This is a genomic window from Pseudanabaena sp. UWO310, assembly GCF_006861605.1.
Classification (GTDB): domain Bacteria; phylum Cyanobacteriota; class Cyanobacteriia; order Pseudanabaenales; family Pseudanabaenaceae; genus Pseudanabaena.
On record NZ_SELU01000027.1, the window covers coordinates 1 to 57,671 of the forward strand.

The window sequence follows — 57,671 nt, forward strand, 5'->3', positions numbered from 1 at the left end:
ACAAGGAATGGTGGAGATGGGCGGCGCTTCGCGCCGCCCATCTCCACCATATACAGCAATTATCGATCAAACGAACCACAAGGGAATTTTTGAAAGCTTTGCTTCGCAAAGCTTTCAAAAATTCCCTTGGTTTGGGTTTGAGCGCAAAGCGCTGTAAATCCTTTCCTTTTTAGAACCAGCAATTTTTAGGGTAGAAAAACGTTATATTTAGCATGTTTAATCATCTAGTGCGCCAAGCTCATCATGCCTGAACCTATCTGGTCATACGTTACCCCTGGCATCCCAGACGAATTATTTGATCGCTTGCCTGGCATTCCCATGAGCAAATGCGAAACGAGGTTATTAATTATCGGACAACTACGTCTTAGAGTGGACTCGGTGCTGTGGGATATTGGAGCGGGCACAGGAACTATTCCCATTGAGACAGGATTGCTATGCCCCAGAGGTAAAATCGTCGCGATCGAGCGTGATGAGGATGTTGCGGGCTTGATCGTCAAAAATTGTCAGAAGTTTGGAATTGATAATGTCGAAATTAACATTGGCAGTGCGCCTGAATGTCTAACGAGCCTGACAACAGAACCCGATCGCATTTGTATTGAGGGTGGGAGATCGGTATCAGAAATTCTGGAATATTGCTGGGAAAGGTTAAAGGTCGATGGAAGAGCGATCGCAACCACCAATAGTTTAGAAGGGTTATATGCAATTTCCGAGAGCTTTGCCAAACTACAAGCGCGAAATGTGGAAGTGGTGCAATCCTCAGTCAACCGCTTAGAAACTCGCGGCAATCGTCAAGTCTTCGCCGCAGTTAGTCCTATGTTTATTATTAGTGGTGAAAAGTTATAAAACCAAAAAGATGGGAGGGGCAAAGCCCCTCCTATCTTTTTGGTCAAGAAATAGCGGTGCGGGGCAAAGCCCCGCACCGCTATTTCTTGGTTTTTATACCAATTTCCAAAAGTGTAGCCACACTTTTGGAAATTGGTATTAGTGGGAAGGGCGTATCAAAATGCTTAAGAAATTTCACGGATTTGAGGTTTGCCGTCCTTAAATTCACCCACGAGGATGAGATCGGTTACACCTACGAATAGCCCATTTTCCACAACTCCAGGAATATTATTTAGAGTTTTTTCAAGTTCGGCAGCATCGGCGATCGCCTCAAAAGTTACGTCTAAAACCATATTGCCCTGATCGGTAATTACGGGTCCATCCTTTTTAATCCCCATCCGCAGATCGGGCTTACCACCTAATTTTTCAACAGCTCTAGTTACAGGGGATATTGCCATCGGCAAGACTTCGAGCGGTACGGCAAAAGTTGAACCCAGCTTATCGACTAGCTTTGATTCATCGACCACAACGATAAACAATGTCGCTAACGAATCAACCACTTTCTCGCGAGTGTGAGCCGCGCCACCGCCCTTAATTAAGGTTTTGTGAGGATCGACTTCATCTGCTCCATCGATCGCGACATCAACGCGATCGACATCATCGAGACTGCGGATAGGAATGCCATATTTTTTGCCCAATACCGACGCTTGGAATGACGTAGGAATGCCCACGATATCGGTTAGTTCGCCCGCCGCTAGCCTTCTACCTAACTCCTCGATCGCGAAAGCAGTCGTAGAGCCAGTACCCAAGCCCACAACCATACCTGACTTTACTCGTTGCGCGGCAGCTATACCAACTTCTTGTTTTAATTTTTTAATATCTTCAGCCGAAATACTCATTTATAAATCTCAAAGCAATGCTTTTAATCCTATCGCACCCTGCGATCAGTAGTTGTAAGGGTTTTCAAATTAAGAAATGGCTACGCCATTTCTTAATTTGGCATAAAACCAGAGTAGCGCATTACTCGCATAGCAAGTATTGCGCTACTCTGGTCTGATTATTGCGCCGCCATGCTCTAGCTATTGAAATCCTTTGATTAAAGTCGTGATCTGCGCGATCGCGTTAGTTGCCTCGCTTTGATTCATGTTTTGGATATATTCATCGCGATGCAGATCGAGATCGGCGATCGCCTTTAATAAACTCTCACTAGTTAAGTCTTCTTCTAACAGGACAGCACTATAGCCACGAGTCTGAAAAGACTGAGCATTAAGAATCTGATCGCCTCGACTGGATAATTTTGATAGGGGAATTAGTAAATGCGGTTTGCGTAAAGTCAGAAACTCGAAGACCGCATTAGCCCCCGATCGGGACACCACTAAATCAGCGATCGCTAAAATATCCGCAAGTTCCGTTCCTAAATACTCAAATTGCCGATAGTTCGGATGTCCTTCGAGATTAGTATCGATATTCCCTTTGCCGCAAGCATGGACAACTTGGTATTTCTGCGTAAGAGAAGATAAAATCGAACGCACAGCTTGATTTATTTTTGCCGATCCCGTACTACCTCCTACCACAAACAGAACTGGTAAATCAAGATTAAATCCGCAAAGTTCACGACCTCTGGCGGCCTTACCTTGCAGAATATCGGGACGAATGGGCAAGCCCGTATGCTTGACTTTGGCATCATATTTCGCTAACGCCTTCGCAGTTTCGGGAAAGGTAACACAGATTTTCGTAGCAAAAGGAATTGATAAACGGTTGGCTAAACCTGAAGAGAAATCGGACTCATGGATAATGACAGGAATTCGTTGCAACCAACTGGAGAAGATCACGGGAACGGTCACAAATCCCCCTTTAGAAAACACCACCTTAGGTTTAATTTTGGCGATCGCCCCATAAGCATCGAAGATGCCCTTAATCACCTTAAACGGATCGATGAAATTCTGCCAAGAAAAATAGCGCCGTAATTTCCCCGATGAGATGCCATAATAAGGGATACCAGCTTCCGCAACTAGCTTTTTTTCAATACCGTTTTCAGAGCCAATATAGACAACTTCCCATCCTTCAGCCTCAAGACTAGAAATCAAGGCAAGATTGGGACTAACATGACCAGCAGTGCCTCCACCCGTCAATACAATTTTGGGCTTCTTATCTAAGTATTTAGATTCTGATTGGAAGTTTGACCGATCTTTTGAATGATCTTTAGTCTGGTTAATTGCGCCCACAGGTGTTAAACGTCTCTAGATATTTGACTATTATTTGACTATTATTTGACTACTATTCAACTATTAAGAATACTGAATTATTCATTATCAGTTTTGAGTAGTCCTCAACAGGAAAGGATTCATACGGTAATGATGGGCGGCGCTTCGCGCCGCCCATCATTACCTATTTAGCACTACCTAGTTTTGTATCGACATTGTACCAATTTCATGGCTATTTCCCAAGACGAGCCCATAAAATTCAATCAGAGATTGGCGGCGCGGAGTACCACTGTAACTAAGTAGCTAGGCATAAGTAAACTTAAAAACCAGAAGAGCATACCGCCCGCTACGCGGGCGGTATGCTCTATGCCCAGTTATACCAATTCACGAAAGTGTGACAACACTTTTGTGAATTAAACACCAAACCCAGTAAGGTTTTAAGATTCCCAAAATGGCAATGCCATTTTGGGGATTGGTATTACTTATGCAAGATTGTATGCAAGAATTAGTTCAGGAACTAAAGCTAGGTGAAAATTTAAATTTGAGGAGCTAGGACATGCAGCAAGTCTGGCAAAATTTGAAAAAGCCAATCCGTAATAGCCTTAAATATACTAAAGCTTTAGTTAAAGGATATCCATTCCATTATGCAAATCAGCAAGAACCTAATGCTCTCGATCGCTATTCGCATAAATGGACAGAATTCACAACTTCTATTCCCGATCGCGGTACATCAGAAATTCGCGCTAATCGAATTTGGAATTTAAAACTTGCTGCCGAACGTATCCATTGTTTGAATCTTGCCCCCCAAAAAATTTTTAGCTTTAGCGATCGCATTGGCAACCCGACTAAGTCTAAGGGATTTCGCGAAGCTCCTGTATTTGTCAATGGTCAAGTCTTAGTAGATGCGGGGGGCGGTTTATGTCTGATCGCCACCAATATTTTTAATACTTTACTTTATGGAGGTTGCGAAATTTTAGAACGGCATTGTCACAGCATTGATGCCTATGGAGAGTCAAGGTTTTATCCCCTAGGTCAAGATGCCGCTGTCGCCTACGGCTATAAAGATTTAATCATTCGCAATCATAGTTACATTCCTTTGCAATTACGCTTTCAGATATTAGAACAGGAAGGTAAAATTCAGTCTAGTCTATGGGGAACTATACCAAACCCTTACATCATACGAGTGGAATCTCAAGTGATCGAGCAAATCAAACACCCCGATCCTCAATATCTAGCAGGATGGATTACCAAAACTTCACGCTATGTCAAAAAAGAAATAGATCGATTATCTCCTTGGAAATGTGATTATGAGGCGATCAGCCTATATCAACCCTGTGCTAAATCTTGAAATTGATTGTAGCTGTCGCCAATTGCACTAGGATATAAACCCCAAGAATTGAGTGGCGGCGCGGAGCGCCGCCACTCAATTCTTGGGGTTTGATTTGTCCTATGTCCAGTGACGGCAGCTATATCACTAACAATGTCCCGTCCGCTGAAAAGAACCACAACAAACTTTTTGAAAGTGTTGCTTCGCAACACTTTCAAAAAGTTTGTTGGTATAAGGTTTGCTTAGGACATAAAACCCCAAAGATGAGTGGCGGCGCGGAGCGCCGCCACTCATCTTGAACTATAGTTAAGCCAAATCAAAAATCAGCAATTCAGCATTACCTTGGGCAGTCAACTTCAAATCACCAAAAACATCACTAGAAATTGCATCACCTTCCTTCAACAAGCGATCGCCTACGAGTAGACTGCCCCTTGCCACCTGAATCCATGCATAGCGATTTTGCCTCACTGTATGCGTGATCTCTGCGCCATCTTCGAGAATAGAAGCATATATATCCGCATCTTGATGAATTGTGACCGAGCGATCGCGCCCATCGGCGGAGGCAATCAACCGCAACTGATTGAGCTTTTCTTCTCTAGAAAAAGAGATTTGTTCGTAACTAGGTGTAACATTTTCTTGATTCGGTAAAATCCATATTTGTAATAAATGAGCCATTTCCGTCGGTGAATGATTGAATTCACTATGGGTAATTCCCGTGCCTGCACTCATTCTCTGTACATCACCAACGCGAATGATCGAGCCATTACCCATGCTGTCCTTATGCTCCAAGGCTCCATCTAGCATATAGGTAATGATTTCCATATCTCGATGGGGATGAGTTCCAAAACCTTTGCCACCAGCAATCCGATCTTGATTAATTACCCGCAACGAGCGAAAAGACATATGCTGCGGATCGTAATAACTGGAGAAAGAGAAAGTGTGATAGCTATCAAGCCAACCATGATTTGCATGACCTCTCTCTTCAGATTTGCGCATAGTCAACATATTTTTTTCCCTCTAATGATTGAATGATTAATGATTGAATGATTATGAAAAGTACTCTAAGTAGCTAAGCATAACTACAGCATTTTGCGATCGAATCCAAACCTAGAAATTTTTTAAAAGTGTTGCGAAGCAACACTTTTAAAAAATTTCTAGTGGGTCTTTTGATCGGAAATTACTATAAACCCAGAGTCAAATATGCTGAACTACTTATTAGAGTTTCGCATGTGCGCCATCACAGAATGGAGCGTTACCACTATGTTTACAGAGACACAGAGCAACGGTCTTGGTTTCCGTTACTTCAAAGGCTAGCGGTGTAAACTCGGTACCTTTGTGTGCGCCGTTACAGTAAGGCTGATTGGCAGATTCGCCACAGGTACACCAATAATAAGTTTTTGGTTCCAGTTCCAATACAACAGGCTTCTTGTCAGCAATCTTCGGTGCGCTCATTATTTTTCCCAAATGCGTTGGTTAATGACAAACCAACTATAATTGGCTTGCACTCTTTACGTAAAGTATGTACTTTTTTGTAAGGTACATACCAAAAGGATACTATGGAGCAATACACTGATACTTTTATTATTAAACCCTTAGCCGAAAATGATGATAGCGCCTCTTACCAAGGTGGGAAAACGAGCTGTGCTGTGGAAGCGACATTGGAAGCGATCGGTGGCAAGTGGAAGGTCTTGATTTTACACGAATTATTTAATGGCACCAAGCGCTTTGGCGAGGTACATCGCAATTTGCATAGCATTACTCAAAAAATGCTTACTCAACAATTACGCGAAATGGAGAGAGATGGATTAGTGCATCGCGAGGTGTATATGCAAGTCCCGCCTAAGGTGGAATATTCTCTTACGGCTTTAGGTAAAACATTACAACCCGTGTTAGAAGCCATGCATCTTTGGGGCAAGAGATATTTGGAACAATACAAAAGCCACACTTTATAAGCCTTTTGTATTATTCCAAACCCCAAGAATTGACTGGCGGCGCTTCGCGCCGCCAGTCAATTCTTGGGGTTTGATTTGTCCTCATTCAAGTGACTGTAGCTATAAATTAAAAAGCCTAGAAGAGCGTACCTCCCGCGTAGCGGGAGGTACGCTCTTCTAGGCTTTTTAATTAACGTGAGTTCGGGATAATTTGAAACGGGCTTTTAGAAAAGGTTCGCTATGCAAACCTTTTCTAAAAGTCCAAAAGTAATACCAATTCCCAAAAGTGTAGCTACACTTTTGGGAATTGAAAACCAAACCCAGTAAGGGTTTTAAAATCACAAAATGGCTACGCCATTTTGTGATTTGGTATAAAAGCCTTGCGCAGCAAGGCTTTTACTTTTGGGATTTTGAAATTTGCCAGTTTAACCCGAACTCACGTTAATTAAAAACCAGAGCCATAATCTGTGGTGTAGGCTGAGCCTGCACCACAGATTGCGGGCTTAGCTAATTACTTGCCGCCTTTCTTGAGAGCGAGAATGGCTTCAACGGATGCGGTGTCTTGATTGGGATAGGTAGCGGTAATCGCCAAACCACGGATAGATTCAATCAGAGCCTTAGCTTCTGGAGGAGTTTTGGCTTTCTCCGCAGCAGGCATGAAGGCTTGGACAATATTCCAAGTTTTATCGGCATCGATATAGAAATAGCCAACATTACTGGTAGGAAGAGTACTAATCACTGACTTAAAGGTGGCATCACCATCGATCGCAGTAGTAGGCTTGGGCACGAATAGCGATACGATCGGAGAAGCTGTGAGAAACACTACATCCTGTTGGCTCCAGCCGTGAGATACGATCGCTCCAGGAGCGCCTGGGGCTGACCATTCCGTCACCGCAACTCCGCCAACATCTTTTTTGCTGACCTTACCGCCGTTTTTAGCAACAAAATCATCCAACTTCGCCAGTAGGGATTCACCCGCAGCACGCTTCGTGGTTTGGATCAGTAGCAAAGGTGCGAGTCCTTGGGTTTGGGCTAAAATTCCCTCTGGTTTACCCTCAATAGGGGCGATCGCATATTCACCATCCATCCATCCAAAGATATCCTTATCAAGATCTAGAGCCAATGGCGAAGACTTCAATTGAGTACGCGCGTCATCAATGCTTTTCTTGACTTCGGGTGCTTTTTCGGCTGACTTGACAAATTGTTCCCAAGAACTGTTGATATTAAAACCATTGATCACCATGAATGCTTGAGAAGGAATCTGAGCAATGACCTTGTTGGGTGAATTTTTGAGAGCGGCAATTGCGTCAGGATCAAATTTACCAAGAGCTTTAAAGCGAATACCTGCATCATCGATACCGAAACCCATATTCAGAGATTTCACCTTTTTCAACTGCTCTAATGATTCGGGAGGAATGGTCTGTGGTTCGGGGCTTAGTGCTGACAATTGCACGATAGATTCGCCAAAGTTGGGAACAAAAACTTGGAAGACGGGGTTTTGAATTTTGAGATCGTCAGCACCTACGGAGCCAGCTAGGGAAGCTTCGCCTTTGAAAGTATCGATCGCCTTTTGCGTAGTTTGCTCTTGAGGTGTGACGATCAAGTAATCACCGACCATTGCCGTAACACTGGCATTCGTGCCTTCACCATATTGGGTGACTTTTATACCTTTATACTCGGATTGTTTTTCCTTGCCACCCGCTTTAGTTTTAACCTTATCGGTCAAGAACTTCTCAGCGCCTACCTTGTCTTTAACCTCAACTACCACCAAAATATTGGGAACGACTTTTGTATCAGAGGTAACTTTGTCTTGGACGAATTGTACCGAACCTGTATCGCTCATTGGAACGTAGCGAACTGGGGCAGCAGCTTGGGTGCGCGGTAAGAGACTGGCGGTTTTAGTGGAGGGGAGAATGGCGATGGTAACATTTTTACCAATCCAAGGCTTGACATCCTTTTCATAGTCAAAGTCACCCGTGGAAAGGTTGGTCTTTACCTTGGCGATCGCATCATCGTAAAGTTTTTTGGTCTCTGGCGAGAGGAACTGCTCTATTTTTGATAGGGATTCCCCATCCGTTGACAGAGACATTGCCATCAATGACTGTTTGGGGACGACTGTTAGGGCTCCCGAACCACTAGCAGTAGGTGTAATGGTCGGTTTGTTGAAGAAAAAGTAAGCACCTACGCCACCAGCGACAACTACAGCCGCGCCACCAATAAGTGGTAGTAAATTTGGCTTTGTTTCTGTCATAAATTTAAGACCTCAATTTTATTTTAATTTTATTGATTTCAAGATGTCAGTATAGTACTTAAGTCAAAATCACCATAGACTTGGATTTACACGTCGGTTGTGAGATCGATCGCATTGAATATCCAACAAGACTGCTGCAAAGTCTACAAATAAAGCTATGGCATGAGTCAAGCCCAAATAGGGAGAGGATAGCGATCGCTAAGTATAATCTTCATATTTCTTAGAATTTATCTATAGCTGCCGCCAACTGTATCAGGACATAAAACTCCAAAGAGAGTTGCCGCGCGGAGCGCGGCAACTCTCTTTGGGGTTTTGATTTTGTCCTAACAAAACTGGCGGCAGCTATAAGTACCTCAGCATAATTAAAATCCAGATCTAATACCAAAGCACAAAATGGCTACGCCATTTTGTGCTTTTAAAACCCTTACTGGGTTTGGTTTTCAATTCCCAAAACTGTAGCCACACTTTTGGGAATTGGTATAAAACCTGCGGCGCAGGTTTTAGGGTTTTAAAAAGAGGATTGCCGCGCTCCGCACGGCAATCCTCTTTTGGTATGAGCCCTTAACAATTAAGCCAAGCGGGAATCAATTGCCATGCATGATTCAGCGATTTATCTAGGGCTTTATAATTAGGCTCAAACTTGCTCACTAACTTCCAAAACCGATCCGAATGATTCATATGGACGGTATGGCAAAGCTCGTGAATCAGCACATACTCCACGACATTCGCTTCAAGAAAAAGTAACTTGTAGTTGAGACTAATATTGCGATCGCGAGAACAGCTCCCCCATAGAGTCTTTTGATTACGCACGGCGGTAGTTCGATAGGGTAACTCAAGGCGAAGACTGGTTTTGCGCAACCACCGAAATAGATGGTTTTCTGCCTTTTTCATCAACCATTGCTTCAGAAAAAATTTGCAAGCTTCGACATCCGTAATATTGCCATTGACCACTAACTTTAACTCATTCCTTTTTTCTTGGATGGCGATCGCCCCCGATTTAGTAAAGGTCGGAGAATATTCAATCTGCCATTCCTCACCCAGCGATCGCAAATTGATCCTGTCAGGCAATTGATGGGGCGATTGAGATTGAAAGAAGGCTTCACGCTGATCGAGTTTGAGTTGATTACGGGCAATCCAATCTTTTTTTTTCTGAATCAGTTCGGGAATGTTCTGGCGATCGTAATCTGCGGGGATCACCACCTCTAAGCCAGCTTCTACCGAAAGAGAAAGGCGCACTGATTTGGCGCGATCGCTTACCCGCACCGTATAGGTTGGTAAATTATTATTACCCGAAGGTAAAAAACCAGATGCCATAGGATTAATCGTTAACTTTAATCTTGGAGTAGAATCGTGCCAACAAAGCGAGCATTTAGGCGATCGCGTTCGCGATGGGCATTGCTCCGATTGCTATAGGTGCGTACCTGAATGTAAGATTTCCCTTTAAAAATAGTCACAAAAGCATCAGGAGCCAGTTCACGTACCTGCGCTAAGGTATTCGCATTGGCATTGGGAACGAGAACACGATAGATAGTTGTACCCGTTCCTGTGGTGGGCTTTGATTGGCTGGAGATGGGAACAGAATTAGTGGGTAACGATCCCGTTGAGTTTGCGGTCGTATTTGTATTTGTACTTATATTTGTATTTGTATTTGTATTTGTAGAGGCGGTAGGAGAAGCAATCAAAGATGCCCCAATTACTTGAGCGCCTAGTCCCTGCCCCCGCAGCTTTGCCGCGATCGCATTGGCACTCTGTTGGCTCGATAGGGGCGCAGCTAAAATGACCGAACGATTATTAAAAGTCGCCAGTAAAGTACTCTTTCCTGATAAAGATTGTACCTGTTGCATTTCCAGATTCGGATCTTTGCTCATTTCCACTAAAATCACGGCAGCCTGTAAGTTAGCAGGAACATCATTGACCTTAGCGGAAAAAGAATGAATCACCGCATCCAGCCCTAACTCTCGCAGTTGATTTGCCCGAAACGTAGAAGACTGGGCATTATCAAATCCACCAAAGAAGGTCATGGAAGTATTGAGATAACTGCAAGGAGCCGCGGCAATGGCAAGAAATTCGGGTAACTGGGGCAATTGGTTGGCAGCACGATCCAATATGACCACATAGCGGCGATTGGTTAGCTGCGGACAGGTTTGCGTAGAACCCATAGGCTGAGCGATCGCTGTAGAGCCACCAAAATCACTGAAGGTAAAACCAGCCAGACAAATGGTGCTTACGATGCAGATCGCCCCTGTCCAACTCCCTTTAGCAGAAATTCCTAAGGATTTCATATTGATAGACCTATTCCCTCTAACACAGTGATTTTGCTCATCTACAATCACCAATTTGTCATCAATAACTGAGATATACCACTATATGTTGCGAATTGTCATAACTATGCCAAACTTTTCGGTCTTGGATTACTGTTAATTTATTATCAAACAAGATGTTACTGCCTTTCCACCCATTCAAGGATGGTTATTTTGGGGCAAAGCCACACAATAACCATCCTTGAATGGCAAGGCAGCAGTCATCGGTAATCAACGGTAATCGACATTGGGAGGGGGGAGCTAATTGCTAGGTTTTGGATTTTATTTAGATTTCATTCTGAATTTTCATTCTGAATTTTTCTTCTGAATTTTTCTTCTGAATTGTTATACATAGACGCACTGACAATGGAGCCAAGGTCTTGGCAAATCAAGAACATATAACACAATTGCAACAAGGGGTAAGTTGCTGGAATACATGGCGATCGCAAGAGCATCGCTTGCAAATCGATCTTGTAGAAGCGAATCTTGCCTATGCTGAAGTAAGCAAAGCCAACTTCAGCGGTGCTGACCTGAGCCTAGCAAATTTGGGCGGTTCTAACTTAGTTGGGGCAAATCTGCGCGAAGCTAACCTAACTCTAGCTAATCTGAGCGGATCGAACCTCAGTTTGGCGACATTCCAAGATGTTACCCTCTGCATGACCAATCTTAGCGGCACGAACTTAAGTCTGGCAAACCTCAGTACGGTCAACCTCAGTCTAGCTAATCTAAGTGGGGCGAATTTGAGTGGGGCAGTTTTACGTAATGCCAATTTGATGGGGGTAAATTTGAGTGGTGCAGATTTAACCAATGCCGATCTGACCGATGCCAATCTGAGTGGGGCAAATCTTAATGGGGCAAATTTAAGTCATGCCCAACTATGTGATACGGAGCTAAGTGGGGCAAACCTGAGTGGGGCAAATTTAACTAGGGCAAACCTGAGTGGGGCAGTGTTGCGAAAAACGAACTTTAATGGAGCAAGACTGAAAGAAGCTGACCTAAGCAATACCGATCTCCATGCAGTCAAGCTGGATGGCGCGATTTTGGAAAACGTCAAACATTAATGGCAGAAGGCTCGCAAAGCGAGCCTTCTCCTTCGGGTAAACTAGCCAGCCCAGATTGTCTCTAAAACGATAAGGGGATCGACAGCCTTGAGCGACTGCCCCGCACTTGCCTGTACGTATTTGATCCGTTTTTCGGCGATCGGTAGAGATTTACCCGCAGGCGTATTGGCTCCTAAAATGGCGACTAAAGCCGTACCCACAGCAACGCCTAGCTGCATTGCATCACCCTCCGCACAAATAAATAAATTGGCTGAGGCAATAAAAGCAGTCAGCTTGCCAATATCCGTAGGGCTCGTAATTAAAAGGTTAGGAACTAGGGTGGTTAACTGTTTTAGGAGATCGGCATTGTTAACGCTATCGATCGCCACAATGGGCAAATTTGGCTGTTTTGCTTGGAGATCCTTAGCGATCGTTGCCCAGCTTGCCGCAGGATAATTAGCGTAAGCACCACAATTGAGCAAAATGAAGCCACTTTGTTGAATGCCTAGACGCTTTTGTTCGTTAGTTGACCAGTCCAAATCATTTTTGGGGAGATTAACTTTAATGGGTGGACATTGTTTTTGGATATTTACTGCCATCAACAAGTTATGGTTTTGGACTGCGGTGTATTCCTGCGGATCTATAGCAATAATATCCGTAAGCAAAAAGTCACCCTGACCCTTGAAGGAAATCCGTTTGGGGATACCGCTCAACCATAACAGGACGTTTATGGATAAATTCGGCTGAGTAACGATCGCGGCATCATATTCGCGATCGCGGATCGTCCCAAGCAAATTACCAAAATCAGCCAGAGAGTTACGATCTTTAAAGTCAAACTTGAGCACTCGGTTGACAGATTGGCAAACGCGATAAGCTGCCATTGCCCGTGGCTCTACTACCACATCAATCTCGGCATTGGGGTACTGCTGCTTGAGGGTATCCAATGTCGGGAAAAACAGTAACTGATCGCCAGTCCCACCTGGAACCAAGGCCAGTATTCGCATCATATTTATACATCTCTAGACGAAGACCGTAAGTAATATTACTTTGTTTTTGAGGGTTGATACAGATAGCATTAATACAAGAAAAAATTTCACCCAGTTACTTACAGCGCTTCGCGCTCAAACCCAAACCAAGGAAATTTTTGAAAGCGTTGAGAAGCAACGCTTTCAAAAATTTCCTTGTGGTTCGTTTGATCGATGATTGCTGTAAATAACGTCAGTTCGGGTTAAGTTGGCAAATTCTCAAAGTCCGTTTCAAATTATCCCGAACTCACGTTATAAGTAGCTAGGCATAAGTAAACTTAAAAACCAGAAGAGCATACCGCCCGCGCAGCGGGCGGTATGCTCTTCTGGTTTTGGTTTTTCCAATTCACGAAAGTGCGACAACACTTTTGTTTGTATAGCTACAGTCACTTGAATTAGGACAAATCAAACCCCGAGAATTGACTGGCGGCGCTTCGCGCCGCCAGTCAATTCTTGGGGTTTATGTCCTAGTACAGGCGATAGCTATAAAAAACGAACCCAGTAAGGATTTTCAAAGTTCAAAATGGCGTAGCCATTTTGAACTTTGGTATTAAATATAAAAATCGGGAGTGGGAATTTGATGGTTAAGCGCCCAATCCCCGATCGCCTTAATTTTATATTCCACGGGATCGTGCAGCGTAAAAGTCCGTAAATTTCGCCAATAGCGGTCAAATCCATATTTGGCGGCGGTCGATCTCGCGCCCATCACCTCAAAAATACGGCTAGTTACGTCTAAGCCGACCTTGTGAGCGGCAACCTTGGCTGTCGCGATCGCGATCGCTGTTTCGCCCCTTTCGTTCGCCGTGAGATCCCATTCCCTTTCCCATGCGGCTTGTAATGCTAATCCTGCGCGATCGACAAGGGCTTCAGTAGCTTGCAGATCTACCCACATATCACCATATTTTTCGAGGATATAGGGATCTTGGGTTGCCTTAGCTACCCCTGAATTCAGGAATGCTCGAGTTTCGGTTTGGGTATATTCCCGCGCCGAAGCAAAAGCGCCGATCGCAAGGCCTAAATAGATATTGGCGAGATTTAATTGTGTCAGACAAGCACGAATCGTTTTAAAAGGGCGATCGCTTTGATGGCGATCGCCAAAGATTTCTTGGGGAAATACTTCCACTTGATCGAAGCTGATGCTACCGCTATCGGTCTGACGCTGTCCAATATTGTCCCAATCATCGTGAATAGTTACGCCTTCGCGTTTGGTCGGAATCGCTAAAACTATTAACTCCGAGGTCTCTCGATCTACGGCTGTGATGGGTAAAATATCGGAATCTTTGGAGCCCGAACAAAAACTTTTAATGCCATTTAATCGCCAGATGTCACCATCTCTGGTGAGGGTCGATCGCCGATCTAGGGGATTGAGCGCATTACACCAAAACCAATTATTGCTGATCGTTTCGGTGTAGAATTTTTCCTTCTGTTCCTCAGAGCCAAATATATGCGGAATCGTTACGCCAAGGTGATGGTAGGAGTAGACATGGGCGATCGCACTGTCAACCTTGGCAAACTCACGACTGATTTTAAATACTTCATCCCAAGATAATCCCCAACCACCATAAATTTTGGGAATCGCAATTTTTAGCAACCCGCATTCTCGGATGCGATCGCGTTCGTGCTTTGGCGTACCACCAGCTTTATCGCGATCGGATGCGGTGAAGGCAAATTCGGCGACCAAAGTCGAAACTGTCTCTCGATAATTGGGGCAACTCATAACTGGCAAGCGCTATAGTAATTCGCTAACCATTGTATTTCCAAATGTATAGCTACATTCACTTGAATTAAGACAAATCAAACCCCAAGAATTGACTGGCGGCGCGAAGCGCCGCCAGTCAATTCTTGGGGTTTATGTCTTAGTACATTTGGCGATCGCTATATTTCCAAAACTACTAGGACGGAGATAAAACCCTAAAGATGAATGGCGGCGCTTCGCGCCGCCATCCATCTTTAGGGTTTTATCTCCCAAGCAAGCCTTACGTCAAATATTGCGCTATTTAGCAGTATCTATAACAGCTTCTATCGGATTTACAATAAACAATCGCAATTGTATTCCCCCATCACAAACCAAGAAAATAATGTGGAAATTTATCTTGCTTCATTCATCTAAAAACTTTAATTTCAGCTAAAACAATAAAATCTAGAAAACAAACATAAAACAAGTATAAAACTATAAAAAAACTATATGGTTGTCCTAAATGAATCATATACAAGGACAATTGGCGAATTGTTTTTGCATAAATAGTTCTAGAAAACATCTTTTTTAATGATTCGAGATTGCCAACTAAAATCACGGAAAGATTTAAGATTGCCAACTAAAATTGCTAAATAATGTAGTAATAGAAATATTTATCAATAATTTCATTCTTTAAGGTGATGTGTATTGTTTTGTCCTGTATTAAACCTAGACTCTAGCTTTTACAATACTTTAGAGGGATTAATCAAGAGCAATCGATTATTCTGTTTGACAGCAAGTAAAGAAATGATTTAGATTATAAATGGGGGATAAGTAACCAAATAAATGACAAACAACTAAACATTAAAAAGCTGAATATTAAAAAGCTAAATGAACTTAGAAGTAAATATTCTGAATCTCTTGGATTTGAAAGTCATTACAAATTGTTTCAGTTCACGCTCAAAGAGATTATTTGTAAACCCATGACTATATTGATTCATATTTTTCTTCTATTTTCTGAAATTAGTTGTCTGAAATTCACCTTATTCTCTGCTTACTATAAGAATCTATCATCTTTTTAAGCAGTTGTTAACTTTCACTTTAATCAATACACATATTTATCATGCATTCAAAAACCCCTGTTCCAGCCAATGAGGTAGAGCGTTTAGCTGCTTTACAAAGGTACAACATTCTCGATACGCTTCCAGAGGAAACCTATGATGAGCTAACATCTCTGGCTGCATATATTTGCGGTACTCCCATTGCACTTATCAGCTTAGTTGATGCTAATCGCCAATGGTTTAAGTCCAAAATTGGAATAGACACTTCGGAAACTTCAAGAGATCTTGCCTTCTGCGCTCATGCAATTCTCCAATCTACTCCCTTGGTCGTACCCAATACCCATGAGGACGAACGATTTGCGAATAATCCTTTGGTAGTAGATGAACCAAATATTCAATTCTATGCGGGAACTCCCTTAGTAACTCCCGATGGTTTTGCCTTGGGAACACTTTGCGTCATCGATCGCACTCCCAAAAATCTCAGCACAGAGCAGCTTAAAGCATTGCAAACCCTAGGTAGGGAGGTAATTACTCAATTAGAATTACGCAAACATGTCTCGACTCTAAGCGAAAATATCATAGAAAGACAGAAGGTAGAAGAGTCTCTACGCGAAAGCAACCAACAACTCCAACAAACCGTAGCAGAATTAAAAAATACACAGGCTCAACTTATTCATTCGGAAAAGATGTCTAGTCTAGGGCAATTAGTCGCAGGTATTGCCCATGAAATGAATAATCCCATCAACTTTATTTGCGGTAATATCGGGTATATTCATGCTCAATTGCTAGAAATACTAGAGCTTCTCAAACTCTATCAGGATGAGTCAGATCCTAGCGACAAGATTCAAACCAAAGTCAAAGAGATAGACTTGGAATTCCTTATTGGCGATCTACCAAATACTCTATCTTCTGTTAAAAAAGGTGCAGAACGCATCAATCAAATAGTGCTGTCCTTGCGTAACTTTTCTCGTTTGGATGAAGCCAAGAAAAAGGAATCCGATTTGCATGAGGGGCTTGATAATACGCTTTTACTTTTACAGCATCGCCTTAAGCATATCCATATTAAGCGTGAGTATGACGATTTACCGATGTTAGATTGTAATGCGTCGCAGCTTAACCAAGTTTTTATGTCTATCATTACCAATGCCATTGATGCTGTAGAGGGGGTGATGCATGAGCGATCGCCAGAAATTACTATTCGCACTGAGTTAAGCGATCGCGCGATCGCAGTCAAGGTTATTGATAATGGCGTGGGTATTAACCAAGAAGTTCAAAATTCTATTTTCGATCCATTTTTTACAACCAAGCCCGTCGGTAAGGGTGTGGGTTTAGGGCTGTCTGTTAGTTACAACATCGTTCGGGAGCATGGGGGAGATCTTCAGGTTGTACCACGAGAGGTCGGAACTGAATGCATCATTAAACTTCCCCTATCTGTTCCCCTTACTTTTCACGTCATCTCTGAAATGCCTTCTAGGAAAGAGTTTCAGGATTAACTGTATTTGCAATAAGTGTTACTTAATGACAATGTACAACGCTGGAATAAGGCTTGTGGCGGTAGGAATATTGGCGGTTATGCTGAAACAGCAAGATAACGGGAAAAGTAAGATCTGTTCCCCTATCTAATGATTAGCCTGAAAGTAAGTGTCATTCAGCGCTTTGCGCTCAAAAAAGTTTTCCAATTATACCAATTCCCAAAATGGTGTTGCCATTTTGGGAATCGCAAAACCTTACTGGGTTTGATGTTTAATTCATGAAAGTGTTGTCACACTTTCATGAATTGGTATTACAGCAATTATCGATCAAACGAACCACAAGGAAATTATTGAAAGCGTTGCTTCGCAACGCTTTCAATAATTTCCTTGGTTTGGGTTTGAGCGCAAAGCGCGGTAAGAAATGGCTACGCCATTTCTTACCTTGGTATTATCTATGCTGTAACTGCTCTTTGTAGCCGTTGCAAGGCAATCCCCTTACGATGGAGCAGTACAAGGGTTGGTAGAATCTCTGGTCCATGCAGATCACCCGTAAGGGCAGCCCGCAGCGACTTCATGACAACGCCTTTCTTCACCCCTTGCGACTTAGTGACGGTCTTGATGACTTCCCCCGCAAGATCGGCATCCAGTTCGGACGTTTCTTGGAGCGCTTCGATAAGTGCGGTGATAATCCCCGCGATCGCATCACCTTGGAGAGTTGCCTTTGCCTCATCGGTGTATTCTTCAAACTCAGTGAAGAAAAACTTGCTAATTGTGGCGGCATCGGTCAAGACCGTCAAACTTGGGGCAATCAGCTTGGTCAAGTCGAGGAGCCATTGACGATCGACGGATGTAAGGTCGTAGCCAGCTTCCTGAAGAAATGGAGTCAAGCGATCGCAAACATCTTCCGTAGGTAATGAGTGTAAGTATTGGCTATTAATCCAATTCAGTTTATCCCAATCAAATTTTGCCCCAGCCTTATTAACGCGATCGAAACTGAAAATCTGGGCGGCCTCTTGGATGCTAAATAACTCCTTACCGTCCGAAGGTGACCAACCAAGTAACGCCATATAGTTATTAAAGGCTTCAGGAATATAGCCCATATTCCGAAATTCCCAAACTGAAGTTGCGCCATCCCGTTTAGAAATTTTTGCCCCTTGTTGGTTCAGAATGAGGGGCGTATGTCCGAACTGGGGTGCTTTCGCGCCCAAGGCTTCGTAAATTAAAATCTGTTTGGCAGTATTAGCGATGTGATCTTCCCCACGAATTACTTGGGTGATTTCCATATCAATATCATCGACAACCACCGCAAAGTTATACAGTGGCAAGCCTATATTGCCTTGATCATCAACGCGGGCAATCACCATATCACCGCCGAGATCGCTGCTATTCCAAGACACCGTGCCGCGTACGAGGTCATGCCATGAGATATTGCGTGGTTCCTCAATCACGAAGCGGACTACAGGACGACGACCTTCGGCTTCAAAGGCTTGACGTTGCTCGTCGGTGAGGTGGCGATGGCGATTATCGTAGCGGGGGGCTTGCTTATTGGCTTTTTGGGTTTCCCGCATTGCCTCTAACTCTGCTTCGGTGCAGTAACAGAAGTAAGCTTTTTTCTCGGCTAGCAATTTGTGGACTGCGGCAATATAGCGATCGCTCCGTTGTGTTTGAAAAAATGGTCCTTCATCAAAATCAATCCCCAGCCATGCTAATCCTTCCAAGATATTTTGGGTATATTGATCTTTAGACCGCTCGCGATCGGTATCTTCGATCCTCAGGATAAATGTCCCTTGATGGTGACGGGCATACAGCCAGTTAAATACAGCCGTGCGGGCAGTGCCTATGTGCAGATTACCCGTGGGACTTGGTGCAATGCGAACTCGAACAGACATGAATTTTCAAACATTATAAAATCCGATTATCCTTCATAACATGTTCCCGTGACTATGAAAACACTTCGCACTGGTTTAGATGGGGTAAATCTAAATTCAGACTCTTGACAAATACTTTATAAGTTTATGAAAAAAACATCTTCAAAAAATGTTAGTCCTTCAGAAGGAACTATCTACCTGCGTGAATTTCCCAAATCTTTTAAATTTATTAAATTTGTAAAGCATTTCTCCGCAGTTCGATGGTTTGTGAAGCTAGCAAAAAGTAAGTCTCCCCTCTTTTTCCTCATTGGCACAGCATTTTGGATATTTTGTGCCGAGGTAATAGTTATGTTCTTTTTTATGGCTATACCAAAACTCTCTGAGATTGAGGAAGCCTTGCTTGATGGTGCTTTACTGTCGATCCTCGTCGCCCCAGCCCTTTATTACTTTATTTATAGCCCCTTACGCACTGAGAATATAAAAAGAGAATTAATTGAAAAAGAATTACGACAATTATCAGAACAGTTAAAGGTAAAAACTCAACAACTTGAGGAATATAGCCAGATTTTAGAACTAAAGGTAGCCGAACGCACTCAAGAATTACATAGTAAAAATAGTCATTTACAAGAAATATTAGAGGAACTTCGTAGCACTCAATTACAGATGGTACAGAGTGAAAAAATGTCTTCCTTAGGTCAACTGGTAGCAGGGATAGCCCATGAAATTAATAATCCTGTTAGTTTTATTCACGGCAATCTTTCCCATGTCGATCGCTATAGCAAGGACTTACTGAAATTAGTCCAAGTCTATCAATCCCATTATCCCAATCCACCTAAAAAGATACTATCTATCCTAGATGAGCTGGAACTTGATTTTCTCAGTGAGGATTTAGGAAAAATCCTGCAATCAATGCAATCAGGTACGAACCGTATCAGACAAATTGTCGTATCGCTTCAGAATTTCTCTTGGTTGGATCGGTCTGAATTAATGGCAGTCGATCTCCATGAATGTATCGACAATACGTTAAATATTTTGGATCATAAATTGAGAGGGATAGCGGATTCTGAAAATATTGAAGTGCTCAAAGATTATGGGGAATTACCTTTGGTGGAATGCTATCCAAGTAAAATCAATCAAGTATTCATGAATCTATTATCCAATGCAATCTATATTCTGGAAGAATCTGTACAGAGTCACAAAAAGCAGTCTCGTAGAATTTGGATTACGACTCAAGTAGTGAATGATGATTGGGTACAGATTGCGATCGCCGACAATGGGATTGGCATACCTGAAGACTTGCAAGCTCGAATTTTCGATCCTTTCTTCACGACTAAACCCGTTGGCAAAGGTACTGGTTTAGGCTTATCAATTAGTTACCAAATCGTGACAGAGAGACACAAAGGCTCAATGCGCTGTGAGTCAAGCATAGGAAAAGGAACTATATTTGCGATCGATCTCCCCATTCGACAAACAAAGTCAGTATTTACAGCAATTACCGATCAAACGAACCATAAGGGAATTTTTAAGAGCGTTGCAAAGCAACGCTTTTAAAAATTCCCTTAGTTTAGGTTTGAGCGCAAAGCGCTGTACATAGGCAAGCGAAAAGTATGCTGAACTAAGTAGCTAGGCATAAGTAAACTTAAAATCCAAATGAGCATATCGCCCGCTCAGCGGGCGATATGCTCTCTGGTTTTGTTTTTTTGACTTATACCAATTCCCAAAATGGCAACGCCATTTTGGGAATCTCAAAACCTTACTGGGTTTGGTGTTTAATTCACGAAAGTGTTGTCACACTTTCGTGAATTGGTATTACGAGATAATCTTCTATTAATCTTCGTGGTTTATGATAAATGTCTTGATAAATTAACGAGTCTTAAAATCTACTAAAGAATGCGATCGCTGGCAGCTCTCATTAAAAATTGTTTACTTGACTTAGAAATCAAAGTAAATGTCACCATCAGACAAAAGCGCCAAGAAATACATATTTTGCTGGAGTCTACCTACTTTGGCGATCGCCAAAGTTTAGTAGGGGCGATCGCTAACTGTCTTAGCGACATTGATAATCGGTTGGAGTCAGCAAAAATTTATGCATTTTTGTTCGGGCAACCCTTACCTTTGTGGATAGAAAAGATAGTCCTTTCTCAAGATCAGATTTCTGTAGCTATCGAAGAGAAAAGCATACAGCCCGAAAATCCAAAGGAAATAACGATCGCCGATCGCTTTATTGTTTGCGGGCTAGGCAGCCTTGGACAGCATACCGTATTTAATTTAAAGAAGTTTTCCTATCGAGAGTATGAAGTAAAAATCCGCGCCATCGATAGGGTAAAGCCAGAACTAATGGAATTTGATAACTTCCACGAGTTTCTTGACGAACCCATCATTTTGGGAGATTGCCGCCGTTCCGAAGTGTTAATTAAAGCGGGAATCGCTGATTGTCGGGCAATTTTATTGGTGACTAGCAACGATAATGTCAATATTGAAACGGCGATCGCCGTGCGTCGGCTCAATCCCCACATTCATATTGTGGTGCGCTCCTCAAGGCAAAATCTCAATCAATTACTCAAAGAGCAATTAGGAAACTTTGTTGCCCTCGATCCTGTGGACTTACCTGCGGCCGCCTTTGCCGTAGCGGGTTTGGGCGAGGATACCCTAGGGTTATTTCAACTGGGTGTTCATAAATTGCGCGTCGTGAGCTATACCATAGAGCCCAATGATTATCAGTTTTTGAGAATTCCCGCTTTCCAATTGCATAAAAAGCACTCTCGGCTTTTAAGTCTTGCTGAGTCCCAATCCGATCGCCTTTTTTTTCAATGGCAGCCTGATCGGACTATCCAAGTTGGCGATGAGATTGTATGTATCGAGTATGTAGAACATGATTTCCCCACAATCCATCGTCATCCAGAATTAATTGATCTTTCCTCCTATCCCAATATTTCCATTTCCCAAAAAATTAATCTCCAGTTACGCAAATTTATCAGTTCGGCGTTCTGGACATCTCAATGGAAGCAAATAGTCTCTTGGTTTCAAGCCGAGAAGTCCCGTCGCCTCGTGCTATGGGGCGCAATTACGGCAATTTCCTTGTTAACGCTTAGTTCTGTTATTTTGTTTTTTAATGTGCCGAATATTTCATGGCAGAAGGCTATTTCCACCAGTATCATTTTGCTTTTAGGTGGTTATGGCGATGTCTTTGGCGGATTGGGAGGAGAGGATCAAGTCCCTTTATGGTTAATGCTATTTTGTGTATTGATTACCTTAATCAGCTTGCTGTTTGTGTTGGGAGTGGTGGGATTAGTTACCGATCAGATCCTCAGTTCTAAATTTGAATTTTTTAAGCGATCGCTTCCTCTGCCGAAAAAAGATCACATTATTCTAATTGGATTTGGGAGGCTCGGACAGAGAATCGCTGATCTTCTATTTAAATTAAAACTTCCCTTTGTAATAGTCAGTGAGAATCCCCATGATTGCGATCTTGCCGATAAAGTACCTTGGTTAACTGGCAATATCATCGAAGAATTGTCAAAGACTAATCTAGCTAGCGCGAAGAGTATGCTCTCCGTTACCGACGATCAAATGCTCAATCTCGAAGCAGCACTTTTCGCCCGTGATGCGGCGAAAAAGAACAATCGGCAAATGAATTTGGCAATCCGTACCTACGATCGCTACTTTAGCGACAATCTTTCGGAACTCTTACCCAAATCTCAATCGTTATGTGCCTATGCTCTTTCAGCAGAAGCCTTTGCAGGAGCAGCTTTTGGTGAAACTATGCTGAGTCTTTTTCGCCTTAATCAGCGCACAGTTTTAGTTGCCGAATATGTCATCTCCGAAAACGATACTTTAATTGGCAAGAATCTCTCGCAAATTGCCTATGGCTATACCGTTGTCCCTGTCTATTTAAAAACGCAACAACCTAAGGCAGATGGACATTGTGAGTTTTATATGCCTTCCGATGATGAGGTTATGAAAGCAGGCGATCGCCTGACAGTTTTAGCTTCCATTTCTGGGCTGCGGCGGATCGAGTTGGGGAATCTCCATTCCCCAAAGCAATGGCAGTTACGCGCCAAAAGACCGCTCAATTCCAGTGTATTACTAGATGCGGGAAATAAGCTCAAAAATATTTCTGGGTGCGATCTTGAGGTGGCAAGGCGGTTTATGCAAAGTCTCCCTGCGGCGATCGAGCTGCCCATGTATGACACGCAAGCCTATCGATTAGGGCAAGCCCTCATGCGGCTCCTTCCCATCAAAATTTATCCTCTATAATGACGGATCTAACTCACGCGCAAATAGGGACTTGCGAGAAAATAAGATACCAGTCCAGATTTACCAGAATCGGTGGCGCGGCTCCGCCGCGCCACCGATTCTGGTTTTATATTTGGTACCTCATTAAATCGCAAGTCCCATATCTCATCGATCGCCACCATCTCTCCATCAATAGTCATGAACTTATGATCCTTATTAGCCCTTAGTAGATTTAATGCGATCGCCATTTTCTAACTCATATAGCTGTCGCCAAGTGTATTAGGACATAAACCCCAAGAATTGACTGGCGGCGCTTCGCGCCGCCAGTCAATTCTTGGGGTTTGATTTGTCCTCATTCAAGTGACTGTAGCTATACTCAAAGACTGCCTGATTACCGCGATCGCAAATTAGTTTAAAAGTGTCTCAATCTTGCCAATGACTTCATTAATGATATTTTCTGAAGCCTTCTCAATAAAATCTATTTTTCTCGCTTGCCAGTCTAAGCTCTTAATCTGATCAGCAAGAATCGCTCCCTTAATTTTACTATCCATAAGGATTACTTCAAACTTCCATCCCTTAATCTTGGAAGTAATGGGACAAAACAGAGCCAAATTTGATCTTTGGTTATAGGCTAGCGGCGAAATTACGAAAGCTAGACGATGACCAGCTTGTTCATGTCCAGCCTGCGGATCTAAATCTAACCAGACAATATCACCACGATCTGGAATGTATAGATTTACCATGCCTCATTACCAACAGAAACACCTGTAGAAATTTCTGGATGGAGATGCTCTACGGTCATATTATCGAGTAATTCGTCTAGGGTATATTTTTTACGACGATGCGGTGTCAAAATGATCTTGCCATCAATAATTTCTATGTTGATTTCGCTTCCTGCTTGAATTTGTAACTGTTCAGCCATAGCTTGAGGAATGCGTACAGCTAAGCTATTACCCCACTTTGCGATCGCGGCTGTCATAATCAATAACCCAAACAATGTATATCTATTGTATCTACATTCTAGTGATAAAGTGTGAAAATTGTTGTTATAGCTATCGCCAAATCTAACCCACGCTCGAAAACCTTAGCGATCGCCACAATCTCACCATCATTAGTCATAAACTTATGATCCCTACCTCTGAAAAGCTATTTCAGATCCACATTGATGAAAGGTCAAAAACATTTCTTTCTTTATAAGAATAGGAAGTTATTCAAACCTCACTTGCTTTTATATGCTCCCTTAAATTCTCTATCCAAAGCGATAAATCTGAGGCTGGCAATAGAACTTCTGCAATAATCTGCCCATCGCCATCTTGAAAATACAGACATCGCTTGCCATCTATTTCACCCAAATATATTGTGTGGTGAGCTTCAAACAGAGTCAGTACACATGAAATTGGAACTCCATTAATTTTGCCACTAGAAAAATCAAAGTCTTTAGTAAAACCATTGAGAAATCTCTGCAAAACCAAGTTTCTTGAATCTGCTCCGAGATAATGACTTTGACCAGAAATTATAAGGGTAACCTCACACCACTCTTCCTCGGAAAACTGGAGAATAAATTCGTTTAATTTAAGCTGTATTAATTGTTTAGTCATCTTCCCGCAATGATTTTAGAAATTAGTATTGATCGCCAAATCCAACCCACGCTCGAAAATCTTAGCGATCGCCACCATCTCACCGTCAGTTGTCATGAACTTATGATCCTTGGTAGCTTTAGTGCGATCATCTATCTGCCATAACCTGATTCATAGACAAACTTAGCTTAGGGAAAATATTAGAAATAATTTGGTTATTCTCTCGATAAACCTTCTCAACATAAGTTCCATTTACTAAACTAAGCACCGAAAAAGTACCTAATAGAAAATCTACAATCCAATATTCGGGGATGCCAAATTGAGCATATTCTTCGCGCTTTTCTACAGTATCCACAGTACGACAAGTTGGACTAACAATCTCAATTGCTAATAGGCAAGGTTCATACAACATATCAGGCTGATTACCTAATCCCCGTTTCTGCTCTAGAGTCATCACCAATACATCAGGTCGGCGCGTGCGTTTACCATTAAATATTTCAGTGCTATTAACTCGTACACAGTAAGGTAATTGATACTCCTGTACTGCTGACTGTAAAAAAAATGCCAAGAACATCATCACATCGTTATGCAAAACCGTTGCTGGAGTCACTTCAATTAGTTCTCCATCATTAAAGTCATAACGCTTATCAGTGCCGTCATCATAGGTCAGATATTCTTCAAAGGTGATTTTTCTAGTAGTGGTAACAGTCATCAGTTTGTAACCTCTTTGACTATATTTAGTCTTGATCGTTATTGTAACAAAGCAAATCTAACCCTTTCTCAAAAATCTCATCGATCGCCACCATCTCACCATCAGTAGTCATAAACTTATGATCCTTAGTAGCTTTGATGCGATCGCCATTTTCTAGCTCATACTCAAAGACTTCTTGATTACCGCGATCGTGCCATTGGGCGATCGGTTGCGTATAGACAAATCCATTCTCATCAACACTGTAAACCTGACATTCAATTTGATGCTCCACGATTTTACCGATGGGCATTAAGCCATATTCCACAGTTCGCACCAAAGTATCGTAGCTGAGGCAATACTCCGCAAAGAGAACCATCTGATCGAAGAGGTCATTAGAAATTTCTTTTCTAATTCCATTCTTCGCGCAACCATCAAGGAAAATAGAACGCTGTTTTTCCATTTCTTCAGGTTTCTTTTTACCCATCGCCCGCCGCAATAAGTCCGCCGCACCCAGAGAATATCCTGCCAGTTCCTGAGCCATTTTCATGATCTGCTCTTGATAACAGTTATGGGTAACGACTCCATTGGCAAGAAAATAGGGAGAACTTTGCTCTACCATTTCAATATCAAAGCATTCAGCAGTTCCCCAATCTTCAACGGATACTACAAATACGGGAATTACTGCATTCAAAGAATTAGGATCTAACTGCAAAAGTGTTGATCCATAAGTGATAGCATTTTCCGTCTCAGTTAAAGGCTTTAATTCATAGGCAAAGCGATCGCCTTCTGGCGTAAGAAAGCGATGCTCTGGCGTGCAGTAAATTTCTGCACCTGTGGAAAGTGTAATTTTGACAATTGATTTAATGCCGCTTTCCCATTGTTTCGCAACTTTTGCTGACCATACACGCTTACCATCGGACGAGAGAATTAGATCGCCTTTGCGAATGTTCTCAATTGCGGTACTTGTGCCATCTGGTCTAGCAATTAATGTTCCTTTTGCGAGGCATAATACACCGTATGTATTATTTAAAATTGGTTCTAAAGTATGGTGCTGATACTCGATCGCTTCTCGCCCATGCTTACGATTAATGAACTTGGGAATTAGTCCCGCATCCAAGGGACCGGGACGATAAAGCGCCAGAATCGAAGAAATATCTTCAATATTAGAAGGCTTGAGATCCTTGACGATCTGCTTCATGCCTGACGATTCCAATTGGAATACTCCTTCGAGATCGCCTTTTTCTAATAGCTTATAGGTTTTTTGGTTTGCCTCCGTGGACATATCAGGGGCGATCGCATCGATATGGAAATGTGGATCTTGATTGTCGCGAATTAGCTTACTGGTATGCTCAATCGTGGTTAAGTTCCGTAATCCCAAGAAGTCCATTTTTAATAGACCGAGGGATTCTAAATCCTCCATTGTGTATTGCGTGACCACCTGACCTTCATTGCTGCGTTGCAATGGCACAACTTCATCTAATGGAAATGGAGAAATCACCACACCCGCCGCATGAACGCCTGAACTTTTGTTCACACCTTCGATGCGCATCGCCATGTCTAGCCATTCAAAAACTTTGGCATCTTGCTTATAGCGATCGCGAAATTCTGGTGCTGGCGACTCCTCGGAAATCATCACCTTTAACTTTGCTGGTTTCCCTCGCGATACGGGAATCATCTTCGCCATCTTGTCGGCTTCGCTATAGGACACATCTAGCACCCGTCCCACATCCTTAAGCACTGCCTTAGAAGTCAAGCGGTTAAAGGTGACAATCTGCGCGACCCGTTCCTGACCATAGCGCTGAGTGACATAATCAATCAATTCCCCACGGTGATCGATACAGAAGTCCGTATCAATATCAGGCATCGACTTCCGTTCAGGATTAAGGAATCTTTCAAAGAGCAGTCCATGATGAATCGGGTCAATATTCGTAATTCCTAAGGAATATGCCACAAGAGAACCCGCCGCACTGCCTCTCCCTGGCCCGACGGGAATCTGTTTATCTCTGGCATATTTAATATAGTCCCACACCACAAGAAAATAAGTGGCAAAGCCCATTTGCATGATGATTCCCAATTCAAAACGCAGACGCTCTTGGTAATTTTGGGGAATCTCCGCATGGGTTTTGACATTAAATCTTTGCAGTAAACCTTGCCATGTGACCTCCTCAAAATAGGTGTCCGCAGTATGTCCTTCAGGAATCGGATAGTCGGCAGCACGGGGATCGCGCATGAGGTCGTAGGGCTTGACTTTATTGGCGGCATGAAGGGTATTGGCGAGGGCTTCCTCAATTAACTCATCTTCCAAATGATCGCGAAATAGCTGCTTCATCTCATCATAGGACTTGAGATATTCCATGCCGCTATAGCGGAGGCGCTTCTCATCGGAAATGAGTTTTCCTGTTTGAATACAAAGCAACGCATCGTGGGCTTCCACATCGGAGCAGGATGTAAAGTGAGAATCATTAGTAGCAATTACGCGAATATCCAATTCCCTTGCAATCTTAAAAATCTCCACATTCACAATCCGATCTTCAGGATAGCCGTGATCTTGAATTTCTAAATAATAATCATCGCCAAAATGTTCCTTATACCAAGCCGCCACTCGTCTCGCTTCTTCAGGATCGCCTTTCATAATCGCCTGCGGAACTTCTCCTGCTAAACATCCCGAAGTAAGTATCAAACCTTCTTTGTATTGCAGAAGATAATCTTTACTGATGCAGGGACGCGCAAAAATTCCTTTCCCCTGAAAGCCCTGCAAATGGGAAATGGAAGTTAGTTTAACGAGATTACGATAGCCCTGAGTATCTTTGGCAAGAACGCATTGGTGATATTTTTTCTTTTTCTCCTGCTTGGTAATGTCCCCATTTAAAACATACATTTCATTGCCAATAATTGGCTTAATTCCCTTAGATTTGCAGGTTTTGATCAGCTCGATCGCCCCATACATCACCCCATGATCGGTCAAGGCGATCGCAGGCATCCCAAGTTCCACCGCACGACTAACTAGATCAGGAATCTGGCTTGCCCCATCGAGCAAACTATATTCAGTATGAACATGTAATCCAACAAATCCAGTCATAGCAATCTCTAACATCAAATCTAGACCTATAGATTAACACGGGGCTATTAGAGTTCTATGGCGATCGCATATTAATACCAAAACACAAAATGGCGTAGCCATTTTGTGTTTTGAAAACCCTTACTGGGTTTGGTTTTTAATTCACAAAAGTGGTGTCACACTTTCGTGAATTGGTATAACTGATGTTATAGCTATATTCACTTAAGTCAGGACATCAAACCCAATAGAGATTTGCGGCGCGAAGCGCCGCAAATCTCTATTGGGTTTGATTTACTAAGATTACTGACTATAGCTATACGTAAGCTATACGTATAGCCCTTACAGCAATTATCGATCAAACGAACCAAAAGAAGATTTTTAAAAGCTTTGCAAAGCAAAGCTTTTAAAAATCTTCTTGTTTCGGGTTTGAGCGCAAAGCGCTGTAAATTGCAATGCAAGTATTTTTTATAAAATAATCACCTTTTTTGGTGGTAAGTATTTTTACTCACGATTAGGTTGATGGGGACAGATTTGTGTAAAATTATTAAGACTTTGTAAAAAAGCAATTTTATATACTGAAAACTTAAATTTTTATGGCAAAAAAGAATCTAGCAAGCTTGACCTCTGCTGACTTGGCAGGCAAAAAAGTATTAGTAAGAGTTGATTTCAACGTTCCTCAAGATGAAACTGGCAAAATTACCGACGATACTCGTATTCGTGCGGCTCTGCCAACTATTAAATACTTGACTGAAGCTGGCGCTCGCGTAATCCTCACCAGTCACTTCGGCAGACCCAAGGGTGTTACCGAAAGCCTTCGTCTTAATCCTGTTGCAGCCCGTTTGTCTGAATTGCTTGGTAAGCCTGTGGTCAAAACCGATGATTGCATCGGCGATGCGGTTGCAGCTCAAGTAAATGCCCTCAACAATGGTGATGTCGCTTTGCTAGAAAACGTTCGTTTCTATCCTGAAGAAGAAAAGAACGATCCTGAATTTGCTAAAAAGTTAGCTTCCTTAGCTGATATTTATGTAAATGATGCTTTCGGTACTGCTCACCGTGCCCATGCTTCTACTGAAGGCGTAACCAAGTACATCAGCACCTCCGTTGCTGGTTTCTTGCTCGACAAAGAATTGCAATATCTCAGTGGTGCGATCGACAATCCTCAGCGTCCACTCGCAGCGATCGTTGGCGGCTCCAAGGTTTCCAGCAAGATCGGCGTGATCGAAACCTTGCTGGATAAGGTTGATGTACTGCTCATTGGCGGCGGTATGATTTTTACTTTCTACAAAGCTCGTGGCTTGAATGTTGGTAAGTCTCTCGTTGAAGAAGATAAGCTAGACCTAGCCCGCGCTCTTGAAAAGAAAGCCGCAGAGCGTGGTGTGAAGTTCTTGCTTCCTACCGATGTAGTTGTTGCGGATAACTTTAAGCCTGACGCTAACTCTCAAACCGTCAGCATTGAAAATATTCCCGATGGTTGGATGGGCTTGGATATTGGTCCTGACTCTGTAAAGGTATTTCAAGCAGCACTTGCGGATTGCAAATCCGCGATTTGGAATGGACCTATGGGTGTATTTGAATTTGATAAGTTTGCCGTTGGTACTGAAGCGATCGCCCATACCCTTGCTGACTTGACAGGTAAAGGCACAATCACCATCATCGGTGGTGGTGACTCCGTAGCCGCTGTTGAGAAGGTGGGTGTTGCTGACAAGATGAGCCACATCTCCACTGGTGGTGGGGCAAGCTTAGAATTGCTCGAAGGCAAAATCCTTCCTGGAATTGCTGCTTTGAACGAAGCTTAATACATAAAAAAGCGGCGCTTTGCGCCGCTTTTTTATTCCCAAAAATCAACATTTAGCATTGAGTCAATATCTCGCTCAAACTGCCATGTATCGGGAAATTGATAGCCTTTTTTAGCGTACTCACCCCTAACATCCTTTAAGGCATACTTCCAAGCCGAATCAAAAAATTCATCCCAAAATTTTTTCAGGCTAGGCATATCTTCAAGCTCAATCTCGATATCAGTCCGTTGAGTCCTGATCGTATTTTCCCATCCTTCAAAACAGTCAGGCATATTGACATACATTCGTTTGAGTAGATGGGCAAGTAACACCCGCAGCCGATTCCTGACTTCCTTTTTCTGAGATGCGCCCAAGCTCTCGATCTCCTCTATTAAGTTTTCAAGATCTACATGATCAAAGTCCCTAGCCTTGAGTTTGGCTACGGTATCTTGAGTCCATAGGAAGAAATCGGACTCATATAAAGTTTGGCACACAATAGCCCGTGTCATTTCTAGCTCCTACAACGATTTTCAATCTAAGAACCCTCTCGAAACTTGAAAGTGTTGCATAGTAACACTTTCAAGTTTTTGGGTTTGACTTTTTCGGGCTGCAAATCATTTGTTAACGAAAGTTATCAGGATTGAGTCTTCTGCCGCCGCTATTAAAGCCACTGTTTGCAAAGTTACCCGTACCACCATCACTGGGATCGAGGAATGGTTTTAGGTAAAGGTTACCACCGCGCAAATTAGTAGGAGTATTAGAGCCTGAGCGGTTTGGTGACAGGACAGAACCAAGCACGCCATTGATTCCCGACAAATCAATGCCTAAGCCCAGATCGCTGCTGAGATCGCCTAAAGAGCGATCGCGTCCTCTATAGGTATTGACTGCGGTAGTTTGCTGACCGTTATCAGCCGTAGCAAGATTTCCAAAAACCTTGTCACGAGTAGCGATCGGATCTTGCCCGTTAGGCACGGTGAACACGATGCGACAGGCAGAATTTTTATCGGTAGTTGCACAGACTACGTTATAGCCATTTTCAGTGCTAGTACGCATTTCTACCAAGCCATCGGGGCGGTATAGTTCGAGACGACGGCTGATTTCGTTGCAACGACGTTCGGGAGACCAGCCATCACCCATCGCCGCAGGCGCAGCCCAAGGGAAATATTTTTGCGGTTGGCTCTTGGGTTGATAGACAACGATGTATTGACCTTCTCGCATTTGACAACTAAAGCGAGCTGTCTTGTTATCTGAAGGATTGGCAGCTTTGTCGCTAGGCTTATCGGAGGGAATTGTCGAAGGGGTTGAGTTCGGGTTAGTCTCAACGGGAACGATCTGCGCAAAGCTGGGCATTGCCGCAAGGGGCAAAGTTAAGGCGATCGCTAGATAGCTGATCTGTTTTTTGAGAAATTGAGTTGCGGTGCGAGTTGGGTAATTCATAGGATTAGTGGGATTAGCGAGTATATAAAAACTGATAAGCAGATCGAACTTTCCCCCAGATATATTTTGCTGCCTAGTAAGACCTAGAAGAGCGTACCGCCCGCGTAGCGGGCGGTACGCTCTCTGGGTTTTTTAATTATGCTGGACTACTTAATACCTAAATGATTTATACCAATTCACGAAAGTGTGACAACACTTTTGTGAATTAAAAAGTAAACCTAGTAAGGGTTTTCACAGCTCAAAATGGCGTAGCCATTTTGAGCTGTGGTATTAGCTATAGAGATTGCTATCGACCTATGACCGCCAGAGATAGTAATAAGTTCCCCTGCACGCAAAAAAATTGCCGCAATATGCACGGCAATTTTTTGCGGCAATTTTTTTACTTATCGATTTCTTCGGTTTCTTCATCTGACTCTTTATCTGAGGGTAAGGGCGATCGCAAAATTACCGTATTTTGCAGTTTACCAATCCCCTCAATTTCGATATAAATGCGATCGCCTGCCTCCATTGGTCCTACCCCTTCGGGTGTCCCCGTCAGGATAATATCGCCTGGAAGCAAAGTCATAATCTGGCTAATGTAAGACACGATGTAGTCGGGAGAAAACACCATTTCCTCAATAGAGGCGGACTGGAAAGGCTTCTTAAAGTCATTGACGAAGGTTTGTAGCATGGCTGTGGGACTGATTTCACGCACGATCCAAGGTCCCAACGGACAAAAGGTATCAAACCCCTTTCCCCTAGTCCATTGGCTGTCCTTTCTTTGCAAATCTCTTGCGGTGACATCATTGGCGATCGTGTAGCCCCAAATGGCAGCGATCGCCTGTTTGGGAGTCAGATTAAAACAATGGGAACCGATTACCATTGCCAACTCGCCTTCATACTCCACCCGATTCGACTGTGGTGGCAGGGTTATTTCCCCTTCAGGATCGATTAAAGTTGTAGTTGGCTTTAAAAATAGGATTGGTTCTTTCGGCACTTCACCACCCATCTCAGCGGCATGAGCGGAATAATTTTTACCAACAGCTACAATCTTGCTCGGTTCACAGGGAACTAAGAGTTGGTAGGTATCTGGAGCAAGTAAATCACCATTTGGCTCCCCTCCCAGCCAAGGTGCTGCACTGAGGATCTTGACAGATTGGTTCAACTCTAACAGCCCGTAATAAACTTTTCCTTGGGAAGTTTTTACGCGAACATAACGCTCCGCCATAACATCTTTTTTTCGTATCTAAACATTAATAAGGGGAAATCTAGCAAACTTGATTATATAGCAATCGCTATCATAAGCCTAGAAAGGAGAGTCAGTACATTCTTGCTTGGAGTTCTTGTGAAGCTAGCGGCGAGTTAGCGGCGATCGCAGTTCATTTTGGACTTTCTTTGGATACTCACTGAGTTAATTTGAGCTATACCGCCGTGAAGTACGGGATTGTTTTCCTGTATTCGGTGAGGAAACAACCATCTGCAACTCGCTGACTTGAAAATTACTTAAGTAGTTCAGCATAGTTACAACCCGAAGCTAGAGCCTGTTCCGTCTACTAAGCGGCATATACTCCTAGGTTTTAAGTTTACTAACGCTACTTAGTAAATAGCTGGGCATAACTAATAATCCAGATTCCAAAGATATAGCACAGGCTGCGCGTACGCTACAGCTTTTGGGATTTTATATTAATTGCGCCTAGCTACATAGCAAGCCTTAGCAAGACTCAGATATGGTGGTAGTTTTTAAATTAGTAATTGGAAATATGAATCTATCGACATTTATTTTAATCTCGCTGGTAGCTGGAGTTGCGTTTGGAACTTTACTGAATACGACTTTTCCTGAAAATATCGAACTAATTAACCAAGTTTTTTTAGCTCCAGTCGGTGAGTCTTTCTTAAGGCTGATTCAGTTTGTAGTTGTTCCCATTGTTTTTTCCTCTTTAATTATGGGTTTAACCCGAATTCAAGGGGCTGGTCAAGTGGGTAGATATACGGTCAAGTTGATGACCAGTTACCTAGTGACTAGCTCGATCGCTCTGGGAGTGGGTATGGGGACAGCCTATATAATTCAGCCTGGTAGCGGTGTGACGGGTTTTTCCCTATCCGCAGATATTAATCTGGTGGAATCCCCTTCACTCCTATCTTGGCTCGTGAGTTTAATTCCTGTAAATCCTTTAGAAGCCCTTAGTACTGGTAATCTTTTGCAAATCATCTTTTCCGCAGTATTGTTGGGAATTGGGATCCAAATTGCTAAGGAGAAAGCCAAGCCCTTTGTCGAATTGATTGAAAGCATCTATCACATTAGCGAAAGGACTCTATCGGTAATCTTGTATGTAGCTCCTCTAGGCGTTTTTGCGCTGATGAGTTCGACGATCGCCACCCAAGGTTTAGAATTAGTTGCCAAATTATTGTTCTATGTTTTGGGATTAGTAATTGCTTCTTCGATCATGCTCAGCCTCGATATGTCGATCCTGTTTTTGCTCAAAGCCGATCCCGTAAAATTTATCCGCAGTCTCTCAGAAGCGATCGCGCTCGCTTTTGGGACGGCTAGTTCTAATGCTGCTTTGCCCGTTGTCTTACAAAATATTCAAGAAAATTATGGTTTGCGGGAAGAAATTGCCAGCTTTGCTATTCCTCTAGGAACCGCCCTAAAACGTGATGGTGCGGCAATTTTACAAGGTTTTAACGCTTTATTTGTCGCCCAGATTTATCAAGTACCTTTAACACCATCGCTGTTAATGGCGATCGCCGTTAGTAGTTTACTTGTTTCCTTTAGTACCCCTGGCGTTCCAGGTTCGGCATTGATTACGATGGCAACCGTACTATCAGCGTCGGGACTGCCCCTAGAAGCGATCGCCTTGGTTGCGGGTATCGATCGCCTCACCGATGGGTTAAAGACTGTCGTAAATATTATTGGTAATAGCGTAAACGCCATCATCCTGAGCCATTGGGAGGCGGAACAATTACCTGAAGTAGAACAAATACCTGCTAGATAAATAAAAACAAAGCCTATGCCAAACGCTAAGCGTTTGGCATAGGCTTTTATAGCTACAGTCACTTGACTTAGGACAAATCAAACCCCCAAGAATTGAGTGGCGGCGCTTCGCGCCGCCACTCAATTCTTGGGGGTTATGTCCTAGTACAATTGGCGACAGCTATAATACCAATTCACGAAAGTGTGACAACACTTTTGTGAATTAAACACCAAACCCAGTAAGGGTTTTCAAAGCTCAAAATGGCTACGCCATTTTGAGCTTTGGTATTAGAAACCACGGACATCTTGCGGTAAAAAAGCGCGATCGCTGGGTAACATCGCCACGGGTTCAGTGAGCGTAAATTCTGCTTTCAGAATCCAATCTTTGAGAGTTTTAGCCGCTTCTTCCGATAGATGTAAACTGGCAAGAGGCGCAGTACGCACCGTAGAACCCGCGATCGTGATTTTGCCCGACTTGAGTTGCGCGTAGGAAACCGAACCAAAAATCGGACGCACTCGCCGAGGAATAGAGAAGTCTATCACGGGCGCAACCAACTCTTCGTCAAGTACTGCGGCTCTAGCGACCACTTCTTCATTAATTACAGGAAGGGGAACAGCTACACCCATCATTAAGGATGCACCATAATTACGAAAGTAGCAACCCCGCACCCATTCCGCAGTCATTTGTTTGGCATCGCCAATCAGAGCTAGAGTTGCCGCTGGTCCTATGGGAGTGCGATTCTCTAAGCGCTTTTGTAATGGAAAATGTTGGGTTCCTTCCCATGCCACATAGCCGATGCCCCCGCCCATAAATATGCGCGTACCAATACCAATTAACTGCAAATCTGGATCGTTCCATAATGGCGAAATCGCTCCAGGATTGGAATAAACCGCATTCCCCAAACGGGGTTGCAGAGGACCTAGATAGGTATATAGAGTCTCTTCTCCTCCATTGACTCCCACAATAAAATTTTGATAAAGATTGCGAGGATTAAATAGATAGAACTGATTGATCGATTCTTTCGTAATCGTAGTTTCAAAATTAGCTCGGGGATAGCAATCATTGGGATGTCCGATCGCTTTAAAGGTCAATGTTTTGCCAGCAATCAGATCGGCGATCGCATGACCACCACCGCGATATTGAGGAGATTCGTCGCTAGGATCGGCTTCTTGGGTTGCTCCTAAATAGATATCGACAGCACCAAACCCCGCGTAGGCAGGTACACCATCAATCCAACAAGTGCGAATCTTAATTGGAGGATCGGTATGCCCCAAATTAAGAATTGCTCCCGATGACTCCATTGGCTCAAATGTACCAGTAACGATCACATCCACCTGTTTAGCAGCTTGAGTAACACCGATATCCACAACAAGGGATTTGAGTTCGGTAGCAGTGAGTACTTTAGCCTTACCAGCTTTGATTTTGGCGTTAATATCAGCGATCGTTTGGGACATAGGACTTTGCTATATGGCAGTTATCTAGCAATATAACGCTTTACGCTCCATTAAAATTCAATATATTTTTTGAAAGTGCTGCTTTGCAGCACTTTCAAAAAATGGCAATCCTTTAATTCTGCCTAGCTACTTACAAAGACCAGCCATTAATTGATAGATTACCAGCATGGATGCGATCTAAGGCTCGTTTGCCGCCCCATCGTCGAACAATTTTATCGTCATACTCATCAGCTATTTCCATTACGGCTTTTACCGAGGCTTCTAATTCTTTTATGTCACAGGTAGAGCCTACAATCGAATGTTCAAAGAGAATTTCGCTGTCTGGAGAGATCCCAAAAGCCCCAAAAATCATTTTGGCATTTTCTTCCAGCAAATAACGCATCAATTCTGGAGTTAATACAGCACCAACTACTACATACGATCGCGTATTAATCACAGCATCATCTTCATCCCAAGGGAAAATCAAAACCTCTACAAGCGCCGATCCCATAAATATGCCTAAGCCTGGAATATCTTGACGTGCACAGGGGCATTTTCCAAATATCTCTTGCATCCAAGTTACTACTTTTTCATAGCAGGCTTCTTGAGCAGCAGTTTGAAATTTCAAGTTATTTGCCTCCAAAAGTGTAGAAAACTGTGTGAGTTTGGCAATCAATAGTAACAATTAGATTGATCATAGATTGATCAGACTATACCCATACACAGCGACATTTTCATAGGATTTTGGAAATATAGCTACTGCCAAGCGTATTAGTGCATAAACTAAAACCTAAGGCGCACGCTGTGCGTGCGCCTTAGGTTTTAGGGTTTTATATTTAATTAAGCCCACTTACTTAACTCTATTTACTCGAACTAAGGCAAATCGAAATTTGCGGTAGCTAGACGGCAAGTAAATCGGTGAAAACAAATAACGTCCTCCCTAGCACCTTGTACATTAACACCTTGTACTATGATGGATAAATCTTAAGAGATACCAAAAATTTGCCTTATTACTTCTTGCGTTTAGGAGGAAACATAGTTGGCTAGTCGCTTTTTATTTACATCTGAATCAGTTACGGAAGGTCATCCCGATAAAATCTGCGATCAAATTTCCGATACGATTCTCGATACCTTATTGGCTCAAGATCCGCGATCGCGTGTCGCTGCCGAGGTTGTGGTAAACACAGGTCTGGTCTTGATCACTGGGGAAATCACAACTAAAGCGCATGTCAATTACGTCGATATTGCCCGTAAAAAAATTGCTGAAATTGGTTATATCAATGCTGACAATGGATTTTCCGCCAATAGCTGCGCGGTAATGGTCGCACTTGACGAACAGTCTCCAGACATTGCCCAAGGCGTAAATGTTGCCCTCGAAGCCCGCACTGGCGAAGAAGAAGACGCGGCTCTAGAAGCGGTTGGAGCTGGCGACCAAGGGATCATGTTTGGGTTTGCTTGCAATGAAACCCCTGAGTTTATGCCCTTGCCGATCGCCATTGCTCACCGTTTAGCCCGTCAGTTATCGGTAGTGCGCAAAAATGGCACTCTGTCCTATTTACGTCCCGATGGCAAAACCCAAGTCACCGTGGTTTATGAAGATAATAAACCCGTAGCGATCGACACGATCCTGATTTCTACCCAACATGATGCCGCGATTGACGGCATTAGCGATGAAGCTAAGGTACAGGAAAAAATTAAAGCCGATCTCTGGACGCATGTAGTTTTACCCAGCTTTACCGATACATTGGTCAAACCTAACGAACAAACTCGCTACTTAGTAAATCCTACGGGCAAGTTTGTGATTGGTGGTCCTCAAGGTGACTCAGGTCTAACTGGTCGCAAAATTATTGTCGATACTTATGGTGGTTATGCACGTCATGGTGGCGGTGCTTTTTCGGGTAAAGATCCGACAAAGGTTGATCGCAGCGCTGCCTATGCTGCGCGTCATGCGGCCAAGAATATTGTAGCGGCAGGGCTAGCTAGCAAATGTGAATTACAAATTAGCTATGCGATCGGTGTGGCTCGTCCTACCAGTATGCACATTGATACCTTTGGTACTGGCAAGGTCGATGAAGAGACTTTGCTCCGCCTAGTGAAGGATCATTTTGATTTACGCCCTGCGGCAATTATCAAAAATTTTGATTTGCAAAATTTGCCTGGCGATCGCAAGGGGCGCTTTTATCAAGATGTGGCTGCTTATGGTCATTTGGGACGCAATGATCTCGATCTGCCATGGGAGCGTCTTGACAAAGTGGAAATCTTGCAAAAGAACGCTTAATTCTACATAGCAAGAATATATAAAGGGCACTAAGACATAAACCCCCACAAATCGACTGGCGGCGCTAAGCGCCGCCAGTCGATTTGTGGGGTTTGATTTGTCCTAAGTAAAAAAGTTAAGAAATGGCTACGCCATAAAACCCTAAAGATGATTGGCAGCGCTTAGCGCCGCCAATCATCTTCCTCTCGCTCTGGGCATGAACGAAATCATGACGCTCCTGAAGGCTTGGCTTTTAGAAACACTGCTTCAGTTTGTTTGGCGAGGTTGTCCCATGCAAATCTTTCTTTGAGCTCAGCCTGAGCGTTATTTGCTAGGGTATTTGCATAGTCTCGATTTCGCAAAATTTCAATAATTCCATCAGCTACAGAATTAGCATCATTGACCCTTGTGACTATCCCTGTAATCTGATGGCGGACGACTTCAGGTAAACCACCCGTATCAGAAACCACGAGGGGGATTTTGGCGGCAAAACTCTCAAGGGCAACGATCCCAAATGGCTCGTAGAGACTAGGAAAAACGGCGCAATCGGCAACTTTCTGGAATTCCCAAAAATCTTCATCTGCCATAAACCCAGTGAATAATACTTTGTGATAAATGCCAAGATCCCAAGCTTGACGTTGGAGGAGAATTGAATAGGCATCGCCAGTTCCAATAATTACTAATCGGACTTGGTCATTCATTGCGGCTAACACCTTGGGCATGGCATTTAGCAAAATATAAATACCCTTCTCATAGGTGATGCGCCCGACAAAATAGACGATCGCTTCTTCTGATTTGGCATACTTGGATCGGAGTGATGCAAGATCTAACTGGCGAGAGGCAGCAATATTTTGCCAACGTTCAACACTCAAGCCGTTATACACCACATCTGTCTTTTCGGGCGGGCAATCTAAAGCCCTTTGTAATTCACCCCGCATATATTCGGAACAAACAATGATGCGCTGAGATGCCTTTGTTAAGCGAATTTCTTTGTGATGAATATATCGTTGAGTGTCATTATGAATTCCATTGCATCGTCCATATTCGGTAGCATGGATAGTGGTCACAAGGGGAATGGCAAATTCATGATTCAGAGCGATCGCCGCTTCTTCAACTAACCAATCATGGGCATGAATTAAGTCCATAGGATTAATTGTCAAGAACTCTCTAGCAAAGTCCAACATATGGGCATTCATCTGCCCAACCCATTGAAAAAAGTCCTTATCGGCTTGAACGGGAACGCGATACACATGAATACCATTAACGATCGCTTCTAAAGGCTCGCTTTCAACTGCGACCGTGATTAAATAAACTTCATGTCCGCGTTTAACGATTTCAGGATACAGCTCTGCTACATGCCGAGAGATTCCTCCAATGATGCGTGGTGGAAACTCCCAAGCTAGAGCAAGAATACGCATGATATTTAAGTAATATTTTGATTGATATTGTGATTGATTAAGGCGACAATCAAGTCATAAAAGAGATACATTGCTTTGTTTTCTCCCATAAGCAAAATGTAAAATCTAAAACCTGACTGCGATTTATTTTTGCTTTGCTTACGTTTATCAAACACATAGGCAATGTACTGCAAGTAATAAGTCTTACTTAACTATAGCAACTATCTAAGTAACTAAGTAAGGTAACTAAGTAAGTGGGCTTAATTAAATATAAAACCCTAAAAAATTGGTATAACACTAGGTATAACGAGGGATATTGGTCTTTATGTTTTTGCGTATAGCTGCCAATTACTGCTATGGCAAAGTGTTTTGCTTGCCCAAGATGAGTGGCGGCGCTTTGCGCCGCCACTCATCTTGGGGTTTGATTTGTCCTAAGTCAAGTGAATGTAGCTATAAAATGGGAGCGCTATTTAAAAATAGCCATAGACCTTTACTGGGTATGGATTAGAGCGCAGATTTATGGCAGAGCAAAACCTAAGGCTTTATATCAAAATACGAAGAAATGGCTCAAGATTATGTTACGCTCACTGCATAATTTGTGATACCTTGCATGAAACCGTGTGAATTGTGAGAGGAGGCAGTTATGACAGAAAACAAGAATAAAGAAGCATTTGAGCGTGTCACTCAACAAGTTGGAGAGACTTGGACAAAGGTACAGCCGCAATTGCAAGCGCTATTACTAAAACTTGTGAAAAGCTTGCTGCCTGCACTGCGCAATCTGCAAACCAAGCTTACCCCTTCCAAGGTGACGACAGAAGGGCAGCCCGAAACCGCTACCGCTGATATCTCTAGCAATCCGACCCTCAATAAAGTTTTGCAAACAGGGCAGGTATGGTCAGCCAAGGCGATCGCTGTGTTAGTCAGTGCCTTAACAAAACTTCAACAAAATCTAGCAGGTCAAGAAAGCACCTTAGATGCCAATGGTGAGGTTGCTGGACTGCTAAATGCCTCTACTGAAGTGGATTCTCCGCTAGTAGCACAAGTTAAACAGGAATTTGGCATTGCTTGGAAGTTTGTGAAAGAACAAGTAACTCCCAAAATTTTAGGATTCCTCCAGATTTCCGTGGACAAACTCGATCCGATCGCCACCAATATTTGGCAAAAAGCCTCAGCTAAGGCAGCTTCAACCCCAAGTTTGGTCAATTCTTGGGAAAAACTACAAGAAAATGACGCTTGGAAAAAGACGGTTACGGCTACGACTCCAATTTGGCGTTCTATGAGTAGTATTGCGGGACAGGTTCCCCTCTCCGATGAAATCAAGCTCATTCTCGATAAGCGTGCTGGTACGATCGCTTTAGTGACCCTATTTTCGCTGTTGATCCTTCTCAAACCATCCCATGCCCATAGCCAAAACCTGAAAAAGGTGGCAACCAGCCCGACGGTAATTAGCCAACCTAGCACTAATCCCCAAAAGCAACCAGTTAATAAGGACTTGGTTAAGCCAGAGCGTGGAGATGTACCGTTAACTGCCGAACAAATTGAGATCGCCAAAATCCAAACCCAAGTTGCTGAAGTTGCCAATCAGTACGGCGAATCACTGCTGAGTTCTGTTCAGACCAACTTTAAGCGCGGACGCTTGATTGTAGCTCTCAATGAGGGATGGTATCAGCTTGAACCAACTCAACAGAGCCAATTGGTAAAAGATCTGCAAATTCGTTCGCAATCACTCAATTTCAAGAAATTATTTGTCGCTGATGCCGAAAATCATCTGATTGCCCGTACACCTGTTACTGGCAATGAGGTTGTCATTCTGAGACAGTAATTTCAACCGTCTCATTAAATCTCATGGCAGAAGCAAAGGATCAACGACATCCCCAGTACACCAAGGATCGGCAAATTGTTAACGAATTGCTGGCGCAATCACGTCAGAGCAATCGTGACTATGCCGATCTTGCTCGTCTGATCGTCCGCTATAAGGGATTTGTCGGAGCAAGGGACATTCAAACCGATCTATTAAAGATTCTGAATAATTGGCAATTAACTGAGGAAGAATTATTTGTAAAAACCAGAGCAATTCATGCGGTGGGGAAAGTTTATATGGCACAGGATGAAGGACAGGATGACTGGGCATAGAAAATTAATGTATAGCTACAGTCCCTTGACTTAGGACAAATCAAACCCCAAGAATTGACTGGCGGCGCTTCGCGCCGCCAGTCAATTCTTGGGGTTTATGTCCTAGTACAGGCGATAGCTATAAATATCAAACAACAAGCCCAAAAAATGACCTCCACGGGAGGTCATTTTTTTAGGCTTGTTTTGATTCTGAGCCATCAATGATACGTTGGAATAGATAGCCTGTCCCCCTTGCCGTCAAGATTAACTCAGGATTGCTAGGATCTTCTTCAAGCTTTGCCCGCAGACGAGAAATATGTACGTCAACAACGCGCGTATCGACATGACGCTCAGGGGTATAGCCCCAAACCTCTTGTAAAATTTCGGCTCTTGAAAAAGCCTCGCCCGATCGCCCGACCAATAATTCCAACAAACTGAACTCCATACCTGTCAAACGAATGCGCTCATCAGACTTATAGACTTGACGCTTGTTAGTATCGATCTTGATCGTATTAATATGAATCACACCAGAACTGGGGATACCCGATGTGCCATTGCGATCAAATCGTCGCAATACCGAACGAATCCTTGCTTCTAATTCTTTGGGCGAAAAGGGCTTTACAACGTAATCATCCGCACCTAATTCAAGTCCAGTAATGCGATCGGCAACATCACCTAAAGCTGTTAGCATGATAATCGGAATATCAGATTCTTTTCGTAGCTCTTGACATACCCCGTAGCCGTCGAGTTTTGGCATCATGACATCGAGAACTACCAAGTCAGGATTTTCTGTATGAAAAACTTGGATCGCTTCTTCGCCATCTGCGGCGGTGACGACCTCGTAACCGATCATTGAAAGACGTGTCTCCAGAATCCGACGAATACTTGCTTCGTCGTCCACAACTAGAATTTTTTCCTTATGGTTTTCCAAGCCAGTTTACACTCCACTATGTTGCTAGCTGCAATTCAGTAAAATTTTATTGTTTTACATATTTATTTAACTAAGTTTACAAGAAATTGGTCGTTACAATCCGAAAACAAAACTTAAAGTTTCAGAATATGAGTTTATCCAAGCAAGAGATGTATAGAGGGTTATTTCGGTTTTATAACGGGCTTTGTGCGGGGGATTGCGATAAAATTGGGTGAAGCTTTAGACAAAATGAGGATTTTCGATCGTGACTGAACCAACTCAAGTACCACAGGCTACCGATCCCAAAATGGGATTTAACACCTATGCAGAGCGCTTAAACGGTCGTGCGGCAATGGTCGGATTCATTATTGCTGTAGCGATCGAACTTGTTACTGGGAAGGGATTGTTAGCATGGCTAGGGCTAATTGATATAAGCTAGGGAGACAAAGGGGGCGGTACGCGCTCTTTTACTGTTCTAGTAAGTACCTCAGCACAATTAAAATCCAGATCTAAAACCTGCGGCGATCGCGCAGCGATCGCCGCAGGTTTTAGGGTTGTGTATTTAATTAAGCCCACTTACTTATGAGTACTTATTAGTAATTAGCTATTAGTAATTAATTTTTAGTCGTTTCCTAGTTATGACATCTGGCAAAATCGAGAACTCTCTCTACTGGACTGCGGCAATTTTGGGATTAGTTCTCGATCAAGCCTCCAAATATTTAGTCGTACAATACCTCAAGGCTGGCAAATCCTTTCCCCTAATTGATGGGGTCGTTCATTTTACCTATGCTACCAACACAGGAGCAGCCTTCAGCCTATTTAGTGGTCAGATCGATTGGCTGAAGTGGGTATCGATGATCGTTAGTTTGGGGCTAGTTGCTTTTGGGATTTTTGGCAAAAGGCTGACGCGATGGGAGCAGGTGGGCTATGGCTGTATTTTGGCAGGAGCCGCAGGAAATGGCATCGATCGCTTTGTGGCTGGATACGTAGTTGACTTTATCGATATTAGGATTATTCGATTTGCGATTTTTAATATCGCCGATGTCTCTATTAACGTGGGCTTGGTCTGTTTAGCGATCGCAGTTTTGATTGCGGCTAAACCATCTAAGTCTAAAAAATAGGGTGACCCTAACGTTAAGTACCTCAGCACAATTAAAATCCAGATCTAAAACCTGCGGCGATCGCGCAGCGATCGCCGCAGGTTTTAGGGTTTTATATTTAAGTAAGCCCACTTAATTACCAATTTCCAAAAGTGTGGCTACACTTTCGGAAATTGAAAACCAAACCCAGTAAGGTTTTTAAAAACACAAAATGGCGTAGCCATTTTGTGTTTTGGTATTACTTAGTAACGAATTAAATAGAATTGAATTTAGTAAATTATTTAAGAGTCTTAGTAGCATGGCAAATTCCCCAAAAATTGTAGTCGTGACTAATGGTAAGGGGGGTGTGGGTAAAACAACAACGGCGATCGCCCTTGCAGGTATATTCGCCCTAGAGTCCAAGGTGTTAGTGGTAGATGCTGACGTACAGGGGAGTTTGTCTTGGTGGGTCGGTCGCGGCGATCAAGATATGGGCTTTGATATTGCCAAGGAAATCGATCCGACGCATTTGAGAAAATTGCCGAAACTTAGCAGTTACGATTTAGTATTGGTAGATACTCCGCCTGCCCTACATTCCCATGCCCTTGCTACTGTTGTGGCGATCGCCGATTATTTGGTTTTGCCAAGTCCTCCCGCACCGATGGATTTAACGGCTCTCATCGATACGGTCAAAAGCACCGTCAGACCTGCTCAAGTGCCCCATCGAGTTTTGCTCACTCGCGTCGATCCACGATGTCTCAATGAGGCTCTAGAAGCGCAAAACACTTTGCAAGAGGTGGGAGTACCTGTTTTTCATGCATTTGTAAGAGCTTACAAAGCCCATGAGCGCGCCGCTCTAGAAGGAAAATTAGTAACGGAATGGAAAGGTAAGAATGCGCGAGAAGCAGAAGCAGACTATCGAAGGGTTGTCGATGAATTGCGACGAGATATCTTCAGGTGATGGGCATGGCTTTGCCTTGTCCATCAGAGAATTAATGCCAATCCTCAAAACCTGACTGGGATTGGTGTTTAATCCACAAAAGTGTTGTTACACTTTCGTGAATTGCGATAAATAGAGAATTAAATAAGAGAATTAAATAACGCTTAAAAATTATGTCTACCAAAAAGAAAGTCGGAATTTCAGATTTGCTTCGTGACGAAGTTCAAAAAGAAACTGAAGTCACCAGTCAAGAAGTAACGGGTAACGTTACGGAGCAAACTATTGAAGTAAAAGCCGAAACCGTTAACGAAGCTAGCAACAAAGCCATTCGTCCAGCATTGAATAATGGCGATCGCTCCCAAGCACGAATTGCGGAGCTAGAGCAGTCCCTTGCCCAGTCGCAACAAAGGGAAGCCGAACTTGTAAAGACTGTAGCCTCCCTCCAAAAAGAATTACAATTTAGCCATACCAATATCGAACTTTTGCAAAAGTCCTTGGCGGCAATCGAAAGTCTCAAAAATGACCTCGATCGACAACTCGTAGAAGTCAAGCGGGATAATCTGCGGTTGGCTGAGGCTAATATTCAACTCTCAGCACAGATCGAAACACAGAACAAAGCTATAAATGCAAGTAAAGAAATAGCTGCACCCGCTGCCACTGACTTGTCTGCCTCTTCACAATTAGTTTCGCAAAATTCGCAAAATTCGCAAACCACCCAAAACAGAGCCACGCCCCGCAAACAGCCCGTTGAGCAACCATACCCTCACCGCGATCGCAATCCCTATGCTCGTCCCACGGGCTCTAACGAACAGTTACAAAGGATCAACAATAAAAATATTGGTTGGATGGATTGAGTTTACGCTCAGCTAACTTTGGCTAAGCGTAGTCAAAGCCACAGGTACTTTAATGAATAACAAGTTACTTAGTACATAACATCCAAGAAGAGAAGGTTGGAGCTTTGCTCCAACCTTCTCTTCTTGGATGTTATTTTTGTCCTAATGCGAGTAGCGACATATATATTTCCAAATCATTTAGGAATACGATGCCAATCTCAAATGATTTATATATTTTGAGGTTTGTAAAGCTTGCCCCTTTAGAATGGGTTTTCGCAAACTTTTTAAAATTGCTATATGCTAGAAATCCCCAATACTTGCGGCGAAGACTTATAAAAACTGTATTGCTACAGCTTATTTATATGATATTCCTGATGTAGTTATTACCAAAAAAGATGGCGTTCATAGGTCGATTTACATTACTTTTTGGGGATTTTAACTTACCTGAAAATCTTAGTGGCGATCGCTATGATTAAAGCATTTTATATTAACCGCTCAAAATGCTTTAATCATAGCGATCGCCCAATTGATGGGATACAAAATGCAAATAAGCTGTCAAAATCCTTAGATCATCAGTAGGGATACTTAACGCAAAATCTCTGTTGATTTATTCCTTAAGATTTTGGTGGCAATTGGGCTTAATATGTCTACCCTATTCGCACAACTATAATAAAAGCTGTATTTCGTGGAGATCTCGGTGAAGCGTAATTTTATGCTCTCTTTTTTGAGTCGAGGACTAGCCGCAGCGATCGCTGCGGTCATGCTCGGTAACTTGCCATTGTCATGGCAATCATCTTTGTCGCAATTTTCAAGTAGTCAAGCCTATGCCGCTCAGACCGATCTTGCCCAAACTTCTACAATTTCTAGCCCATCCCCCGATTCACTCACGGGCAATGTCGTTAAAACCGTCTTAGATAATGGTTTGACAGTTTTAACCAAGGAGGTAAATACGGCTCCAGTGGTGAGCGTGCAGGTTTGGTATCGGGTTGGTTCGCAAAATGAGAAGCTAGGAATTACTGGTATTTCCCACCAACTCGAACATCTGATGTTTAAAGGTACTAAAGACCGCCCGATCCAGTTTGGACGTTTATTTAGTGCCTTAGGGAGTAACTCCAATGCATTTACTAGCTACGACATGACTGCCTACTTTGGCACAACTGGTAGCGATAAACTGGATGCGATGCTGCGATTGGAAGCTGACCGCATGGTGAATACGGTTGCAGGTGAAAAAGAACTTAAAAGCGAGCGTACAGTCGTTTTATCCGAACTTGATGGGGGCAACAATAACCCCGGGACAAGGCTATATCGTCAGGTTATGCTAGCAGCCTATCCCAATAGCTCCTACGGTTGGCCTGTCATTGGCTATCGTCCTGAGGTAGAAAATTTTACAGTTGAGGATATTCAGAACTATTACCGCACTTTTTATCGTCCTGATAATGCCACTTTGGTAATTGTTGGCAATTTCGAGACTGAAGCTACACTCCAAAAAGTGCGTGAGATCTATGGTTCGATCGCCGCACCGCCTAAGCCCAAGGTTTTAATCACGGCTGAGGCTCAGCAACAAAAGCCCAAACCTCCTGTGCCAATGTCAACCAAGGAACCCATCCGCCTCAAGGAACCGGGTAGCGTTCCCTTCTTGCAAGCTGTTTATCCTGATTTACCAAATGTTGATGGTGCTGATGTCGCGGCGATCGATGTGATGGATAGCATCCTTACTGCGGGGAGAAGTTCGCGCTTTTATCAAGCTTTAGTGGAAACAGGTTTAGCCAGTAGCGTTAGTGGCAATTCATCGACCCAGATGGGGACGGGTTGGTACTTTATCAGTGCGACCCCAACCGCAGGTAAATCCCTAGAAGCACTGGATCGCCTGATCCTCGCTGAGATCGAAAAGATCCAAACCCAGCCCGTAACGGCTAAAGAATTAGAACGCGCTAAAACCAGTATGCGAGCTAGTTACATTCTGGGCAATCGGGATATTAATTCCCAAGCAATTCAGATCGGTTATAACCAAACCGTTGCAAAAGACTATAGTTATAGCGATCGCTATCTACAGGCCGTCGAGAAAGTAACAGTTGCCGATATTCGTAGGGTCGCGAAGCAATACCTGCAAAAAGAGCGGCGCGTGGTGGGATATTTCGAGCCATCGGTAATCACTGCCGATGCTGGTACGACCCCCAGCAATTCCCATTCCTCGGAAGCTTTCAAACCTAGTTCGCCCGTAGATCCTGCGGAAGTGGCTAAATATTTACCAGAAAGTGCGTTGACAGCTAAGGCGGGAGTTCCCACCGCCGTTCAGCCCGATCGGTTCACCCTTGCCAATGGGCTCAAAGTTTTACTACTACGCGATCGCAGTACGCCAACGGTAACTCTCGTAGGGCAAATCAATGCAGGTGCAGGATTTGACTCAATTGAGAAAGCAGGCTTAGCAGGAATCACCGCCCAAAATCTTACCAATGGTACGACGACCAAGGATGCGCTCACCCTTGCTTCGAGGTTGGAAAATGTCGGGGCTAGTTTAGGCTTTTCGGCAGGAAGGGAAAGCGTGGGTATTTCGGGGATCTCGATGGCAAAAGATCTGCCAATTGTGATCGACCAACTCGCTGACTTGCTTCAAAATGCGAATTTCCCAAACAAGGAGTTTGAACTGAATCTTCAGCGCAATCTTTTATCTCTTAAATCAGAGCTAGATAACCCTAGTTCTTTAGCCCGTCGGATCTTTCAATCAACGATCTATCCCAAAGGACATCCGTTTAATGCGATGAAAACGGAAGCAACACTCAAATCTTTAAAAAGAGAAGATTTGGTGTCTTTCTACAAAACCTATTACCGCCCAGACAATACAATTCTGACTCTCACGGGAGATTTTGAGCCCGCAGTGGTAAGAAATTTGCTAGAGGAAAAGTTGGGCAAATGGCGGGCTGTCGGTCAACCTCCCCAATTTAAATTCCCCAAAGTTGCTAATCTTGCCACTACCAGCGAGAAGCAGGTGGCGCTCGCAGGAAAAACTCAAGCCGTAACCCTCATGGGGCATCCCAGCATTTCGCGGAATGATCCTGAGTATTACCCAGCTCTAATGCTGAATCAAGTTCTCGGCGGTGATACTTTATCTAGTCGTCTTGGTACAGAAATTCGCGATCGCCTTGGTTTGACCTATGGTATTTACAGTTTCTTCCAAGCAGGTAAACCACCACAGGGGACGTTTATCGTTCAGATGCAAACTAGCGGCAAAGATACCCAAAAAGCGATCGATGCTACGGTGGCATTGCTGAAAGATGTCCGCGATAAAGGGATTACGCCAGCGGAGTTTGAGGTTGCCAAAAAGAGCTTAATCAATAGTTTCTCTACGGAGTTTGCTAACCCTGATAGTATTGCGGAATCCTTGCTCAGCGATGAAACCTATGGTTTACCCGTGGGTGATTTCTACAAGTTTCCTCAACGGATTCAATCTGTAACCCTAGAGCAGGTTAATCGGGCAGCAAAAGAGTTATTACAACCAGACAAACTCCTGATTGTTTCGATTGTCCCTAAAAAATCATAGCTATACATAGGGTAAAGCCACTATAAAGCCCTGTCTTTACTCTATGCTAGTTCCCATAAAATGAGAAGAGCGGCGCAAAGCGCCGCTCTTCTCATTTTATGGGAACTAGCAGTGACAGCTATAAAACTGTTAGGATGAAGAACAATATAAAATGTCTAATTTTGAAAACTGGTTATAGTCGTGGACGCGATCGCCATTAGCTCTCTTGCTCTCAATATCTTGCTGGGTTTACTGATCCTGATGTATATATTTCGCATCATCATGACTTGGTATCCCCAGATTCCCCTTAAGCAATTTCCCTACAGCCTGATTACTTTCCCGACTGAGCCATTGTTATTTGTGCTGCGGAAATTAATCCCACCCATCGGCGGCATTGATATTTCCCCTGTAATCGGAGTCGGCATTTTTAGCCTCTTGCGGGAAATGTTATTAGGTCAACAGGGCATTTTGACCATGATGCAATAGGAAATCTCTATCGCAACGTAAGATTTGCCGTAAGCCCTAAAGATGAGTGGCGGCGCTTCGCGCCGCCACTCATCTTTAGGGCTTACGGTTTTGATTTGTCGTCATTAAAAAATAAGGACAAAACCCGCGATTCACTCTGATAATTGATGGCAGTTTTTGCTCTTTTATATTTAATTAAGCCCACTTATACCAATTTACAAAAGTGTTGTCACACTTCCGCGAATTAAAACCCAAACCCAGTAAGTAATACCAAAGCTCAAAATGGCTACGCCATTTTGAGCTTTGGTATTACTTACTTATAAAATTAATAGTTATTCATTGCTTTAGAGATTTGCTATAATTAGAAATTGTGATTATTCCAAGAGCTTAAATCTTGATAGAACGCTATACGTTACCCGAAATGGGTCGATTATGGACAGATCGGCACAAGTACCAAACTTGGTTGCAGGTTGAAGTTGCCGTTTGCGAAGCACAGGCTGAATTAGGATATATTCCTGCTGATGCTGTCGAAGAGATAAAGGCGAAGGCAAACTTCGATGCCGATCGCGTCAATGAAATTGAGTTAACGGTCAAACACGACATGATCGCGTTTTTGACCAATGTAAATGAATATGTAGGTGATGCAGGTCGATATATTCATCTCGGTCTGACTAGTTCCGATGTGTTAGATACGGCTCTAGCCGTGCAATTAGTAGATAGCTTAGAAATCATTCAAGCGCAGCTAGAGGAGGCGATCCAAGCAATTCGCTATCAGGCTCAGCAGCATCGTTATACGATTATGTCGGGTCGGACGCATGGTATTCATGCGGAGCCAATTACCTTTGGATTTAAGCTGGCTGGCTGGTTAGCCGAAATGTTGCGCCATCGCGATCGCCTATTGAACTTAAGTAAAACAATTGCTGTCGGTAAAATTTCGGGCGCTGTTGGTACTTATGCCAATGTTGACCCGCGTATTGAAGCGATCGCTTGTCAAAAATTGGGGCTTCAGCCCGACTGTGCCTCGACGCAGGTAATTTCTCGCGATCGCCATGCCGAGTATTCGCAAGTACTTGCCCTGATCGGTGCATCGATCGAGCGCTTTGCCGTAGAAATTCGTAACTTACAACGTACGGATGTACTAGAAGTAGAAGAACATTTCACCAAGGGACAAAAAGGCTCCTCGGCAATGCCTCACAAGCGTAACCCGATTCGTTCGGAACGCTTAACGGGTATGGCGCGTCTGTTGCGTGGCTATGCGACGACAGCTCTCGAAAATGTGGCTCTATGGCATGAGCGTGATATTTCCCACAGTGCGGCGGAACGGGTGCTACTTCCCGATAGCTGCATCCTTACGCATTTCATGCTGACAGAAATCACCGATCTCGTGAAAAATCTGTTGGTACATACTCACAATATGGAGCGTAACCTCTATTGCTATGGAGGTGTCGTCTTCAGCCAGCAGGTACTTCTCGGACTGGTAACTAAGGGCTTGAGCCGTGAAGATAGCTATGCGATCGTTCAGAAAGCTGCGCACCTTGCATGGAATAAAACCGATGGTGATTTCCGTAAGTTGATCAGCGAAGATGAAACCGTGCAGAAAACTTTCTCTGAAGAAGAGTTAGCGGCTTGCTTCGATCCCAATAAGCATTTGAAGAATCTCGATCAGATTTACCAAAGATTGGGAATTTAGTTTTTGGCTATTGGCTTTTAGCTTTTAGCTATTGGCTTTTAGCTTTTAGCTATTGGCTTTTAGCTATTGGCTTGTTGACAACTTTCTTTTCTATAAGTTGAAGCTAAAAAAGCGGCACAAAGTGCCGCTTTTTTATTACTCAACTGCGAAGGTAATTGCGACTACGGCGCGGATGTCTTTGTCGATGGTGGTGGTGTTGTATGCGCCACTGTTGCTGACTTCGGTGGAATATCGAGCGGTAATTTGGAAGACATCGGTTTCGGCTTTGCGGATTGTGCCGAGGCGACTGCCTGAGACATTGACGATCGCTTCACCTCTCGCTTTAGCATCTTTAGTTGCTTCGGAAATCATGTCTACTCGCAATTTGCCGAGTTCGGTATAGAGATATTCCGCAGGTTCGGAGATAAAGGGCAGACCATCATTGATCAGGTCGGTACTCGATCGCGCGATCGCCGTAATCGCATCGATATCTTTGGAACGAATTTCAAAACGCTGGACGAGGCGATAGGCGATAGTCCGACCTGTTTGTGCGCCATTCCCATTGGTTTCAGGAATGGGTTGGGTATCGATCGCACTCAGGGAGATTGCGTCATTAGGAATATTTTTGCTTTTGAAGTAGGCTTGCACTTTGTCGGAATGGCGCTTAAGTTCTTGGTAGGCGAGGGGCAAGGTGGCTTGCTGACTAGAAACGGAACTTCGCCAAATCACAAAGTCGGAACGAATCGGACGAGTTGAAGAACCGATTACAGTCAGGTTGTCATTTGACCTAAGCGATCGCAGGGCGTTACTGGCGAGATAGGCGCTACCAACTAGGGCGATCGCGAGGGCAAGCATTCCGCTAAATAGTTGTGGGAATTGAAGTTTGGGTGATGGGGCGTTGGACTCTGGCAGCATGGCTTTATGGGGATCGGGGCTAAGTTAGCTGACGCAGATGGTTGGCATTGGTTACGGGATGCAATAAATCGCAATGTTGGGCTATGTCGGTTTTTACTATTTCGTAGACAATTTGCAAATGGCGATCGCTGCTAGGATAAATTTGCTATATAGGGTTAAACTTTAGGCACTATCAGAATTTTGTGAGTGAATGAGACAAAAAGTATGAGCGATCGCATCGAACAATCGCGAGAGTTGGTATGATGTGCATCCTTTGATTGTGGAGCAATTGAAGATTGAGAAGTTGATTTGATCCCCCTCAATCCCCCTTAAAAAGGGGGAGGAAGAATTGATCCCCCTCAATCCCCCTTGTAAAGGCAGGGCTGGGGGGGATCGAAGCCCTTAAATGTAGCAAGAGAAAATGTCTGACTTAATCGTTCTCAATGAAGAAAATGCCAATGTTTACGATCGCTTGGTCGTATCCCTTGAAGCTGGCTTGGGAACTTTGCAGGTTTTGCTGGCGGTATGTGATAACTCGGCAATGCGGCAGGAGATCATCCGACGCTATGAGGATGAGTTAGGAGCGCAGGGAGTGCGGGGCTATCGGTTGGCGTTAAATCCTGATGAGCCGAGTTTGTTGCAGGCTTTGATCGATGGGCAGATTGAGATGAATCAACAGGCGATCGCGACGGTATTGGGAGCCGAGAAGTTAAATTCTTGGGGTACAAATCGCGAAAAGTTAGATAGTTTTCTTGGCTATTTACAATGGACGCGGGAGGCTTTGCGGGGTTATCCTTTGCCGATTGTGTTGTGGTTGCCTTCAGCGGTATTAGTGGAAGTTGCCAAAAAAGCGCCCGATTTTTGGAGTTGGCGTAGTGGTGGGACGTTTAAGTTTGGCTTTGCGAAGTTGGATTTGCCAATTAATGATTCTGACAAAGATCCGATATTCAAGCCAATCGATAATCCTCAAAAATCAAGTTCGGTTCTTTCGATTAAACAATTAGAAGCTTCTCTAGCAGAAGCATTAGCAATTTGGGGGGAGGATAGCGCAAATATTGAACCAATTTATGCTCAATTAGGAAGAGATTATGCTGAACGAGTATGGAAAGGTGAAACGGAAAACTTAAAGCATGAGATTGAGTTGGCGGAAACCTATCTTAATAAGGCTTTAGAATTACAAAAAAGATTTAATCGCAAATCTGACTTAGCTTATGCTCTCAGCAATTTGGGCTATATGTATAGATTCTTAGGCTATTGGGACAAATCGGAATCTCTTTATAAAGAATCTTTGCAATTGAGAACTGAATTAGGCGATCGCGCGGGTATGGCTGAAATTTGGGGAGTATTGGGAGACATCGAGCGCAAGCGTGGCAACTGGGATGCGGCGGAATCTCTCTTCAGGCAATCTTTGCAATTGCGTACGGAATTAGGCGATCGCGCGGGTATGGCAAGTTCTTGGGGAGTATTGGGAGACATCGAGCGCAATCGTGGCAACTGGGATGCGGCGGAATCTCTCTACAGGCAATGTTTAGCAGTTAAACAAGAATTAGGCGATCGCGCGGGTATGGCAACTTCTTGGGGAGTATTGGGAGACATCGAGCGCAATCGTGGCAACTGGGATGCGGCGGAATCTCTCTATCGGCAATCTTTACAATTAAGAACTGAATTAGGCGATCGCGCGGGTATAGCAACTTCTTGGGGACAATTGGGAGACATCGAGCGCAATCGTGGCAACTGGGATGCAGCGAAATCTCTCTATCGGCAATCTTTGCAATTAAGAACTGAATTAGGCGGTTTATATCTTATAGCCGAAGGAAATTTTGATTTTGCCCTGCTTGAAAAACAACGTGGCAATCTCCCCCTTGCTCAGCAATATTACGACAAAGCCAAAACCATCTATCAACAACTCGGCGCAATCAAAGACCTAGAGCGCATCGAAAAGGAATGGCAAAACTGAATTCTATTGACCTAACTGGTTTACCAATTCTTCTGGTGACATTACCAATATTGGAGAACCGATAAAACCTGCAACATCACGAGTAACGATCGCATCTAATCTTGCTTCCATCGCCGCTGCAACCTGAACAGCATCCTCAAAATCAGTCAAATTTAGATCGATAGCCTGTTGAATAACTCCACGATCAACTAAACAAACTTCCATCAAAATCAATAATTTAGAAATCGTCGCGCTCGCTGTTTCAGCATTTTTAGTATGACGCTTGACCAAATAATAAATGTCTGTGATGGTAGTTGCTGAAATAAATCCTTGAATCTTAGCTATTTCCACAGCCTCTAGTAGATAAGCAGCATTTTCGGCAAAGGGAACACGAACTAGAAGAGCATCTAATAAAACATTCGTATCAAATAAGACCTTCATAAAGCTACTTCTGCAACAACCTTGTTTCTAAAATAGCTTTAACTTCTTCATCCGTAGGAGCAGGTGCATCAGTCTTAGCAATACCTACTAAACTCGCAGCAATACCGCGATTTTTGATAGCTAATGGGGGTTTTGTTCTTAGCGATTTCATTAATATATCGATCAACTCCCAACGCTCATCTTCAGTTAAATCTAGAACTTGTTCGCGAATCTTTTGGATAGTCATAGCTGTCTAGGGCATAGGATCAACTTATATGAAATTATACCAAAGTCTCTAATTTGATTTTGCACTAAATAAACTGACCAAGATGATCGCTACTTATCACCAAAACTCCTTCTAGGTTTTAATAGGACTAGTAAGCGACTATTTGATTTATGCCTAATAAACTTGGATTTTGGTTGATTTGGATTTTATTTTCGGTCTATGCCTTCATCTTTGCGCCACCCGATCGCCCCGACACCTTGCAACTAATTCAAAAATTGAGTACGGGAGACTGGCAAGGCACAAATGCCTTGATCGTTGCCCTCTTTAACCTCATGGGCATATTTCCCTTCATCTATGCCTGTATGCTAGCCAGCGACGGACGCGGACAAAAAGTACCCGCTTGGCTATTTGCTAGCCTCTCATTTTTGGCAGGAGCCTTTACCCTACTTCCCTACTTCGCCCTGCGCGAACCAAATCCCACCTTTATCGGCAAAAAGACTCGACTGATTTCCGCCTTAGAGTCACGCTGGACAGGGATTGGGCTGACCGCGATCGCAAGTTACTTTTTGTTCTATGGATTCGCCAATGGCAACTGGGCAGATTTTGTTCAGCAATGGCAAACTAGCCGATTTATCCATGTCATGACTTTAGATTTCTGTATGTTGTCACTACTATTTCCTTGGTTGCTTAGCGATGACATGGAAAGACGCGGCATGAGTAGCGATCGCTTTTTTACATTCATTGCCCTCGTTCCCCTAGTCGGCGCATTGATTTACCTCTGTTTGCGATCGCCTTTAATCGAAAGCGAACAAGAAGCAAACGCTTAAAATACCCATAAGAAAGAGCGCAAAGCGCTCCTTCTTATGGGCAGATACTCTCAATCATCCGACTAGCTTGGGAACCGTAGCCGCCACCAAAGAGATTGAAATGATTGAGAATGTGATAGAGATTGTAGAGATTTTTGCGCTCTCTGTAGCCCGCATCAAGGGGATAAGCCCCATTGTAGGCGCGATAAAACTGAGCAGGGAATCCACCAAATAATTCGGTCATAGCAAGATCAACTTCGCGATCGCCAAAATAGAGCGCAGGGTCAAAAATCACAGGCTCACCATTGACAAAGGCAGCATTTCCACCCCAGAGATCGCCATGCACCATTGCGGGTTGTGGCTGATAATTTCGAAAAAATTTAGGGATAGCCTCATAGATTTTTTCTTCGGGTACGGCGCACCGCCAACCTTTACGCTTTGCCAAACGAATTTGAAAAGCGAGCCGATATTCCCGCCAAAAATCAATCCAATCGTTCGTCCAGTTGTTAATCTGCGGCGTAGCACCGATGGTATTATTGCGATCCCACCCAAACCCGCGATCGCTAGTTACTCGATGCATTGCCGCTAGATTTCGACCCATTGCTTCCCAATCTTGATTACCGCCCAATTCAAGATTTTCCATCACTAAATAAGCAGTTTCCCCCACAGTTCCCCAGCAAATGGGCTGCGGTACACGCATCGTCTTAGTTCCATGCATTTGCTTTAAAGCGATCGCCTCGGCAACAAACATATCTAAACAATTTGCAATATTCGTTTTTACAAAAAATTGCCGTTTGCCATCGGATAGCATATTCGCTTGGTTAATGCATCCGCCCGACTTTGCCTGACAGCGATCGACATTAAATTTTTCACCTGTTGCTTGCGAAATAGTGATCGCAATTTCTTCCCACATAATTTTTATCCAAAATTTGGTGATGTTATAGCTACTGTCAACTTTATCAGGACATAAAGCCGCAAAGAGGGTTGCCGCGCTCCGCGCAGCAACCCTCTTTGCGGCTTTAATTTTGTTCTAACAAGGGTGGCGGTAGCTATAATCCCCAAGATAGCGATCGTGCTTTGAAATTCTCAATAAAACGTAACCCAAAACCTCAAGGAAGGTTCGTATACTGTGAATTAATAACTTGAAATTTTTTATTTAATAAAACTTTAAAAACTAGCTTGACTGGTGAAATTATATGATGAACGATATTGGTAAATACCGCTTTGTTTGTACCCTTACCCTTAGCGATATTTTGGGTCAAGTAATTGTTTGGCTGGGAGTTATTTTTGTGGCTCTAGCTTCGGCTTTGTCCCTAATGAGCAAACCAGTTTATTCCTTCGGCGCAGTTGGCTTAATTGTCGTAACATCGCTACCATTTTTGCTGTTTACCTTTGTTACAACCCTATTTAATCATATTGATATCGTGCCTTTGACCGAAGAAGAAATCAAGCACAATCATGCCAAAATATCTGGCGTTCGCAAAACCGCCGCAAAAGCTTCTGTTTAGAAACTTAACTGTAAAAGTACTGTAAAAGTACTGTAAAAGTACGGGCTAAGTACCTCAGTATAATTAAAACCCCAAGCCCTATAGCACACGCTGTGCGTGTGCTATAGGGCTTGGGGTTTTATATTTAATTGTTGTAGACATTATCAGCGTTGTCTGATAAACCATTAGCTAAGAGTATAGAATTGAGGTGTAATTCTCGTGCGTCAAATCAATTTCGTTGTCTTTTTTAGCGTTGCCCTTGCCTTAGTATTATTTGCTTTAGAAAATACTTCGCCAGCATCCATTCAAATTATTCCCCAGCTTAAAGTTGCCGCACCGATCTCTGTCGAACTAATTTTAGCCATGGGATTAGGCGCAGTACTAGCTTGGATCTTTAGTGTTTGGTCGGGATTGCAAAAATCAATTGAAATGCGTAATAAAAATGTGCAGATTCAGAATTTGCAAGAAACCGTACAGAATTTGAGCGTCGAGATTGAAGAGCGCAAGCGGTTAGTTTCCGCCTCAGCGATCGATGTGGAAATTGATGAAGATAAATCTAAAAATTAATTTTTAAAAATCAACTTTTAAA

Annotated in this window: 52 protein-coding genes; 24 read left to right on the forward strand and 28 right to left on the reverse strand. The window is 43.3% G+C overall.

Translation table 11 applies throughout. The features are described from left to right. The first annotated feature begins 243 nt into the window (after positions 1–243). Positions 244–843 carry a precorrin-6Y C5,15-methyltransferase subunit CbiT gene (cbiT, locus tag PseudUWO310_RS10670; protein WP_142600945.1) on the forward strand — a complete coding sequence of 200 codons (600 nt, stop codon included), beginning with the start codon at positions 244–246 and terminating at the stop codon, positions 841–843. A 164-nt stretch (positions 844–1,007) separates the two neighbouring features. On the opposite strand, the gene rpiA is transcribed toward cbiT, so the two are convergent. Continuing rightward, entirely contained in the window at positions 1,008–1,721 is a 714-nt protein-coding gene (gene rpiA / locus PseudUWO310_RS10675; protein WP_009627039.1) for a ribose-5-phosphate isomerase RpiA, read from the reverse strand. Positions 1,722–1,901: 180 nt separating this feature from the next. Then, positions 1,902–2,960: an undecaprenyldiphospho-muramoylpentapeptide beta-N-acetylglucosaminyltransferase gene (locus PseudUWO310_RS10680; RefSeq protein ID WP_142601067.1), complete on the reverse strand. Its 1,059-nt coding sequence runs from the start codon at positions 2,958–2,960 to the stop codon at positions 1,902–1,904. A 622-nt stretch (positions 2,961–3,582) separates the two neighbouring features. Between PseudUWO310_RS10680 and PseudUWO310_RS10685 the strand changes: the two genes are divergently transcribed. After that, positions 3,583–4,374, forward strand: a complete 792-nt coding sequence (locus PseudUWO310_RS10685; protein WP_142600947.1) for a VanW family protein — start codon at positions 3,583–3,585, stop codon at positions 4,372–4,374. Positions 4,375–4,659: 285 nt separating this feature from the next. Here PseudUWO310_RS10685 and PseudUWO310_RS10690 read toward each other — a convergent pair whose 3' ends face one another. Together PseudUWO310_RS10690 and PseudUWO310_RS10695 are read right to left on the reverse strand one after the other, a co-directional pair. After that, on the reverse strand, positions 4,660–5,358 hold the full coding sequence (locus tag PseudUWO310_RS10690; RefSeq protein WP_142600950.1) for a pirin family protein: 699 nt from the start codon (positions 5,356–5,358) through the stop codon (positions 4,660–4,662). Between the two features lie 210 nt (positions 5,359–5,568). Next, the gene (locus PseudUWO310_RS10695) at positions 5,569–5,805 is read right to left on the reverse strand and encodes a CDGSH iron-sulfur domain-containing protein (RefSeq protein ID WP_142600952.1); all 237 of its coding nucleotides are present in this window, start codon (positions 5,803–5,805) and stop codon (positions 5,569–5,571) included. Between the two features lie 104 nt (positions 5,806–5,909). Between PseudUWO310_RS10695 and PseudUWO310_RS10700 the strand changes: the two genes are divergently transcribed. Continuing rightward, positions 5,910–6,305 carry a winged helix-turn-helix transcriptional regulator gene (locus PseudUWO310_RS10700; protein ID WP_223805618.1) on the forward strand — a complete coding sequence of 132 codons (396 nt, stop codon included), beginning with the start codon at positions 5,910–5,912 and terminating at the stop codon, positions 6,303–6,305. A gap of 490 nt (positions 6,306–6,795) precedes the next feature. Here the strand turns inward: PseudUWO310_RS10700 and PseudUWO310_RS10705 are convergent, their stop codons facing one another. The 3 genes from PseudUWO310_RS10705 to PseudUWO310_RS10715 all read right to left on the reverse strand — a co-directional run bounded on the left by PseudUWO310_RS10705 (position 6,796) and on the right by PseudUWO310_RS10715 (position 10,817). Beyond that, the gene (locus tag PseudUWO310_RS10705; protein ID WP_142600954.1) at positions 6,796–8,535 is read right to left on the reverse strand and encodes a DUF3352 domain-containing protein; all 1,740 of its coding nucleotides are present in this window, start codon (positions 8,533–8,535) and stop codon (positions 6,796–6,798) included. 561 nt (positions 8,536–9,096) lie between these two features. Next, positions 9,097–9,849 (reverse strand): M48 family metallopeptidase, encoded by a 753-nt coding sequence (locus PseudUWO310_RS10710; RefSeq protein ID WP_142600957.1) that lies wholly within the window; start codon positions 9,847–9,849, stop codon positions 9,097–9,099. A 17-nt stretch (positions 9,850–9,866) separates the two neighbouring features. Further along, positions 9,867–10,817, reverse strand: a complete 951-nt coding sequence (locus tag PseudUWO310_RS10715) for a hypothetical protein (protein ID WP_142600960.1) — start codon at positions 10,815–10,817, stop codon at positions 9,867–9,869. Between the two features lie 398 nt (positions 10,818–11,215). On the opposite strand from PseudUWO310_RS10715, the gene PseudUWO310_RS10720 reads away from it, so the two are divergent. After that, a complete protein-coding gene (locus PseudUWO310_RS10720; protein ID WP_009625264.1) occupies positions 11,216–11,896 on the forward strand; it encodes a pentapeptide repeat-containing protein in 681 nt (226 codons plus the stop codon). A gap of 41 nt (positions 11,897–11,937) precedes the next feature. On the opposite strand, the gene PseudUWO310_RS10725 is transcribed toward PseudUWO310_RS10720, so the two are convergent. Next, positions 11,938–12,882: a glycosyltransferase family 9 protein gene (locus PseudUWO310_RS10725; protein WP_142600966.1), complete on the reverse strand. Its 945-nt coding sequence runs from the start codon at positions 12,880–12,882 to the stop codon at positions 11,938–11,940. A gap of 568 nt (positions 12,883–13,450) precedes the next feature. Next, the gene (locus tag PseudUWO310_RS10730) at positions 13,451–14,617 is read right to left on the reverse strand and encodes an acyl-CoA dehydrogenase family protein (RefSeq protein ID WP_142600969.1); all 1,167 of its coding nucleotides are present in this window, start codon (positions 14,615–14,617) and stop codon (positions 13,451–13,453) included. Between the two features lie 1,081 nt (positions 14,618–15,698). Between PseudUWO310_RS10730 and PseudUWO310_RS10735 the strand changes: the two genes are divergently transcribed. After that, a complete protein-coding gene (locus PseudUWO310_RS10735) occupies positions 15,699–17,129 on the forward strand; it encodes an ATP-binding protein (RefSeq protein ID WP_142600971.1) in 1,431 nt (476 codons plus the stop codon). A 431-nt stretch (positions 17,130–17,560) separates the two neighbouring features. Here the strand turns inward: PseudUWO310_RS10735 and gltX are convergent, their stop codons facing one another. Then, a complete protein-coding gene (gltX, locus tag PseudUWO310_RS10740; protein WP_142600974.1) occupies positions 17,561–18,997 on the reverse strand; it encodes a glutamate--tRNA ligase in 1,437 nt (478 codons plus the stop codon). 126 nt (positions 18,998–19,123) lie between these two features. Between gltX and PseudUWO310_RS10745 the strand changes: the two genes are divergently transcribed. Both PseudUWO310_RS10745 and PseudUWO310_RS10750 read left to right on the forward strand, forming a co-directional pair. Beyond that, positions 19,124–20,527, forward strand: a complete 1,404-nt coding sequence (locus tag PseudUWO310_RS10745) for a sensor histidine kinase (protein ID WP_223805619.1) — start codon at positions 19,124–19,126, stop codon at positions 20,525–20,527. 339 nt (positions 20,528–20,866) lie between these two features. Then, positions 20,867–23,233: a potassium channel family protein gene (locus PseudUWO310_RS10750; protein WP_142600976.1), complete on the forward strand. Its 2,367-nt coding sequence runs from the start codon at positions 20,867–20,869 to the stop codon at positions 23,231–23,233. Between the two features lie 8 nt (positions 23,234–23,241). Here PseudUWO310_RS10750 and PseudUWO310_RS10755 read toward each other — a convergent pair whose 3' ends face one another. From PseudUWO310_RS10755 to PseudUWO310_RS10770, 4 genes are all read right to left on the reverse strand, one after another. After that, positions 23,242–23,412, reverse strand: coding sequence for a hypothetical protein (locus tag PseudUWO310_RS10755; RefSeq protein WP_190315980.1), 171 nt, complete (start codon positions 23,410–23,412; stop codon positions 23,242–23,244). A gap of 207 nt (positions 23,413–23,619) precedes the next feature. Next, on the reverse strand, positions 23,620–23,955 hold the full coding sequence (gene mazF, locus PseudUWO310_RS10760) for an endoribonuclease MazF (RefSeq protein ID WP_142600980.1): 336 nt from the start codon (positions 23,953–23,955) through the stop codon (positions 23,620–23,622). Beyond that, the gene (locus tag PseudUWO310_RS10765; protein WP_142600982.1) at positions 23,949–24,191 is read right to left on the reverse strand and encodes an AbrB/MazE/SpoVT family DNA-binding domain-containing protein; all 243 of its coding nucleotides are present in this window, start codon (positions 24,189–24,191) and stop codon (positions 23,949–23,951) included. Before PseudUWO310_RS10765 ends, mazF begins: the two co-directional genes overlap by 7 nt. Positions 24,192–24,423: 232 nt before the next feature. Further along, positions 24,424–24,810, reverse strand: coding sequence for a hypothetical protein (locus PseudUWO310_RS10770; protein ID WP_142600985.1), 387 nt, complete (start codon positions 24,808–24,810; stop codon positions 24,424–24,426). Positions 24,811–24,819: 9 nt separating this feature from the next. On the opposite strand from PseudUWO310_RS10770, the gene PseudUWO310_RS23610 reads away from it, so the two are divergent. Next, entirely contained in the window at positions 24,820–24,954 is a 135-nt protein-coding gene (locus PseudUWO310_RS23610; RefSeq protein ID WP_263363420.1) for a hypothetical protein, read from the forward strand. Here the strand turns inward: PseudUWO310_RS23610 and PseudUWO310_RS10775 are convergent. Continuing rightward, entirely contained in the window at positions 24,938–25,501 is a 564-nt protein-coding gene (locus PseudUWO310_RS10775; RefSeq protein ID WP_142600987.1) for a Uma2 family endonuclease, read from the reverse strand. The genes PseudUWO310_RS23610 and PseudUWO310_RS10775 overlap by 17 nt on opposite strands. A gap of 25 nt (positions 25,502–25,526) precedes the next feature. Continuing rightward, entirely contained in the window at positions 25,527–28,559 is a 3,033-nt protein-coding gene (dnaE, locus tag PseudUWO310_RS10780; RefSeq protein ID WP_190315981.1) for a DNA polymerase III subunit alpha, read from the reverse strand. Between the two features lie 572 nt (positions 28,560–29,131). On the opposite strand from dnaE, the gene PseudUWO310_RS10785 reads away from it, so the two are divergent. Beyond that, the gene (locus PseudUWO310_RS10785; RefSeq protein WP_142600992.1) at positions 29,132–30,334 is read left to right on the forward strand and encodes a phosphoglycerate kinase; all 1,203 of its coding nucleotides are present in this window, start codon (positions 29,132–29,134) and stop codon (positions 30,332–30,334) included. Positions 30,335–30,366: 32 nt separating this feature from the next. Here the strand turns inward: PseudUWO310_RS10785 and PseudUWO310_RS10790 are convergent, their stop codons facing one another. From PseudUWO310_RS10790 to PseudUWO310_RS10800, 3 genes are all read right to left on the reverse strand, one after another. Then, positions 30,367–30,822: a DUF29 domain-containing protein gene (locus PseudUWO310_RS10790; protein ID WP_142600994.1), complete on the reverse strand. Its 456-nt coding sequence runs from the start codon at positions 30,820–30,822 to the stop codon at positions 30,367–30,369. A 112-nt stretch (positions 30,823–30,934) separates the two neighbouring features. Continuing rightward, positions 30,935–31,750, reverse strand: a complete 816-nt coding sequence (locus tag PseudUWO310_RS10795) for a COP23 domain-containing protein (RefSeq protein ID WP_142600997.1) — start codon at positions 31,748–31,750, stop codon at positions 30,935–30,937. A 379-nt stretch (positions 31,751–32,129) separates the two neighbouring features. Further along, positions 32,130–32,957 carry a fumarylacetoacetate hydrolase family protein gene (locus tag PseudUWO310_RS10800; RefSeq protein WP_142600999.1) on the reverse strand — a complete coding sequence of 276 codons (828 nt, stop codon included), beginning with the start codon at positions 32,955–32,957 and terminating at the stop codon, positions 32,130–32,132. A gap of 532 nt (positions 32,958–33,489) precedes the next feature. Here PseudUWO310_RS10800 and PseudUWO310_RS10805 point away from each other — a divergent pair. Beyond that, positions 33,490–34,722: a dicarboxylate/amino acid:cation symporter gene (locus PseudUWO310_RS10805; protein ID WP_142601002.1), complete on the forward strand. Its 1,233-nt coding sequence runs from the start codon at positions 33,490–33,492 to the stop codon at positions 34,720–34,722. Positions 34,723–34,988: 266 nt separating this feature from the next. Here PseudUWO310_RS10805 and PseudUWO310_RS10810 read toward each other — a convergent pair whose 3' ends face one another. Together PseudUWO310_RS10810 and PseudUWO310_RS10815 are read right to left on the reverse strand one after the other, a co-directional pair. Further along, entirely contained in the window at positions 34,989–36,155 is a 1,167-nt protein-coding gene (locus PseudUWO310_RS10810) for a homocysteine biosynthesis protein (protein WP_142601005.1), read from the reverse strand. Positions 36,156–36,285: 130 nt separating this feature from the next. Continuing rightward, complete coding sequence (locus PseudUWO310_RS10815) at positions 36,286–36,762, reverse strand: T3SS (YopN, CesT) and YbjN peptide-binding chaperone 1 (protein ID WP_142601007.1); 477 nt, start codon at positions 36,760–36,762, stop codon at positions 36,286–36,288. A gap of 411 nt (positions 36,763–37,173) precedes the next feature. Between PseudUWO310_RS10815 and metK the strand changes: the two genes are divergently transcribed. After that, the gene (gene metK / locus PseudUWO310_RS10820; protein WP_142601010.1) at positions 37,174–38,412 is read left to right on the forward strand and encodes a methionine adenosyltransferase; all 1,239 of its coding nucleotides are present in this window, start codon (positions 37,174–37,176) and stop codon (positions 38,410–38,412) included. Positions 38,413–38,618: 206 nt separating this feature from the next. Here the strand turns inward: metK and PseudUWO310_RS10825 are convergent, their stop codons facing one another. After that, positions 38,619–39,809 carry a glycosyltransferase family 4 protein gene (locus PseudUWO310_RS10825; RefSeq protein WP_142601013.1) on the reverse strand — a complete coding sequence of 397 codons (1,191 nt, stop codon included), beginning with the start codon at positions 39,807–39,809 and terminating at the stop codon, positions 38,619–38,621. Between the two features lie 622 nt (positions 39,810–40,431). Between PseudUWO310_RS10825 and PseudUWO310_RS10830 the strand changes: the two genes are divergently transcribed. Both PseudUWO310_RS10830 and PseudUWO310_RS10835 read left to right on the forward strand, forming a co-directional pair. Beyond that, positions 40,432–41,610, forward strand: a complete 1,179-nt coding sequence (locus PseudUWO310_RS10830; protein WP_142601015.1) for a hypothetical protein — start codon at positions 40,432–40,434, stop codon at positions 41,608–41,610. Positions 41,611–41,633: 23 nt separating this feature from the next. Then, entirely contained in the window at positions 41,634–41,921 is a 288-nt protein-coding gene (locus PseudUWO310_RS10835; protein WP_142601018.1) for a DUF3288 family protein, read from the forward strand. Positions 41,922–42,093: 172 nt separating this feature from the next. Here PseudUWO310_RS10835 and rpaB read toward each other — a convergent pair whose 3' ends face one another. Next, the gene (gene rpaB, locus PseudUWO310_RS10840; RefSeq protein ID WP_009627375.1) at positions 42,094–42,831 is read right to left on the reverse strand and encodes a response regulator transcription factor RpaB; all 738 of its coding nucleotides are present in this window, start codon (positions 42,829–42,831) and stop codon (positions 42,094–42,096) included. A 244-nt stretch (positions 42,832–43,075) separates the two neighbouring features. Here rpaB and PseudUWO310_RS22880 point away from each other — a divergent pair, with 244 nt between their 5' ends. After that, the gene (locus PseudUWO310_RS22880) at positions 43,076–43,249 is read left to right on the forward strand and encodes a hypothetical protein (protein WP_190315982.1); all 174 of its coding nucleotides are present in this window, start codon (positions 43,076–43,078) and stop codon (positions 43,247–43,249) included. On the opposite strand, the gene PseudUWO310_RS22885 is transcribed toward PseudUWO310_RS22880, so the two are convergent. After that, positions 43,246–43,386, reverse strand: a complete 141-nt coding sequence (locus PseudUWO310_RS22885) for a hypothetical protein (RefSeq protein ID WP_190315983.1) — start codon at positions 43,384–43,386, stop codon at positions 43,246–43,248. The genes PseudUWO310_RS22880 and PseudUWO310_RS22885 overlap by 4 nt on opposite strands. Before the next feature lie 62 nt (positions 43,387–43,448). On the opposite strand from PseudUWO310_RS22885, the gene lspA reads away from it, so the two are divergent. From lspA to purB, 6 genes are all read left to right on the forward strand, one after another. Next, positions 43,449–43,931 (forward strand): signal peptidase II, encoded by a 483-nt coding sequence (lspA, locus tag PseudUWO310_RS10845; protein WP_142601021.1) that lies wholly within the window; start codon positions 43,449–43,451, stop codon positions 43,929–43,931. 277 nt (positions 43,932–44,208) lie between these two features. Then, complete coding sequence (locus tag PseudUWO310_RS10850; protein WP_142601023.1) at positions 44,209–44,850, forward strand: ParA family protein; 642 nt, start codon at positions 44,209–44,211, stop codon at positions 44,848–44,850. 152 nt (positions 44,851–45,002) lie between these two features. After that, positions 45,003–45,683 carry a hypothetical protein gene (locus tag PseudUWO310_RS10855; RefSeq protein ID WP_142601026.1) on the forward strand — a complete coding sequence of 227 codons (681 nt, stop codon included), beginning with the start codon at positions 45,003–45,005 and terminating at the stop codon, positions 45,681–45,683. A 691-nt stretch (positions 45,684–46,374) separates the two neighbouring features. Next, positions 46,375–49,200 carry a M16 family metallopeptidase gene (locus PseudUWO310_RS10860; RefSeq protein WP_142601073.1) on the forward strand — a complete coding sequence of 942 codons (2,826 nt, stop codon included), beginning with the start codon at positions 46,375–46,377 and terminating at the stop codon, positions 49,198–49,200. Positions 49,201–49,380: 180 nt separating this feature from the next. After that, positions 49,381–49,665: a YggT family protein gene (locus PseudUWO310_RS10865; RefSeq protein ID WP_142601029.1), complete on the forward strand. Its 285-nt coding sequence runs from the start codon at positions 49,381–49,383 to the stop codon at positions 49,663–49,665. 373 nt (positions 49,666–50,038) lie between these two features. After that, entirely contained in the window at positions 50,039–51,334 is a 1,296-nt protein-coding gene (gene purB, locus PseudUWO310_RS10870) for an adenylosuccinate lyase (protein WP_142601031.1), read from the forward strand. 135 nt (positions 51,335–51,469) lie between these two features. Here the strand turns inward: purB and PseudUWO310_RS10875 are convergent, their stop codons facing one another. Next, the gene (locus PseudUWO310_RS10875; RefSeq protein WP_142601033.1) at positions 51,470–52,228 is read right to left on the reverse strand and encodes an SIMPL domain-containing protein; all 759 of its coding nucleotides are present in this window, start codon (positions 52,226–52,228) and stop codon (positions 51,470–51,472) included. A 400-nt stretch (positions 52,229–52,628) separates the two neighbouring features. Between PseudUWO310_RS10875 and PseudUWO310_RS10880 the strand changes: the two genes are divergently transcribed. Then, complete coding sequence (locus PseudUWO310_RS10880) at positions 52,629–54,164, forward strand: tetratricopeptide repeat protein (protein ID WP_142601036.1); 1,536 nt, start codon at positions 52,629–52,631, stop codon at positions 54,162–54,164. A gap of 3 nt (positions 54,165–54,167) precedes the next feature. Here PseudUWO310_RS10880 and PseudUWO310_RS10885 read toward each other — a convergent pair whose 3' ends face one another. Continuing rightward, a complete protein-coding gene (locus PseudUWO310_RS10885) occupies positions 54,168–54,584 on the reverse strand; it encodes a PIN domain-containing protein (protein WP_142601038.1) in 417 nt (138 codons plus the stop codon). Positions 54,585–54,588: 4 nt separating this feature from the next. Next, a complete protein-coding gene (locus PseudUWO310_RS10890; protein ID WP_142601041.1) occupies positions 54,589–54,810 on the reverse strand; it encodes a hypothetical protein in 222 nt (73 codons plus the stop codon). A 149-nt stretch (positions 54,811–54,959) separates the two neighbouring features. On the opposite strand from PseudUWO310_RS10890, the gene PseudUWO310_RS10895 reads away from it, so the two are divergent. After that, a complete protein-coding gene (locus tag PseudUWO310_RS10895) occupies positions 54,960–55,616 on the forward strand; it encodes a DUF2834 domain-containing protein (protein ID WP_142601042.1) in 657 nt (218 codons plus the stop codon). A gap of 34 nt (positions 55,617–55,650) precedes the next feature. Here PseudUWO310_RS10895 and PseudUWO310_RS10900 read toward each other — a convergent pair whose 3' ends face one another. Continuing rightward, entirely contained in the window at positions 55,651–56,508 is an 858-nt protein-coding gene (locus PseudUWO310_RS10900) for a fructosamine kinase family protein (protein ID WP_142601044.1), read from the reverse strand. Positions 56,509–56,794: 286 nt separating this feature from the next. Here PseudUWO310_RS10900 and PseudUWO310_RS10905 point away from each other — a divergent pair, with 286 nt between their 5' ends. Both PseudUWO310_RS10905 and PseudUWO310_RS10910 read left to right on the forward strand, forming a co-directional pair. Beyond that, positions 56,795–57,103 carry a hypothetical protein gene (locus PseudUWO310_RS10905; RefSeq protein ID WP_223805621.1) on the forward strand — a complete coding sequence of 103 codons (309 nt, stop codon included), beginning with the start codon at positions 56,795–56,797 and terminating at the stop codon, positions 57,101–57,103. 198 nt (positions 57,104–57,301) lie between these two features. Then, entirely contained in the window at positions 57,302–57,649 is a 348-nt protein-coding gene (locus PseudUWO310_RS10910) for a LapA family protein (RefSeq protein WP_142601050.1), read from the forward strand. The last annotated feature ends 22 nt before the right edge of the window (positions 57,650–57,671 follow it).

Bases quoted from the DNA above. Each gene is read 5' to 3' on its own strand.
- PseudUWO310_RS10715 (WP_142600960.1), bottom strand. From the start codon at position 10,817: ATGAAATCCTTAGGAATTTCTGCTAAAGGGAGTTGGACAGGGGCGATC.
- PseudUWO310_RS10775 (WP_142600987.1), bottom strand. From the start codon at position 25,501: ATGACTGTTACCACTACTAGAAAAATCACCTTTGAAGAATATCTGACC.
- PseudUWO310_RS10805 (WP_142601002.1), top strand. From the start codon at position 33,490: ATGAATCTATCGACATTTATTTTAATCTCGCTGGTAGCTGGAGTTGCG.
- PseudUWO310_RS10880 (WP_142601036.1), top strand. From the start codon at position 52,629: ATGTCTGACTTAATCGTTCTCAATGAAGAAAATGCCAATGTTTACGAT.
- PseudUWO310_RS10890 (WP_142601041.1), bottom strand. From the start codon at position 54,810: ATGACTATCCAAAAGATTCGCGAACAAGTTCTAGATTTAACTGAAGAT.
- PseudUWO310_RS10830 (WP_142601015.1), top strand. From the start codon at position 40,432: ATGACAGAAAACAAGAATAAAGAAGCATTTGAGCGTGTCACTCAACAA.
- PseudUWO310_RS10875 (WP_142601033.1), bottom strand. From the start codon at position 52,228: ATGCTGCCAGAGTCCAACGCCCCATCACCCAAACTTCAATTCCCACAA.
- PseudUWO310_RS10850 (WP_142601023.1), top strand. From the start codon at position 44,209: ATGGCAAATTCCCCAAAAATTGTAGTCGTGACTAATGGTAAGGGGGGT.
- PseudUWO310_RS10690 (WP_142600950.1), bottom strand. From the start codon at position 5,358: ATGTTGACTATGCGCAAATCTGAAGAGAGAGGTCATGCAAATCATGGT.
- PseudUWO310_RS10785 (WP_142600992.1), top strand. From the start codon at position 29,132: ATGGCAAAAAAGAATCTAGCAAGCTTGACCTCTGCTGACTTGGCAGGC.
- PseudUWO310_RS10835 (WP_142601018.1), top strand. From the start codon at position 41,634: ATGGCAGAAGCAAAGGATCAACGACATCCCCAGTACACCAAGGATCGG.
- PseudUWO310_RS10705 (WP_142600954.1), bottom strand. From the start codon at position 8,535: ATGACAGAAACAAAGCCAAATTTACTACCACTTATTGGTGGCGCGGCT.
- PseudUWO310_RS10765 (WP_142600982.1), bottom strand. From the start codon at position 24,191: ATGACAGCCGCGATCGCAAAGTGGGGTAATAGCTTAGCTGTACGCATT.
- PseudUWO310_RS10790 (WP_142600994.1), bottom strand. From the start codon at position 30,822: ATGACACGGGCTATTGTGTGCCAAACTTTATATGAGTCCGATTTCTTC.
- lspA (WP_142601021.1), top strand. From the start codon at position 43,449: ATGACATCTGGCAAAATCGAGAACTCTCTCTACTGGACTGCGGCAATT.
- PseudUWO310_RS10795 (WP_142600997.1), bottom strand. From the start codon at position 31,750: ATGAATTACCCAACTCGCACCGCAACTCAATTTCTCAAAAAACAGATC.
- PseudUWO310_RS10905 (WP_223805621.1), top strand. From the start codon at position 56,795: ATGAACGATATTGGTAAATACCGCTTTGTTTGTACCCTTACCCTTAGC.
- PseudUWO310_RS10855 (WP_142601026.1), top strand. From the start codon at position 45,003: ATGTCTACCAAAAAGAAAGTCGGAATTTCAGATTTGCTTCGTGACGAA.
- PseudUWO310_RS10800 (WP_142600999.1), bottom strand. From the start codon at position 32,957: ATGGCGGAGCGTTATGTTCGCGTAAAAACTTCCCAAGGAAAAGTTTAT.
- PseudUWO310_RS23610 (WP_263363420.1), top strand. From the start codon at position 24,820: ATGATTTTAGAAATTAGTATTGATCGCCAAATCCAACCCACGCTCGAA.
- mazF (WP_142600980.1), bottom strand. From the start codon at position 23,955: ATGGTAAATCTATACATTCCAGATCGTGGTGATATTGTCTGGTTAGAT.
- PseudUWO310_RS10710 (WP_142600957.1), bottom strand. From the start codon at position 9,849: ATGGCATCTGGTTTTTTACCTTCGGGTAATAATAATTTACCAACCTAT.
- PseudUWO310_RS10770 (WP_142600985.1), bottom strand. From the start codon at position 24,810: ATGACTAAACAATTAATACAGCTTAAATTAAACGAATTTATTCTCCAG.
- PseudUWO310_RS10700 (WP_223805618.1), top strand. From the start codon at position 5,910: ATGGAGCAATACACTGATACTTTTATTATTAAACCCTTAGCCGAAAAT.
- PseudUWO310_RS10895 (WP_142601042.1), top strand. From the start codon at position 54,960: ATGCCTAATAAACTTGGATTTTGGTTGATTTGGATTTTATTTTCGGTC.
- PseudUWO310_RS10750 (WP_142600976.1), top strand. From the start codon at position 20,867: ATGCGATCGCTGGCAGCTCTCATTAAAAATTGTTTACTTGACTTAGAA.
- PseudUWO310_RS10860 (WP_142601073.1), top strand. From the start codon at position 46,375: ATGCTCTCTTTTTTGAGTCGAGGACTAGCCGCAGCGATCGCTGCGGTC.
- dnaE (WP_190315981.1), bottom strand. From the start codon at position 28,559: ATGACTGGATTTGTTGGATTACATGTTCATACTGAATATAGTTTGCTC.
- PseudUWO310_RS10810 (WP_142601005.1), bottom strand. From the start codon at position 36,155: ATGTCCCAAACGATCGCTGATATTAACGCCAAAATCAAAGCTGGTAAG.
- PseudUWO310_RS10725 (WP_142600966.1), bottom strand. From the start codon at position 12,882: ATGATGCGAATACTGGCCTTGGTTCCAGGTGGGACTGGCGATCAGTTA.
- PseudUWO310_RS10825 (WP_142601013.1), bottom strand. From the start codon at position 39,809: ATGCGTATTCTTGCTCTAGCTTGGGAGTTTCCACCACGCATCATTGGA.
- PseudUWO310_RS10685 (WP_142600947.1), top strand. From the start codon at position 3,583: ATGCAGCAAGTCTGGCAAAATTTGAAAAAGCCAATCCGTAATAGCCTT.
- PseudUWO310_RS10755 (WP_190315980.1), bottom strand. From the start codon at position 23,412: ATGACTATTGATGGAGAGATGGTGGCGATCGATGAGATATGGGACTTG.
- PseudUWO310_RS10885 (WP_142601038.1), bottom strand. From the start codon at position 54,584: ATGAAGGTCTTATTTGATACGAATGTTTTATTAGATGCTCTTCTAGTT.
- PseudUWO310_RS10730 (WP_142600969.1), bottom strand. From the start codon at position 14,617: ATGAGTTGCCCCAATTATCGAGAGACAGTTTCGACTTTGGTCGCCGAA.
- cbiT (WP_142600945.1), top strand. From the start codon at position 244: ATGCCTGAACCTATCTGGTCATACGTTACCCCTGGCATCCCAGACGAA.
- gltX (WP_142600974.1), bottom strand. From the start codon at position 18,997: ATGTCTGTTCGAGTTCGCATTGCACCAAGTCCCACGGGTAATCTGCAC.
- PseudUWO310_RS10745 (WP_223805619.1), top strand. From the start codon at position 19,124: ATGAAAAAAACATCTTCAAAAAATGTTAGTCCTTCAGAAGGAACTATC.
- PseudUWO310_RS10695 (WP_142600952.1), bottom strand. From the start codon at position 5,805: ATGAGCGCACCGAAGATTGCTGACAAGAAGCCTGTTGTATTGGAACTG.
- PseudUWO310_RS10900 (WP_142601044.1), bottom strand. From the start codon at position 56,508: ATGTGGGAAGAAATTGCGATCACTATTTCGCAAGCAACAGGTGAAAAA.
- PseudUWO310_RS10735 (WP_142600971.1), top strand. From the start codon at position 15,699: ATGCATTCAAAAACCCCTGTTCCAGCCAATGAGGTAGAGCGTTTAGCT.
- rpiA (WP_009627039.1), bottom strand. From the start codon at position 1,721: ATGAGTATTTCGGCTGAAGATATTAAAAAATTAAAACAAGAAGTTGGT.